Annotated in this window: 52 protein-coding genes, 1 tRNA gene and 1 pseudogene (1 of these 54 cut by a window edge); 28 read left to right on the top strand and 26 right to left on the bottom strand. The window is 66.1% G+C overall.

Annotation, left to right across the window (positions count from 1 at the left end; translation table 11 throughout):
* Positions 1 to 140: 140 nt before the first annotated feature.
* Complete coding sequence (locus FBY30_RS03250) at positions 141 to 350, bottom strand: hypothetical protein (protein ID WP_142134864.1); 210 nt, start codon at positions 348 to 350, stop codon at positions 141 to 143.
* A 213-nt stretch (positions 351 to 563) separates the two neighbouring features.
* On the opposite strand from FBY30_RS03250, the gene FBY30_RS03245 reads away from it, so the two are divergent.
* On the top strand, positions 564 to 911 hold the full coding sequence (locus FBY30_RS03245) for a hypothetical protein (protein ID WP_142131215.1): 348 nt from the start codon (positions 564 to 566) through the stop codon (positions 909 to 911).
* Positions 912 to 1,007: 96 nt separating this feature from the next.
* Positions 1,008 to 1,787 carry an SDR family NAD(P)-dependent oxidoreductase gene (locus FBY30_RS03240; protein ID WP_142131214.1) on the top strand — a complete coding sequence of 260 codons (780 nt, stop codon included), beginning with the start codon at positions 1,008 to 1,010 and terminating at the stop codon, positions 1,785 to 1,787.
* Between the two features lie 103 nt (positions 1,788 to 1,890).
* Here the strand turns inward: FBY30_RS03240 and FBY30_RS03235 are convergent, their stop codons facing one another.
* The 7 genes from FBY30_RS03235 to FBY30_RS03205 form a co-directional block, all read right to left on the bottom strand.
* On the bottom strand, positions 1,891 to 3,687 hold the full coding sequence (locus tag FBY30_RS03235; protein ID WP_235009321.1) for a thiamine pyrophosphate-dependent enzyme: 1,797 nt from the start codon (positions 3,685 to 3,687) through the stop codon (positions 1,891 to 1,893).
* Between the two features lie 46 nt (positions 3,688 to 3,733).
* Positions 3,734 to 4,672 carry a glutaminase gene (locus tag FBY30_RS03230; protein ID WP_142131213.1) on the bottom strand — a complete coding sequence of 313 codons (939 nt, stop codon included), beginning with the start codon at positions 4,670 to 4,672 and terminating at the stop codon, positions 3,734 to 3,736.
* Entirely contained in the window at positions 4,669 to 6,264 is a 1,596-nt protein-coding gene (locus FBY30_RS03225) for a PucR family transcriptional regulator (protein ID WP_142131212.1), read from the bottom strand. The genes FBY30_RS03230 and FBY30_RS03225 overlap by 4 nt, the downstream gene beginning before the upstream one ends.
* Before the next feature lie 229 nt (positions 6,265 to 6,493).
* Positions 6,494 to 7,252: a maleylpyruvate isomerase family mycothiol-dependent enzyme gene (locus FBY30_RS03220; protein WP_142131211.1), complete on the bottom strand. Its 759-nt coding sequence runs from the start codon at positions 7,250 to 7,252 to the stop codon at positions 6,494 to 6,496.
* Positions 7,252 to 8,082, bottom strand: a complete 831-nt coding sequence (locus FBY30_RS03215) for a fumarylacetoacetate hydrolase family protein (protein ID WP_142131210.1) — start codon at positions 8,080 to 8,082, stop codon at positions 7,252 to 7,254. The genes FBY30_RS03220 and FBY30_RS03215 overlap by 1 nt, the downstream gene beginning before the upstream one ends.
* A complete protein-coding gene (locus tag FBY30_RS03210; protein WP_142131209.1) occupies positions 8,082 to 9,224 on the bottom strand; it encodes a cupin domain-containing protein in 1,143 nt (380 codons plus the stop codon). The genes FBY30_RS03215 and FBY30_RS03210 overlap by 1 nt, the downstream gene beginning before the upstream one ends.
* 117 nt (positions 9,225 to 9,341) lie before the next feature.
* On the bottom strand, positions 9,342 to 10,148 hold the full coding sequence (locus FBY30_RS03205) for an IclR family transcriptional regulator (protein WP_142131208.1): 807 nt from the start codon (positions 10,146 to 10,148) through the stop codon (positions 9,342 to 9,344).
* Positions 10,149 to 10,196: 48 nt separating this feature from the next.
* On the opposite strand from FBY30_RS03205, the gene FBY30_RS03200 reads away from it, so the two are divergent.
* A complete protein-coding gene (locus FBY30_RS03200) occupies positions 10,197 to 11,492 on the top strand; it encodes an MFS transporter (protein WP_200830626.1) in 1,296 nt (431 codons plus the stop codon).
* Positions 11,485 to 12,732, top strand: coding sequence for an FAD-dependent oxidoreductase (locus tag FBY30_RS03195; RefSeq protein ID WP_142131207.1), 1,248 nt, complete (start codon positions 11,485 to 11,487; stop codon positions 12,730 to 12,732). Before FBY30_RS03200 ends, FBY30_RS03195 begins: the two co-directional genes overlap by 8 nt.
* Before the next feature lie 91 nt (positions 12,733 to 12,823).
* Here FBY30_RS03195 and FBY30_RS20925 read toward each other — a convergent pair whose 3' ends face one another.
* The 7 genes from FBY30_RS20925 to FBY30_RS03165 all read right to left on the bottom strand — a co-directional run bounded on the left by FBY30_RS20925 (position 12,824) and on the right by FBY30_RS03165 (position 18,374).
* Entirely contained in the window at positions 12,824 to 13,096 is a 273-nt protein-coding gene (locus tag FBY30_RS20925; RefSeq protein ID WP_235009320.1) for a hypothetical protein, read from the bottom strand.
* A gap of 301 nt (positions 13,097 to 13,397) precedes the next feature.
* Entirely contained in the window at positions 13,398 to 14,012 is a 615-nt protein-coding gene (locus tag FBY30_RS03185) for a TetR/AcrR family transcriptional regulator (protein ID WP_142131206.1), read from the bottom strand.
* A gap of 51 nt (positions 14,013 to 14,063) precedes the next feature.
* Entirely contained in the window at positions 14,064 to 15,245 is a 1,182-nt protein-coding gene (locus FBY30_RS03180; RefSeq protein ID WP_142131205.1) for an NAD(P)/FAD-dependent oxidoreductase, read from the bottom strand.
* Positions 15,242 to 15,439, bottom strand: coding sequence for a ferredoxin (locus tag FBY30_RS03175; RefSeq protein ID WP_142131204.1), 198 nt, complete (start codon positions 15,437 to 15,439; stop codon positions 15,242 to 15,244). Before FBY30_RS03175 ends, FBY30_RS03180 begins: the two co-directional genes overlap by 4 nt.
* Positions 15,436 to 15,783, bottom strand: coding sequence for a cytochrome P450 (locus FBY30_RS20920; RefSeq protein ID WP_268815711.1), 348 nt, complete (start codon positions 15,781 to 15,783; stop codon positions 15,436 to 15,438). The genes FBY30_RS03175 and FBY30_RS20920 overlap by 4 nt, the downstream gene beginning before the upstream one ends.
* 9 nt (positions 15,784 to 15,792) lie before the next feature.
* Positions 15,793 to 16,605 (bottom strand): hypothetical protein, encoded by an 813-nt coding sequence (locus FBY30_RS03170; RefSeq protein WP_235009318.1) that lies wholly within the window; start codon positions 16,603 to 16,605, stop codon positions 15,793 to 15,795.
* Between the two features lie 44 nt (positions 16,606 to 16,649).
* The gene (locus tag FBY30_RS03165) at positions 16,650 to 18,374 is read right to left on the bottom strand and encodes an MFS transporter (RefSeq protein ID WP_142131203.1); all 1,725 of its coding nucleotides are present in this window, start codon (positions 18,372 to 18,374) and stop codon (positions 16,650 to 16,652) included.
* A gap of 201 nt (positions 18,375 to 18,575) precedes the next feature.
* Between FBY30_RS03165 and FBY30_RS03160 the strand changes: the two genes are divergently transcribed.
* The 6 genes from FBY30_RS03160 (at position 18,576) to FBY30_RS03135 (ending at position 25,410) form a co-directional block, all read left to right on the top strand.
* On the top strand, positions 18,576 to 19,604 hold the full coding sequence (locus FBY30_RS03160) for a phosphotriesterase (RefSeq protein ID WP_235009317.1): 1,029 nt from the start codon (positions 18,576 to 18,578) through the stop codon (positions 19,602 to 19,604).
* 38 nt (positions 19,605 to 19,642) lie between these two features.
* Positions 19,643 to 20,596 (top strand): phosphotriesterase, encoded by a 954-nt coding sequence (locus tag FBY30_RS03155; RefSeq protein ID WP_142131201.1) that lies wholly within the window; start codon positions 19,643 to 19,645, stop codon positions 20,594 to 20,596.
* Positions 20,597 to 20,658: 62 nt separating this feature from the next.
* Entirely contained in the window at positions 20,659 to 21,801 is a 1,143-nt protein-coding gene (locus tag FBY30_RS03150) for an FAD-dependent oxidoreductase (protein ID WP_142131200.1), read from the top strand.
* Positions 21,802 to 21,804: 3 nt separating this feature from the next.
* On the top strand, positions 21,805 to 22,740 hold the full coding sequence (locus FBY30_RS03145; RefSeq protein ID WP_142131199.1) for an alpha/beta hydrolase: 936 nt from the start codon (positions 21,805 to 21,807) through the stop codon (positions 22,738 to 22,740).
* The gene (locus tag FBY30_RS03140; protein ID WP_142131198.1) at positions 22,737 to 23,699 is read left to right on the top strand and encodes an MBL fold metallo-hydrolase; all 963 of its coding nucleotides are present in this window, start codon (positions 22,737 to 22,739) and stop codon (positions 23,697 to 23,699) included. Before FBY30_RS03145 ends, FBY30_RS03140 begins: the two co-directional genes overlap by 4 nt.
* Positions 23,692 to 25,410, top strand: a complete 1,719-nt coding sequence (locus FBY30_RS03135) for a CocE/NonD family hydrolase (RefSeq protein WP_142131197.1) — start codon at positions 23,692 to 23,694, stop codon at positions 25,408 to 25,410. The genes FBY30_RS03140 and FBY30_RS03135 overlap by 8 nt, the downstream gene beginning before the upstream one ends.
* On the opposite strand, the gene FBY30_RS03130 is transcribed toward FBY30_RS03135, so the two are convergent.
* Positions 25,411 to 26,463: a LacI family DNA-binding transcriptional regulator gene (locus tag FBY30_RS03130; RefSeq protein WP_142131196.1), complete on the bottom strand. Its 1,053-nt coding sequence runs from the start codon at positions 26,461 to 26,463 to the stop codon at positions 25,411 to 25,413. It abuts the gene before it with no gap.
* Positions 26,464 to 26,683: 220 nt separating this feature from the next.
* Between FBY30_RS03130 and FBY30_RS03125 the strand changes: the two genes are divergently transcribed.
* The 10 genes from FBY30_RS03125 to FBY30_RS03080 all read left to right on the top strand — a co-directional run bounded on the left by FBY30_RS03125 (position 26,684) and on the right by FBY30_RS03080 (position 39,350).
* A complete protein-coding gene (locus FBY30_RS03125; protein WP_200830625.1) occupies positions 26,684 to 28,042 on the top strand; it encodes an ABC transporter substrate-binding protein in 1,359 nt (452 codons plus the stop codon).
* A gap of 6 nt (positions 28,043 to 28,048) precedes the next feature.
* Positions 28,049 to 29,059, top strand: a complete 1,011-nt coding sequence (locus tag FBY30_RS03120; protein ID WP_142131195.1) for a carbohydrate ABC transporter permease — start codon at positions 28,049 to 28,051, stop codon at positions 29,057 to 29,059.
* A complete protein-coding gene (locus tag FBY30_RS03115) occupies positions 29,056 to 29,979 on the top strand; it encodes a carbohydrate ABC transporter permease (RefSeq protein WP_142131194.1) in 924 nt (307 codons plus the stop codon). Before FBY30_RS03120 ends, FBY30_RS03115 begins: the two co-directional genes overlap by 4 nt.
* Positions 29,980 to 29,981: 2 nt before the next feature.
* Positions 29,982 to 30,830, top strand: coding sequence for a sugar phosphate isomerase/epimerase family protein (locus FBY30_RS03110; protein ID WP_142131193.1), 849 nt, complete (start codon positions 29,982 to 29,984; stop codon positions 30,828 to 30,830).
* Entirely contained in the window at positions 30,827 to 31,990 is a 1,164-nt protein-coding gene (locus FBY30_RS03105) for a Gfo/Idh/MocA family protein (protein ID WP_142131192.1), read from the top strand. Before FBY30_RS03110 ends, FBY30_RS03105 begins: the two co-directional genes overlap by 4 nt.
* A 4-nt stretch (positions 31,991 to 31,994) precedes the next feature.
* The gene (locus tag FBY30_RS03100) at positions 31,995 to 32,900 is read left to right on the top strand and encodes a sugar phosphate isomerase/epimerase family protein (RefSeq protein WP_142131191.1); all 906 of its coding nucleotides are present in this window, start codon (positions 31,995 to 31,997) and stop codon (positions 32,898 to 32,900) included.
* A gap of 3 nt (positions 32,901 to 32,903) precedes the next feature.
* Entirely contained in the window at positions 32,904 to 34,307 is a 1,404-nt protein-coding gene (gene uxaC, locus FBY30_RS03095) for a glucuronate isomerase (RefSeq protein ID WP_142131190.1), read from the top strand.
* Positions 34,304 to 35,731: a mannitol dehydrogenase family protein gene (locus tag FBY30_RS03090; protein WP_235009316.1), complete on the top strand. Its 1,428-nt coding sequence runs from the start codon at positions 34,304 to 34,306 to the stop codon at positions 35,729 to 35,731. The genes uxaC and FBY30_RS03090 overlap by 4 nt, the downstream gene beginning before the upstream one ends.
* A 36-nt stretch (positions 35,732 to 35,767) precedes the next feature.
* On the top strand, positions 35,768 to 36,997 hold the full coding sequence (manD, locus tag FBY30_RS03085) for a D-mannonate dehydratase ManD (protein WP_142131189.1): 1,230 nt from the start codon (positions 35,768 to 35,770) through the stop codon (positions 36,995 to 36,997).
* A 97-nt stretch (positions 36,998 to 37,094) separates the two neighbouring features.
* Positions 37,095 to 39,350, top strand: a complete 2,256-nt coding sequence (locus tag FBY30_RS03080) for a gluconokinase, GntK/IdnK-type (RefSeq protein WP_142134854.1) — start codon at positions 37,095 to 37,097, stop codon at positions 39,348 to 39,350.
* Positions 39,351 to 39,422: 72 nt separating this feature from the next.
* Here the strand turns inward: FBY30_RS03080 and FBY30_RS03075 are convergent, their stop codons facing one another.
* On the bottom strand, positions 39,423 to 40,292 hold the full coding sequence (locus tag FBY30_RS03075) for a Rho termination factor N-terminal domain-containing protein (protein ID WP_235009315.1): 870 nt from the start codon (positions 40,290 to 40,292) through the stop codon (positions 39,423 to 39,425).
* Positions 40,293 to 40,686: 394 nt separating this feature from the next.
* On the opposite strand from FBY30_RS03075, the gene FBY30_RS03070 reads away from it, so the two are divergent.
* On the top strand, positions 40,687 to 41,250 hold the full coding sequence (locus tag FBY30_RS03070; RefSeq protein ID WP_142131188.1) for a hypothetical protein: 564 nt from the start codon (positions 40,687 to 40,689) through the stop codon (positions 41,248 to 41,250).
* Between the two features lie 12 nt (positions 41,251 to 41,262).
* Here FBY30_RS03070 and FBY30_RS03065 read toward each other — a convergent pair whose 3' ends face one another.
* The 7 genes from FBY30_RS03065 to FBY30_RS03035 form a co-directional block, all read right to left on the bottom strand.
* Positions 41,263 to 41,649: a DUF7793 family protein gene (locus tag FBY30_RS03065; RefSeq protein WP_142131187.1), complete on the bottom strand. Its 387-nt coding sequence runs from the start codon at positions 41,647 to 41,649 to the stop codon at positions 41,263 to 41,265.
* A gap of 395 nt (positions 41,650 to 42,044) precedes the next feature.
* Complete coding sequence (locus FBY30_RS03060; RefSeq protein ID WP_142131186.1) at positions 42,045 to 42,902, bottom strand: alpha/beta hydrolase; 858 nt, start codon at positions 42,900 to 42,902, stop codon at positions 42,045 to 42,047.
* Positions 42,899 to 43,777 (bottom strand): CPBP family intramembrane glutamic endopeptidase, encoded by an 879-nt coding sequence (locus FBY30_RS03055; RefSeq protein ID WP_142131185.1) that lies wholly within the window; start codon positions 43,775 to 43,777, stop codon positions 42,899 to 42,901. Before FBY30_RS03055 ends, FBY30_RS03060 begins: the two co-directional genes overlap by 4 nt.
* An 80-nt stretch (positions 43,778 to 43,857) precedes the next feature.
* Positions 43,858 to 44,268 carry a hypothetical protein gene (locus FBY30_RS03050; protein ID WP_235009314.1) on the bottom strand — a complete coding sequence of 137 codons (411 nt, stop codon included), beginning with the start codon at positions 44,266 to 44,268 and terminating at the stop codon, positions 43,858 to 43,860.
* Between the two features lie 206 nt (positions 44,269 to 44,474).
* The gene (locus FBY30_RS03045; protein WP_327436998.1) at positions 44,475 to 46,424 is read right to left on the bottom strand and encodes a glycoside hydrolase family 32 protein; all 1,950 of its coding nucleotides are present in this window, start codon (positions 46,422 to 46,424) and stop codon (positions 44,475 to 44,477) included.
* A gap of 140 nt (positions 46,425 to 46,564) precedes the next feature.
* Positions 46,565 to 48,160, bottom strand: a complete 1,596-nt coding sequence (locus FBY30_RS03040) for a glycoside hydrolase family 68 protein (RefSeq protein WP_142131183.1) — start codon at positions 48,158 to 48,160, stop codon at positions 46,565 to 46,567.
* A gap of 504 nt (positions 48,161 to 48,664) precedes the next feature.
* Positions 48,665 to 48,754: transfer RNA gene (locus tag FBY30_RS03035), tRNA-Ser, on the bottom strand.
* 183 nt (positions 48,755 to 48,937) lie between these two features.
* Here FBY30_RS03035 and FBY30_RS03030 point away from each other — a divergent pair.
* The 4 genes and pseudogenes from FBY30_RS03030 (at position 48,938) to FBY30_RS03015 (ending at position 53,244) form a co-directional block, all read left to right on the top strand.
* Positions 48,938 to 50,559 (top strand): annotated as a pseudogene (locus tag FBY30_RS03030) (DUF222 domain-containing protein).
* Positions 50,560 to 50,719: 160 nt separating this feature from the next.
* Positions 50,720 to 51,760, top strand: coding sequence for a zinc-dependent alcohol dehydrogenase (locus FBY30_RS03025; RefSeq protein WP_142131182.1), 1,041 nt, complete (start codon positions 50,720 to 50,722; stop codon positions 51,758 to 51,760).
* 3 nt (positions 51,761 to 51,763) lie between these two features.
* Entirely contained in the window at positions 51,764 to 52,159 is a 396-nt protein-coding gene (locus FBY30_RS03020; RefSeq protein WP_142131181.1) for a 6-pyruvoyl trahydropterin synthase family protein, read from the top strand.
* Between the two features lie 2 nt (positions 52,160 to 52,161).
* A complete protein-coding gene (locus tag FBY30_RS03015; RefSeq protein ID WP_142131180.1) occupies positions 52,162 to 53,244 on the top strand; it encodes a glycosyltransferase family 4 protein in 1,083 nt (360 codons plus the stop codon).
* 26 nt (positions 53,245 to 53,270) lie between these two features.
* Here FBY30_RS03015 and FBY30_RS03010 read toward each other — a convergent pair whose 3' ends face one another.
* On the bottom strand, positions 53,271 to 53,777 hold the full coding sequence (locus tag FBY30_RS03010) for a nucleoside deaminase (protein WP_142131179.1): 507 nt from the start codon (positions 53,775 to 53,777) through the stop codon (positions 53,271 to 53,273).
* 55 nt (positions 53,778 to 53,832) lie between these two features.
* Here FBY30_RS03010 and FBY30_RS03005 point away from each other — a divergent pair, with 55 nt between their 5' ends.
* The 3 genes from FBY30_RS03005 to FBY30_RS02995 are packed head-to-tail and all read left to right on the top strand — an operon-like array spanning position 53,833 to position 55,767.
* Positions 53,833 to 54,657, top strand: a complete 825-nt coding sequence (locus tag FBY30_RS03005; RefSeq protein ID WP_235009312.1) for a phosphatase PAP2 family protein — start codon at positions 53,833 to 53,835, stop codon at positions 54,655 to 54,657.
* Between the two features lie 12 nt (positions 54,658 to 54,669).
* Positions 54,670 to 55,305, top strand: a complete 636-nt coding sequence (upp, locus tag FBY30_RS03000; protein ID WP_142131178.1) for a uracil phosphoribosyltransferase — start codon at positions 54,670 to 54,672, stop codon at positions 55,303 to 55,305.
* A 45-nt stretch (positions 55,306 to 55,350) separates the two neighbouring features.
* On the top strand, positions 55,351 to 55,767 hold the full coding sequence (locus FBY30_RS02995) for a glyoxalase superfamily protein (RefSeq protein WP_142131177.1): 417 nt from the start codon (positions 55,351 to 55,353) through the stop codon (positions 55,765 to 55,767).
* 180 nt (positions 55,768 to 55,947) lie between these two features.
* Here FBY30_RS02995 and FBY30_RS20615 read toward each other — a convergent pair whose 3' ends face one another.
* Positions 55,948 to 56,511, bottom strand: the 3' portion of a protein-coding gene (locus FBY30_RS20615; RefSeq protein WP_160141445.1) for a hypothetical protein. The gene runs 183 nt beyond the window's last position; only the last 564 of its 747 coding nucleotides appear in the window; the start codon falls outside the window, past its right edge — the gene reads right to left on this strand; its stop codon occupies positions 55,948 to 55,950.

Genomic DNA, 56,511 nt, shown 5'->3' with positions numbered 1-56,511 from the left:
GCACCACCTTCGCTGTAGCTGTTGCCCGCGTCAACGATGCCACATGCGGTAGCGGCAATTTGATGCCCGGATCGTGATGATCCGGGCCCTTCAATCGGTCTCGGGCCCCGTGCAGTAGTGGCAGTCCTCGGGGCAGTCCGTCATGCCGGCACCCCTGCCAGGTCGAAGCCGTCTGCGATGTGGAACAGGCGCCGGCCGCCCACGGGAGCAGTCACCCAGACCACGTCGCCGTCGTCGGTCCTGGCATCCACCAGACCGCTGAAAACGATGCGTCCATTACTCCTCAGTTCCACTGCATCACCGGTCTCGACGGTGTCCCAACGGACAGGGCTCTTTACGCGGCTCGTCATTGAAGTCACGGTTTTTCCTTTGAACGGGTATGGCCGGGGCAGCCGTTGCCGCCCGGTGATGCCATCACACAGGTGCGCCCCTGCCCTGCTCAATGGAGGAATGGCCACGGCGGTGTGCCAGCCTTTGTGCACGGCTCCAGCAGTGCCTGTGACGGCGCGAAGGGGCCAGGGTTAGACTGCCTCCGTACGTGTTGGCGATCGAAGGAGAAGTTCATGGACTACACCGGAAGCCAGTCGGAGAAGGCCGTTCCCGCGGGTGAACTGGGCCGCAGCCACATCGGGCAGACCATCAGTTTCCGGCCGAATGAGTTCACCGTCGTGTTCGGCAAGCTCGCCGGCATTGCCCGGACAGAGGCGATGGTCTACCTGTCCCTGACGGGGGTTGGAAACGGCACGCACTTGAAAGATGAATACGACCTGCCGGTGACCCATGAGGTCTTCGTTCCCGTGGACGTCATTTCCAATGCGGAGTCCACCATCAAGGACCTGTTCGGCAAGGTCCAGGAAAACCTGCGTGGGGCGGGCCACAAGGGTGGCGAGGACCGCACGGACCGGCTCTAGCGCTTCAAACGCAAAAAGGAAGGGCGGCATCCCCGGGATGCCGCCCTTCACCGCCCCCAGGCGTGGGCATTCCGCTTGTACTTTGAAAGGAAAATCATGGGCAATGAGGCCTCATGGCAGGAAGCGGTCACGCAGGGCCGTTTCGCAGGAAAGACCGTCATCGTCACCGGCGCAGGCTCCGGCATCGGGAAGGCAACGGCGCTGCGGGTGGCCAAGGAAGGCGGGCGGGTAATTGCCTCCGACGTCAGCAAGGAGCGGCTGGACGAGCTCGTGGAGCAGAATGCCGGACTTGACCTGGTCCCGGTGGCGGGGGACATCTCCACGGAGGAAACGGTGGCAGCGGTGGTTGGCGCCGCGGGGGGTCGGGTTGATGCGCTGGCGAACGTTGCCGGCATCATGGACAACTTCGCCCCGATCCACGAGGTGGATGACGAGATCTGGGAGCGCGTCTTCCGCATCAACGTCACCGCCCTGATGCGGCTGACCCGCGCAGTGCTGCCGCTGATGCTCGAGGCCGGGGCTGGCTCTGTCGTCAACGTCTCCTCCGAAGCCGGCCTGCGGGGCTCAGCAGCCGGGGCGGCCTACACCGCCTCCAAGCACGCAGTGAATGGGCTGACCAGGAATTCGGCGGTGATGTACGGACCCAAGGGGCTGCGCTTCAACGCCGTGGCACCCGGCGCCACCATCACCAACATCGTGGCCACCTGGGGGTCGCAGCTGGCCGCCGAACGGCTGGGCCCGCTGATGCAGGCCAACATCCCCGCACCCGCCACGGCTGCCCAGCTCGCGGCGTCGATCACGTTCCTGCTCAGCGACGACGGCACCAACGTCAACGGCGCCATCCTTGCTTCCGACGGCGGGTGGTCGGCGCTGTAGCCCGTGCCGGCGCTGGTGACGGGCAGTTAAGGCAGGCGGACGACGGCGGGAGGACCCGCCGTCGTCCTGTCACCCATGGCTTGTTCCCGGCGCAGTGGGCGCCCTAATATGCCTTGACCCGCTGCTCCACCAGAAGGTGGATCAGCGCGAACACGCCGTCCCTGTCGATTGCCTCCATGGCGGCGTTCAGGGCAGCGGGGACCTCCCAGTCCGCCGTGACGGTGATGCCGAAACCACCGAAAGCCTTGGCCATCAGCGCGAAATTCGGGTTTTTCAGCTGCGTGCCGGAAATCCGTTGCGGGTAGTGGCGCTCCTGGTGCGTCCGGATGGTGCCGTATTCCCGGTTGTCCATCACTACCACCAGCGGGGTGGCGCCGTACTGGGCGGCAGTTGCCAGTTCCTGCCCGTTCATGAGGAACTCGCCATCCCCCGCGATGGTGACCACGCGGCGGGCCGGATCGGCCAGCGATGCGGCGATGGCGGACGGGACGGAGTACCCCATGGAGCCGTTGCGGGCGCTGAGCATGGAGGCGTAGCGGCGGGTGGGGAAATACCGGTGGGCCCAGTTGGTGTGTTCACCGGCCCCGAAAGTCACCACAGAGTCCTCCGAAAGGCGGGGTACGAGGTTGGCCATCAGGGTGTCCATCCGCGCCCTGCCGGGAGCCGGCGCGGCCGGGGGGAGGGCTGCAAACTTCTCCTGCTCGGCGCGCATCCTTGTGGTCCAGGCCTTCCACTCATCCTTGACCGGCAGGCGGATCTCCTCAAGGTCCCGGACAAAGGCTTCCGGTTTGGCCAGGATTTGGCGGGAAACGGGGCCGGACCGGCCCCGCAGGGAGGGGTCCACCGTCACCAGGAAGTTCTTCTTGTCCCAGTCCTGCCGGCACACAAACCCGTCAGTGATCACGTCTCCGGGCACCGTGCCCACAAACACCAGGAGGTCGGTTTCCTCCAGCAGGTCGTAGGTGGGGCGGGGACGTCCGTAGCCGATGGGCCCCACATAGGACGGTGAATCAAAGGAGACCGTCCCCTGCGTACGCCATTCGGCCGCGGCGGGGATGTTGTGCCGCTCCAGCCAGGCGGTGAGCTGATCTGCCGCTTCCTGCGTCCAGTCATTGCCGCCCGTGACGAAGAGCGGCTTGCTGGACCCGGCCAGGGCAGCCTTCAGCGCCGCAGAATCGCTGCCGCCCATGCCGCCGGCCGCCACAGGAATTACGGGGTGCAGCGTGGGGTTGATGTGCTGCCGAAGGACGTCCTCAGGCAGGCCGACCACCACAGGCCCGGGCCGGCCGCTCATGGCCGCGAACATGGCTTCGGCCACGATTTCCGAGGCCCGCTCCGCATGGTCCAGGACCATGACGCGCTTCGCACCGGTATCGAACCACGACTTGATGTCGAATTCCTGGAATGCTTCCCGGTCCCGGTGGGCAAACGGGATCAGGCCCACGAAGAGCAGCAGGGGCGTGGAATCCTGCCATGCGGTGTGCAGGCCGACGTGGGCGTTCGCTGCTCCCGGTCCCCGGGTGACCATCGCCACGCCCGGACGTTGCTGCATCTTGCCGTCTGCCTCGGCCATGTAGGCCGCCCCGCCCTCGTGCCGGCAGACGATGGTCTCGATGTCCGAATTGTGCAGTCCGTCCAGCACGTCAAGGAAGCTCTCGCCGGGAACCACGTAGGTGCGTTCAATGCCGTGGGCCGCCAGTGAATCGACAATCACATGCCCGGCGGACTTGGGCTGGGGCTGCACATGGTCCGTTGGATGCGGGCGGAGCCGGGGAGTGTGGTTCCCCTGGTTGCCCTTGTCCCCGGTGGGCAGTGCGGTCTTGGGCGCGTGTGCGCGGCCGCCGTCAAGAACGTCAACCGTGCGGCGGAAATCAACCTCGTCATTGGGGTTGCTGGGCATGGGAATTCCTTTCAAATCAGGGAAAGATCCAGGCGGATGGGGAAACTTAGAAGACCGACCAGCCGGTGCGGTCCGAGAGATCAGCCAGGGCGGCGGTGCCGGCAAGGGAGTTGCCCTTTGCGTCCAGGCGGGGGCTCCAAACACAGATGGCGCACTGGCCCGGAACGATGACCAGAATGCCGCCGCCCACCCCGCTCTTGCCGGGCAGGCCCACCCGGTAGGCGAATTCGCCGGCGGCGTCATACATGCCGCAGGTCAGCATGATGGAACCGATCCGCTTGGCCTCGCTGGGGGACAGTACGGCCCCGTTTATTCCCTGGCCGTTGTTGGCGAGGAACAGGCCGGCCTTGGCCAACTGGACGCAGGTCATCATGATGGAGCACTGGCGGACGTAGTTTTCCAGCACGACGGCGGCCGGCCGGGTGAGATTGCCAAAATCCTTCAGGAAGTGCGCCAGGGCCAGGTTGCGGCTGCTGCTGCCCAGCTCACCGGCAGCGGCCGCTTCATCGACTGCCGGCGCGGGGCCCGCGTCACCCGCTTGTTCCGTGAGGAACCGCAGGAGCTGCGTGGCCGCGTCGGGTGTCTCTTCCAGCAGGTGGTCGGTGACCACCAGGGCGCCGGCGTTGATGAAGGGATTCCGGGGGATACCCTTTTCGGCTTCCAACTGGACCAGGGAGTTGAAGGCAGTTCCGGAAGGCTCACGCAGCACCCTGGACCAAAGGGCGTCCGATCGGCCGCCCTGCAGGGCCATGGCCAGGGTGAACACCTTGGAAATGCTTTGAATGGAAAAGGGCACGCCGGCGTCCCCGGAGCTGATCACCTCCCCGGAGGTGCTGGCAACAGCGATTCCAAAACGGTTGAACGGAACCGTGGCCAGGAAGGGAATGTTCGTGGGGACGCTGCCGGCTTTCTGCCGTGGCCGGTGGCGGCGGACGATGTCCCCGAGGAGGAGACCCAGGGGCGGTGCGCTGAGGGTGGTGCTCATTTCCTGCCTGAATTGTCGTTGGAGGAGGCCCACTCCTGGAGATGGAGCAGGGCCACCAGTGAATCGCGGGGGTTGCCGAAGTCCAGGCCAGTGACCCTGGTCGCTTTGGCCACCCGGTAGTAGACGGTGTTCTTGTGGAGGTTCATGTTTTTGGCGCATTCGGCAACGTCGAAGCACGCGTCGAAGTAGGCCCGCAGGGTTGCTGCGAGTTCGGCGTCCGCCTGGAGCAGCGTTGCCAGCGCCCGGTGGCGGAAGGCGGAGGTGTGGAAGTTGCGCACGGCTTCGCGGTAAAGGATCTCCGCCTCGAAATCGTCCAGGACAGCCACCGTGCCCGGTGCGGCGTTCCGCACACACGCCAGCAGGGCCTCGGTGATGCCGGTGACCCTGTGGAGGGACAACAGATCGGGGGCCAGGGGTCCGACGGCGGCGTATGGAGTGATGCCCAGGTGTTTTCGGGCGTCCTTGGCCACCGCTTCCGCGAGGGACCTCAGCCCCGCCTCCGCCGTTCCGGATTGCAGGTCCGGCATGATGATGGCGGTGTCACCATTGAACTGGCCAACCACGGCCGAAGCTTTGTACGCGGCGGCGTGAATGGAAGCCAGGTTGGCCAGTTCGCCGTGCTTGAGCGCGGCGTCGTCGGCCCGGGAGTCGGCGTCGGACATGCCGATCAGGAGCAGTGCGGCGGGACGCTCCGAGGGGATCTTTCCGCTGTGGGCGCTGGCGGCTGCCTCGGCGGGACCCGACAGGATCCGTGCAACCCGGTCCTCCCGCATGTGGACGGACTGCTGGTTGCGGTAGCGGATGAGCTCGCCGGAAACCCTGGCCGCGGATCCGGTGAGGACGTACTCCACGTCCGGTCCGAAGCCCTCCCCGGTTTCCTGCAACCAGATGTAGCCCATGATCCGCTCCCCGGCGAAGAGTGCGATGGCCACCCGTTCGCGGAGCCCGTCCTGTGGCCGGGCAGGCACGCGGACCGGCTGCCGGGTGCGGTGGAGTTCGCGGTAGGCACCCAGGTCCTTGAGCAGCAGCTCGTACTTCCGCGGTCCGCGGCGGGACAGGATGGACGCTTTCCGGAGCTCGTCAATATCGTTGGTCACCGTTGAATATGCCAACACCTTGTTGGCCGCATCCTCGATCAGCACGTGGCTGGACGTGAGCCGCGCGGTGGTCTGGGCGATCGCGAACAGGTCCTCCTCGAGCAACGTCAGCACTTCGCTCTGGTAGCTGCGTGGCTGGATGCGGTCCTTGGCGATAGAGAGCAGGCGGTCCCAGTCAGCGGCCGGGTCCACCAGGAGGAGCCCGGAACCGGCGGCGCTGAGGAGTTCCTCGGCCTCGGCGGCATCTTCCCGGTTGCCCTTCACCGCCACCACGGGCGGCGGATTGTCCAGGAGGCGCCGGATGGCAGGCAGCGCAGAGCGGCCCCGGACGCCGATGAGCAGCACAAATGCCCCGGCGGCCTGGACGCCCTCATCGTCGGCGTCGAGGATCAGGAACCGCTCGATGGCTGGCGCCGACGGGGCTGGCCGGAGGATAAGGCTGGCGAAACCAAGGGGGAGATCCGAGAGGATGTCATCCACAGTAACCGCGGCCATGGGCTGTCCTTTTGCATCGATGCCACCGGACGGCTCTGTCCGGTTCACTCATGCTACCGAGCGCCGGGCACGCGAAATATGGCCCCTCTTCCAAACGGGGGCTGTGATTTTTGGTCCGCAGTCTGAGATACGGCGGCAGGCAGGGACAGGGCAAGTAGATGGCGGCACAGGAAAGGCGGGCCAGCGGATGCTGACCCGCCTTTGGCGGCTAGTGGAAGTGTCCCGGGCGTTAGATCCAGGCAGGAGCCGGTAGCGCCGGGGTGACCGAACCGCCGTCGCGGGTTGCCATGGTGCCGTCCGTGCCGCGGCCGGTGGCCCACTGGGTGATGGCCGGCAGGGCACCGGTGACCACGGTGGGGGAGGCGGCGGTGGTGTCACCGAAGACCAGCGCAGAGGGCTGACCGGTGACTTCGACCACCAGGTCCTTGTCCGTGCCGCGGGCGTGCCAGGCGCCGGTGATGTCCGTGAGCAGCCGGGCCAGGACGGGTTCCGGGATGTCCTTGAACGTGGCGCCGTTGTCCAGGTCCACGGCGTGTACCCAGACCTCCCGGGTGCGCATCCAGACGGTCTCCTCGGCCGGGACCACGCGGCCTTGGACGGTTTTGACCTTGTGGTGCCAATTGTCGGCGGGCAGGTCGCGCCATTCGACGTTCAGGTGCACGGCGGAGTGGTCGAACAGGTTCCGCAGCGCGATGGGGGACAGGGTGGCGCCGAAGTCGATCTCGTGGTTGCGGACCTCGACGGACGGATACATCGGCGTCTCCACACCGGTGGCGGCCCATTCGACCAGCCGCGCGACGGCCCGCGCGTTGTAGCCCACGTGGGCTACAAGGTGGCGGCGGGTCCAGCCGGGCAGCAGCGAGTTCCCGTCCAGGTCCGCGTCGGTGAGCTCGTTGAGCTTGCGGGCGAAGAACGCGGTGCCGCGCCGGGCCTGCAGGAGTCCGTCGAGCAGGACGGGATCGCTGGTCTGGTCGTGCCGGGCGACCATCAGGCTTCCTTGACCACGCGGTTGGTCAGCTGGCCCAGGCCCTCGATGGTGGTGACCAGGACTTGGCCCTCCTGCAGGTAGCGCTTGGGGTCCTGGGCATGGCCCACGCCGCCGGGCGTGCCGGTGGCGATCACGTCGCCCGGGTTGAGGGTGATGATGGTGGAGATGTAGGACACCAGGTATTCCGGGGTGAATACCAGGTCCGAGGTGGGGGTGGACTGCTGGACCTCGCCGTCCACGGCCGAGGTCATCAGCGGGCCGGGGGTGAACTCGTCCTTGGTGACCAGGGCCGGGCCGAACGGGGTGGATTTCTCCCAGGTCTTGCCCTGCAGCCACTGGATAGTGCGGAACTGGTAGTCGCGCATGGAGATGTCGTTCAGCACCGAGTACCCCGCGATGTGGTCCGCGGCCTCGGACTCAGGAATGCGGCGGCCGGTCTTGCCGATGACGACGGCGAGTTCGGCTTCCCAGTCCACGGTGTCCGATTCCTGCGGCAGGGCCAGGTCGTCGTTGGGACCGATCAGGGACTCTGCGTACTTGGCGAACAGGGTGGGGTGCTCGGGAACCTCGCGGCCCATTTCCTTGATGTGGTTGCGGTAGTTGTGGCCAACGCAGATGATCTTGCCGGGGGAGGGCACGACGGCGGCGAGGTCGGCGCCGTCGAGCGCGTGCGTCGCGCCGTTGGCCGCCGCAGCGGTGGCTTCCCAGTTGCGGTCCTTCAGGAGGGCCCCGACGTCGGAGAAGCCCGGAACCTCGGTGAGGGTGCCGCCGTCCTGGCGGACCGCCGTCGTGCTCTTGCCGTTGTCGAGGCGGAGGGTGAGGAGTTTCATTACTTGGTGCGTCCTTCGATGTAGGTGCGGTTGAAGTTCAGGCGCTCGAAGATGGGTGCGTCGCTGAACCGGAAGAGGTCGAACTCCGTTCGTGAGCCAGCGTCGGCCTGCAGGGACCAGGCGGCCCAGGACGGGACCACGAAGAGGTCGCCCTTGGACAGGACCTTGGTTTCGCCGTTCAGGGTCACGGTGCCCGTGCCTTCGAAGACCTGCCAGACGCTGGAGCCCACCTCGCGGACAGTCTCGGTCCAGGCGCCGGCGCGGAGCCGGTGGAACTCGGCGCGGATGGTGGGCATGACGTCCCCGCCGGTGGTGGGGTTGGTGTACCGAATGGCGGCGTGGCCCTGGGACACCGTGGCCGGGTGGCCCTCGTCCTCCAGCAGCAGCTGTTCGCGCAGCGCGGCGTCGGTGTACTTCCACCGGTACGCGGCGATGGGGGAGTTGGTGGTGTTCTCCAGGCCGGAGAGGGGGCGCAGGCCGGGATGGGCCCACAGCCGCTCGGAACGGGAGATGTCCGGGGTGGCTTCATCAGTGACGCGCTCCGTGCCGAACTCGAAGAACCCCGCGTCGGCGTAGTGCACGAAAGGGATGTCCAGGCCATCGATCCAGGCCATCGGCTCATCGGTGTCGTTGTGGTGGCCGTGGAAGTTCCAGCCCGGGGTGAGCAGGAAATCGCCGCGGGACATCCGGACGGGGTCACCGTTCACCACGGTCCACACGCCCTCGCCTTCGACGACGAAGCGGAAAGCGTTTTGCGAGTGCCGGTGCTCCGGGGCAGTTTCGCGGCCGCCCAGGTACTGGATGGCAGCCCACAGGGTGGGGGTGGCATACGGCGTGCCGCCCAGGCCCGGGTTGGCCAGCGCAATCGCGCGGCGTTCCCCGCCGCGGCCCACTGGAACCAGGTCGCCGGCGCGGGCGGCCAGCGGGTACAGGTCATTCCATCGCCACACGTGCGGCACGGCCTTGGGCGACGGGACCATCGGCATCAGGTCCGCGATCTCGGTCCACAGGGGGATGAGGTTCTCTTTATCGAAATCCCGGTACAGCTGTTCGAGCTGAACAGCTTCCTCGGGGGTGGGCTCGGGAACGTGCTGTTCCTGCGCGACGGACTCGTGCGTTTGGTTTTCAGCGCTGATCGACACTGGCCTTCTCCTTGCGTGCGGACTGACTGCGACGTGGATTCGACCTTAAGGAGTGCAATGCTGTGATCTCCAACATATTCTGTCTTGCAGAATTTTCCGCTCGTATCCCGGGCCCCGTCAGGTGCCCGCTGCACCGTCCACCGGATGCGCCGCGATGTCCAGCTCCAGCTGCCGCCGGGTTTCCATCATCACGCCCACCAGGCCCGCGTCGAACAGGGGCCGGAACCTGGCCACCGGCGTTGCCACGCTCAAGGCGCCCACCACCATGCCCCTGCCGTTGTGCAGGGCCATCCCAAAGGCGCTGATGCCCTCCTCGGTGCCCTCGAAGTTTGCGGCGAATCCGTTGGCCCGCACCGACTCAAGCTCGCGCAGGAATGCCGGGTATTCGGCGTCGGGAATGTAGTCGCCGGCCAGCTCCGCGTTGGGGCTTCGGAACAACTGTTCCAGCGCAGCCGGTTCGAGCTCGGCCAGGATGGCCTTCCCGCCCGACGCCTTGTGCGCCGGAAGCAAAGTCCCTTGGCGGTCGCCCACGCGCAGGATGTTCGAGCTTTCCACCGTGTCCAGGAAGCGGACCTTGGTGCCCACCCGGATCATCAGGTTGACGGTCTCGTTGGTGCGCGCGCAAAGCACTTCCATGTGGGGCCGGGAAATGTCCCGCAGCTGCCGGGTCCAGCTGAACCCGGCAGGTCCGGCGCCCATCGCCGGGCCAGGCACGTAACGGCGGGTTTCGTCCTGGACAGCAAACCCGCGGTACACCAGCATGGCCAGCAGGCGGTGCGCCGTGGACGGGGCCACGCCGAGTTCCGCCGCGGCATCCTTGAGCCGCAGGCTGCCCACGTCCCGCAGGAGCTGCAGGAGCTGCAGGGCGTTGTCCACCGCCTCGATGGAGTAGGTGGGCTTCCGTCGGGCAGGAAGATTCTGCATAACAGAATCTTATGGGCCACCCGTTATGACTGCCAGCACAGTGGTGGGATGAATCACACAACTTCCGCTGCAGCGCCGCAGCGCATGGCCGCCCCCGCCCCGGGCGCAGGCCTTTCCGGGTTTCCCCGGCGTTCCGTGCTCGCCGTCCTGGTGTGCTGGCTGCTGGTCGTTTTCGACGGCTATGACCTGATCGTTTATGGCACCGTCCAGGGCTCGCTTATCAGCGACACCGGCTGGGGCCTCACCAAGGCCACCGCCGGCACCATCGGCTCGATGGCCTTCGTCGGCATGATGATCGGAGCGGTCTTCGCCGGCCGCATGTCCGATACCTGGGGCCGGCGGCGCACCATCATCGGCTGCGCCGTCTTGTTCTCCCTCTTCACCATCCTCTGTGCGTTTGCACCCAACGCCCCCATCTTCGGCGGCCTGCGGCTGCTCGCCGGCATCGGTCTGGGCGGCCTGGTCCCGTCCGCCAATGCCCTGGTGGCCGAGCTGGTACCCGAAAAGTGGCGCTCCACCATCGCCACCCTGATGATGTCCGGCGTCCCCATCGGCGGCTCCATCGCCGCCCTCGTGGGCATCCCGCTCATCCCGGCCTTCGGCTGGCCGGTGATGTTCCTGGTGGCCGTCGTCGCCCTGTTGGTGGTGATCCCGCTGGGCATCCGCTACCTGCCGGAGACGCTGGCCCCCGCCAAAACGGACGCCGCCGTGGGCAGCACCGCCAAGGAAGCCGTCGGCTTCGGCTCCCTGCTCCGGGCACCCTACCTCAGTACCAGCCTGCTGTTCGCCATCGGCACCCTGGTGACCCTCTTCGCCTGGTACGGGCTGGGCACCTGGCTGCCCAACCTCATGCAGCTGGCCGGCTACAACCTCGGCTCCGCCCTGACGTTCGCGCTGGCACTCAACCTCGGTGCCGTGGCGGGCTCGGTGCTGACGGCCTGGGCCGGAACCCGCTTCGGTCCCATCCCCACGGCCATTGCGGCAGCGGCGGTGGCCGCCGTCGCCCTGGTGGTCCTGGTGACCGGGCCGCCTGTCGCGGTCGTCTATTTCATGCTGGTGCTTGCCGGCGTGGGGACTCACGGCACCCAATGCCTCATCATCGCCGCCGTGGCCAGCCACTACCCGGCGCACCTTCGCGGTACCGCCCTGGGCTGGGCCCTGGGCGTGGGCCGGATCGGGGCTGTGGCCGCACCGCAGGCCGGCGGGCTCCTGCTCGCAGCGGGCCTGGGTGTGAATTCAAACTTCCTGGCGTTCGCCGGAGCAGCAGCCGCAGCGGCAGTCCTGATCGCTGCAGTCGGCATCAAAATCAAGAAATCAACAGCAGTAGGAGTTTCCAATGTCTAACGTCAAAGATTCCACCGATGTCCTGGTGGTGGGTGGCGGTATGGCCGGACTGGCCGGCGCGCTGGCACTGCGCGAAAACGGTGCTGACGTCACGCTCGTTGAGGTGGCACCGGCCTTCGGCGAAGTTGGTGCCGGACTGCAAATGGCCCCCAACGCCTCCCGCGTCCTCAAGCGCTGGGGCCTGCTGGAAAAAGCCCTGAAAATCGGTGTCCAGCCCAAGCACCTGGTGTTCCGCGACGCGGTCACGGGGGAGGAACTGACCCGCCAGACCCTGGGCGGCGAGTTCGAGGAACGCTACGGCGCCCCCTATGTGGTGATCCACCGCAGCGACCTGCACCGGATCCTGCTCGAAGCATGCCAGGAAGCCGGCGTCACCCTGGTGAACGACGTCCTGGTGCAGAAGGTGGAAACCGACGGCGACCGGGCACGGGCCTACAGCGCCAAGGGCGAGGTTTTCGAGGCAGACGCCATCCTGGCTGCGGACGGGCTGAAGTCCACCCTCCGCGCCACCGTTGCCAATGACGGCCCGGTGAACTCGGCTTACGTGGCGTACCGCGGCACGGTGCCCATCACCGAGGAAACCCCTGCAGCGGACCTGGAGGACGTCATCGTCTACCTGGGCCCCAACTGCCACCTGGTCCAGTACCCACTGCGGAAGGGCCAGCTGCTCAACACCGTGGCAGTATTCAAGTCTCCTTCCTTTGAACGCGGCGAGGAGCAGTATGGCGGGGTGGACGAACTGGAAGCGGCCTACAAGGACTGCGTCCCGGCCCTGCAGGAAGCCCTGAAGAACCTGGCCACGGGCATCCGCTGGCCCATGTACGACCGCAACCCGATTGAAAACTGGGTGTCCGGCCGCATGGCGCTGATCGGCGACGCAGCCCACCCTATGCTGCAGTACCTGGCCCAGGGCGCCTGCCAGGCGCTCGAGGACGCGGCCGTGCTGCAGGACGCCGCCAGTAACTGCGTCTTCACGCCCGAAGGCATCGACGCCGGTGCGTGGGAGGATGCCTTCCGCGAGTTCAACGAAACCCGCGCAGCCCGCACCGCCCGCGTCCAGCGAACCGCCCGCATCTGGGGCGAGTCCTGGCACGTTGACGGCGTAGCCCGCGTCCTGCGGAACATGCTGTTCAAGAGCCGCGGCGACAACAACTTCCAGTACAACGACTGGCTCTACGGGCGCAACGAGCCCGGCGCCCCGGCCGAGGTTCCGGCCGGAGCCAAACTCGTGAAAGCCTAAGCACTGCGAGCTAAGGCGGGCGTACGACGGCGGGTGGCTCCCGGCGTCGTACGCCCGCCTTTTGCTTGTGCTGGGAACGGCGCTCGAGGGTCTACTGAGGGCAGCTCAGGTCCGGGTTATAGGAAGCGAACATGCCGTCCGGGTTGTCCCGCCAGATCCATGCGTGAAGCGCGTAGGAACCGGGGAACGGTCCGTCCTCGAAGTCGAGGCCGGCGAGCTCAGGACGGTCGGCCGCTGTCGAGATGAATTCGGCCGCTACCAGTTCGTACTGGCCGTCCTCGTCGGGCATGTACACCAGGACCTCGGGCTTGCGGGCCTGGGTCTTGTCATCAACCAGGTCCTGCCTGGCGTAGTGGAAGCCCATGGCTCCGACGCCGGGTTTGTCGATGCATTCAGTGATTTTTCGGTAGCCGTCCGCTTCCGCGTTTTCCAGCCACCGGTAGTCGTCGGTAACGATGCGCAGGCTCTTGACCAGCCGGCGCTGATCATCATTGCTCCGCCAGTCATCGCTGTTGTCGGAGTCACCGTGCCATGGGCCACGGCAGTTCCGAGAGCAACTCCCAGGGCAAGTACGGCAGCGGAGGCTGCGGACAGCAACCCCGTCTTGGTGCGGTTCATCGTTGATCTTTACCCCCGGGCCCCCGAACCGGACGCGGGAGCGGAGACTAGCCTTCGTCGCAGAGCAGGTGGTACCAGCTGTCCGCCAGCACCTCCAGGGCGTGCTCGCGGTTTGGCTCCATCTTGCGGCGGGTCCACAGCGTGGCCACGTAGTCGAGCTGCGTGAAGGCCAGGGTGCCGCGGATGTGGCGGGTTTCCCCGGCGAAGCGCCCTGCCAGCTGCATGCCGCGGACCATGTCCGTGATGACTTCCTCATGCCAGCGCTCCACCATGGTGCGCACCTCGGGGTCCACGGCCGCCGCCTCGTCCAGCACATCCAGGTAGGGGCGGAAGACCGGCCACAGGGCTGCCCGGGATTCGAGCCAGGACAGGATGCCGGCCAGCTTGCCGTCCCGCACCACCTGCACCAGGTCCGGGGCGGTAGATCCGCTGTCGGGGCCGTCGGCGCGCTCCAGGACGGCGTTCACCCTGGCCATGAAGTCCCGCATCAGGTCCGCGCGCGTGGGGTAATACGCGTAAAAGGTCACACGGGTGGTACCGGCTGACGCGGCGATTTCATCAATGGTGGTGGCGGCGTAGCCCTTTTGGGTGAAAAGCTCCAGCGCCCGTTCCACGATGGTGTCGCGCGTGAGCTGCTTCTGGGCTTCGCGCAGCGATGGCATAGCGTCAATCCTAACGTGGAGTCCGGGCGCCGGAACCGGGGGGCGGCGGCCTCAGGCCTTCACGGGTTCGGCGGCCCGGACCACCTGCTGCCCCGTGGTGGCCAGCCGCCGCAGCTTGGGGATGGGGATGCGGTAGTTGATGGCCGCGGCGGTACCGGAACCATCCGCGTGCTCCCACCGCAGCAGCGACGAATCGGCCCCGGTGCCCTGTTCCCGGAGGTGGGGCGCCCCCTCCACAGGCGTGAAACCCACCGCTTTGAGTGACAATCCAAAGGCTTCCGTCCAAAAATAGGGCTGGAATTCCAGCGGCGGAGCCTCGTCTCCCAGGAGGAGGCCGACGGCGGCGGCCTTGGCCTGGTCGATCGCGCTGGTCCACAGCGGTACCCGGCCAAGTCCCCGCTGGGTGGGGAAGAAGGCGACGTCGCCGGCTGCGACGACATCGGAGCGAACCCGGCCCCGGGAATCGACCCGGAGGGCGCCATTGGTGAGCAGGCCGGAGCCTGCCAGCCATTCGATGTTCGGTTCGTCGCCGACCGCGCTGACCAGCAGGTCCGCTTCCAGGACCGTTCCGTCGGCTAACGCCACCTGCGGGGTGGTGCCTGACCGGACGAGCCGGGCCTTGGAGCCGTTGACGATCCGCAGCCCGTTCTCGCGGGCCGCAGCGGTGAAGATGCCGGAGAGGTAGCTGCCCAACTGGCGGACCAGCGGCTCGCCGTCAGTGACCAGGGTGACGTCGCAGCCGCCGTGCAGGCAGCCCCACGCCACTTCCATGCCGAGCGGGCCGCCGCCCACCACGATCACCGACGGGCGGCCGGCCACCAGTTCCTTCAACCGGACGGCGTCCTCAAGGGTGCGCAGGGTCAGCTCACCGTCGAAGCCTGCTTCTGCGCTCCCTGCCAGCCGCCTGGCCCGGGAACCCGAAGCGATCACCAACCCGTCGTACGGCAGGCTCCCGCCGCCGTCGAGCGTCACCCGGCGCGCCCCGGCGTCGAGCCCTGTGGCGCTGACCCCCAGCAACTCGTTCGCGCCGTGCGTCGGTGCGGGGAGCTCGTGCGCCGCCAGCCCGTCACCGCCATGGAGCAGCGCCTTGGACAGGGCCGGGCGGCTGTAGGGGGAGTGGCGCTCGGCGCCCACCACGGTCAGCTGGCCGTCGAAACCGGCCGCCCGCAGCGAGTCGCAGGCAGTGAGGCCCGCGATGCCGTTGCCGACGACGACGATCTGGCGAGCCGTCACGCTGCCACCAGTTTCAGGGCTGCCACGGGGCAAACCCGGACCGCGGCTTTCGCTGCCGCCTCGGCCTGGTCCCCCTCCACGTCAGGGACGTCGATGACCAGTTCGCCGGCGTCGTCCAGGTGCATCAGTGCCGGCGCTGCTTCCTCGCAGAGGCCGTGGCCCTCACAGCGCGGCCGGTCCAGTTCGATCCTCATGCTGCTTCCACCTCCAGTACCTGGAGCTGCTCGAAGCTCCTGGTCATATTGCTCGGAACCCGGTACCCCTCGCCCAGGGACAGTGACTTCACCCGCCGGGCCAGGGCTTCAACGATGGCGTGCCCTTCCAGGCGTGCCAGTCCCTGGCCGGCGCAGCCGTGCGGACCGTAGCCGAAGGACAGGTGGTCAACCGGGTTCCGCGTGACGTCGAAGGTGTCCGGGTTGTCATAGTGCCGTGGATCCCGGTTGCCGGCACCCAGGAGGATACCGAGCTGGGCGCCCGCCGGAACGGTCGCACCGTCGAGCTCCACCTCGCGGGTGGTGGTGCGGCCCCAGACGTGCAGCGGTGTCCACTAACGGAGCACCTCAGCGAAGGCCGCGGGAACCAGTTCGGGGTTGTTGCGGACCAGCTCGAGCTGCTCCGGGTGGCGGCCAAACAGCGCCACGATGTTGCCGATGGAGGCAATGGTGGTGTCGACGCCGGCACCCAGGTACTGGTGGATGATGTGGCCTGCGGAGCCCTCGGGGATGTCCCCGCGGGCCTCGGCGTCGAAGATGCCGCGACCGATGGAGCCGGGCGCCAGGTCCTCCGCGGTGACCGACGAACACCAGCCATAGAGTTCGCCGGCAATCGGGAAGCTCTCCTGGGTGCGGTGGTTCAGCGGCCCGAGCACCTGCATTGCCGCCTGGCCCCAGCGCAGCATGTTCTCCTTGACGTGGCCGCCGAACCCGATCAGGTCCGCCACGATGTCCAGGGGGAACGCGCGGGCCAGGGAATCGATGGCCTCGAAGGAACCGGTGGCCACCAGTTCGGCAACGAGCTTGTCCGCCTTCCCGTCGATGGTGACCTTGAGGCCGCGCAGGGCCCGCGGGGTGAGGTTCGCCGAGAGGGTGGCCCGCAGTTGGGTGTGCATGGGCGGATCCGAGGCCAGCGACGTGCCCTGCAGTGCCTCGTTCACCATCGGGTTGAAGCCCAGCGTGGTGGAGGAGAAGGACTCCGGATCTGCCAGGACGTCCCGGATGAGGTCGTAGCGGGTGACGGCGTAGAGGTTGTTCTTCGGGAGGTGGACCAGGCCGCCCAGTTCACGCAGCGCGGCGTAGGTGGGGTAGGGGTCCACCGTGACGTCGTCATCCCAGATGTCGATATCGGATTCGATGGGGTTCACAGTTGTCTCCTTGCGGATAGTCGGGGTTTCTGGGCCTGGACCGGTCATGCCTGGACGGCCTCGGCGTTGGCTTCTGTGGTTTCGGCGATGGCACCGGCCGTGGGAGCCGGGGAGCGGGAGCTTATGAAAAGGGTGAGGGTGGCCGACAGGACGGCGGCGATGCCCGCCGCGACGTAGACCGCCTGGAAACCCTGGCCCAGGGACGTTCCGGCCACCCCCTGGATCTGGGGCTGCACGGAGGCCAGGGCCTTGGCCATGCCATCCACTGCCTGGGCGGGGGCACCGCCGGCGGCGGCCTGGCCGGAGAACTGGGCAACGACGCCGTCCCAGCCGGAAAGGTATCCCAGCGGCGGTACGTGCGAGAGTCCGGCCACGGCGTCGGCGGGAAGGCCCGCTCCACCCAGGATTCCTGCCAGGGGGCCGGCGAAGGCGGTTGCCCCGACGCCGAACGCGATGGCCGATCCGATCACCGGGCCCAGGGCGAAGCCAAGGTCGCGCAGCAGATTGGTGGTAGCCGACGCCATGCCGATGTGCTGAGGCGGCACCGTGTTGATGGCCACGGCGGTGATGGAGCCCACCGTAAGGGCGAAAGCGATGCCCAGCAGGAACAGGGGAGGGATGAAGGCAGTCCACGGCGTCCCGCCGAACGCTTCGGGCGTACCCAGCGGGATGGTGGACAGCCAGAACGCGGAAGCTGCCATGAAGGCGAAGCCGGCCGTCAGCACCCACCGGGGTGCCACGTGGTGGATCAGCCAGCTCACCACCGGGATGAAGGCAAACGCCGGGCCCTGGATGAAGACGAACAGCACGGCCACCTTCCAGGCCTCAGCCAGGGCCAGGCCGCCCACGGCGACGCTGGTGCTGTAGCAGACGGCCAGGAAGGCGAACATGCCGGTCACGGCCACGATTCCGGTGATGGAGTAGGCGCTGTTCCGGAACAGGGAAAGGTGGACCAGGGGCTGGCGCGTCCGTGCCTCGATCACCACAAAGGCAACCAGGAGGGCAGCACCCACAACATAGCTGGCGATGACCTCGGCGCTGCCGAATCCGGCGTCGACCGCCTGCACGGTGGCAAAGAGCACCGCAATCAGGCCCAGCGCCAGGGTGGCCTGCCCGGGCACATCGAGCTTCCGCCCTCCGCCGGCAGCGGAGTCCTTCGCCCGGGTGGCCATGACCAGCACGGCGACGGCGATCGCGGCGGCGATGTAGTAGGCCACCCGCCAGCCGCTGAAGGCGTTGGGTGCGCCGGCGGCAGGTCCCGGCACGGTGAATGCCTGCGACGTGAGACCCGCCAGCATGGGCGAGATGACCGCGCCGAGGGAGAGGAAGCCGGCCCAGGTGGCGATGACCTTGGCCCGGGCTCGGTGGTCCGGGGTGATGGCCGCGATCATGGAGAGCGAGATGGGAAAGAGGATGCCGGCGCCGATGCCGCCCACGGCCTGGGCCGCGATCATCATTTCCGTGTTGACTGCCAGTGCCGCCAGGACGGAACCGGCAATGCTCACGGCCGCGCCGGCGTAAAGCAGCTTCTTGCGGCCGAACAGGTCGCCCAGCAGGCCCCAGCTGAGCTCGAAGACCACGATGCCCATCATGAACATCCCTGCGATCCAGGTCAGCCCGGCGCCGGAGGTCCGGAATTCGACGGCGAAGGTTCCGTTGAGTGCGCCGGGCAGTGCGTTGGTGATTTGCGCCAGGGTCACGGCGCTGTAGGCCGCAACAAACGTGGCGCGCACCGAGCCGCGGCTCGAGACGGTGGGGGTCAGGCTCATCGATGAAACTCCCTTGTTCCAGTGAGAAGTTGAGTGGTGTTCCCAACAGTCTGTAGTGATCTATTACACAGTGTCAAGGAAAATGCTCAATGAAAGTTTTCTTGACACTATGTAAAGAATTGTGTGATGCTGACCCCACCGCAACGGAGCGAGGGCTCGGCGGGACCCCTACCCAAGCACCCGGATCCAAGGGAGAACTTTGTGAAAAACCATCCGGCCGCCGATTCCCACGGCGCCCCCGTCCACACCGCGGAAAAGGGCACCGTAAAACCCGGCACCGTCAACACCGTCCTGGGCCCGGTTCCCGCATCTGAGCTGGGCGTCACCGCCGTCCATGAAGCGCTGCTGTCCGTCCTGCCGGGAGCCCAGTACGCCCCCGATATTTCAATGGACCGGGCGGAAATCTTCGCGGCGCTCGCCGGGAAGCTCGCCGATTTCCGGCGGCACGGCGGCCAGACGATCGTCGACAGCACCGGCATGTTCCACGGCAGGGACCTCAAGCTGTACGAGGCACTGTCCCGCTCCACCGGGGTCCATATCGTCGCCTCCACCGGCCTTGGGCCCGAGGAGGAGCTCGGCGGCTACTTCCTGACGCCGCAGACCAACCCACCCACCCCGTGGCCCGCCGAAAAGTTCAGCGACCTCTTCGCCAGGGAAGTCACCGACGGGATGGTGGTCCCCCGGGTTGAACGCCGCGCCGCCGCAGGGATCATCACTACGGCCGCCGACCGGGCCGGGATGACCCCCACGGAGGAGAGCCTGTTCCGCGGATCCGCGCGGGCGGCCCGGGAAACCGGAGTGCCCGTCTCCATCCGCTTCGGCGCCGATGCCCTCCATGATCTGGACATCGTCCTGGATGAGCAGCTTCCCGCGGACCGCGTGCTGGTAGGCGGGCTGGACCGCCTCGACGCCGCAGGAGCCGCCGGCAAGGTGGCCGAGCGAGGCGCCTTCGTGGGCATCGACCACGTAGGCCTGAACGACCACCCGGACTACCTGACTGACCACGGCCGGGCTGAGCTGGTTTTGGAACTCGCCAGGGCAGGGCACACGGACAAGATCATCCTCTCCGGGAACTCGATCGGTGTCGCGAAGGGACTTCCGGCGTACGACCTACCCTTCAGCCACGTCCTGGCCACGTTCGTTCCGTTCCTCAAAGCCCGCGGCCTGGCCGACGACGACGCCCGGCGCATTCTCGTGGACAACCCCCGCACCCTCCTGGCCGTCCGCTGACCACGCTTCCATCAGCCCTCCAAACCCGAGGTAGAACAATGACTAAAGTCAACACAGTGCTGGGAACCATCCCGGCCGAAGAACTTGAAATCGTGGCCGTCCACGAGCACATCGGCTACGGCATGCCCGGCTCCGAACTGGACACCAAGTGGTGGAAGACGCCCGAACAGGCGTACGAGGAGACGGTGCCGAAGCTCCGCAAGTTTCGCGAGTACGGCGGCGGCACCATGGTGGACGCCACCGGTATCTGCAACGGCCGCGACATCGACTACTACAAGTCCCTCTCGCGGAAGACCGGCGTCAACATCGTGGCCTGCACCGGTTTCGTGGGAGGCGACACTGCGCTGCCTCATTTTTCCCGCGCCACCGTGGACTACCTGGCCAAGGTTTTCATCCACGAGATCGCCGTCGGCATCGGCGATACCGGTGCCAAGGCCGGCGTCATCAAGGTGGGCGTCAGCCGCGGCGGCCGGATGACGGACTTGGACAAGCGGATTTACCGGGCCGCGGCCCGCGCCGCCGTCGCCACCGGAGCCCCGGTCCTCACCCACCTGGCCATCGACCCGGAACCGGCCGTGGCCATCTTCAAGGAAGAAGGCCTGCCGTTGGACCGGGTGCTCTTCGGCCACGCCGACGACGGCCTGAACGCCCCCATCACCCCGCACGACTGGATCTACGAACAGGGCGGCCGGATCGGCTTCGACACGTTTGGCTACGACCTCGAACTGCCGGACCCGCCCTTCTGGGGCCGCAAGCGTGCCGAGCGCATGGAGCACTTCGTCAAGCTCGTGAACAAGGGCTACGCGGACAAGCTCCTGGTCTCCGCCGACGCCAACTGCAGCCCCCTGGGCTGGCCGGGAGTCAAGGGCCACACCATCAACTACATCTTCGAGGACATGATTCCGGACATGCGCGCCGCCGGCATCGACGACGCCACCCTCAAACTCCTGCTCCAGGACAACCCGGCGGACTTCCTGTCCCTCCAGGCCTGACCGGTCGCCCAAAACAACCCTTCCACCGGGCACCGCCCGGGCTGCAGAAAGAGACCCACCCCATGAAGGCTGAAGACCTCAAGAACCTCCGCATCGCCATCGTCGGCGCAGGGTACGGCGGCGCGGCCGCCGCCAAAGCCCTGAGCCTGCTGGGCGCCACCGTCAACGTGTACGAACAAGCCTCCAGGATGCGGGAGGTGGGCGCCGGCATCGGGCTGCGTCCGGCCACCATGTCCCGCTTCCGCCAGTGGGGAATCTTCGACGCCATCGCCGAAGTGAGCTCACCCAGCGATTACTTCGAAATCCTCAGCGCCACCGGCCACCCCATCATGAAGGACACCTGGCCCGAGGACGGTGACCAGAAGCAGACCCACCTGATCCACCGCGGCGACTTCATCGAAGCCCTGCTCGGCGTCCTCCCTGAAGGCATGGTGCACCTGGGCCACAAGCTTGAGTCCATCACCGACAACGGGGAATCCTCCGTCCTGGCCTTCGCCGATGGCACCACCGTGGAAGCCGACCTGGTGGTGGGGGCGGACGGCATCAAGTCCGTGGTCCGCGAGCAGCTGTTCAGTGGCAAACCGCCGGTCTTCTCCGGAGAGCATGCCTACCGGGCCGTGATCTCCGCCGACGACTCCCACGGCATGGTGGTGGACGACAACCTGCGGATGTACATCGGCAAGGGCACCAAGGTCTACCTGCTGCCGCTGCGCCACCGCAACCAGATGTCCTTCGACATCACGGCACTGAACCCCGACGGGACCTGGGCGCCGGCCATCAGCAAGGACGACCTGCTGGCAACGGTGGAAGGCTTCGATGACCGCATCGTCAGCATTGCCCGCGGCCTGGACATGGACACCGTCAACGTCCGCGCCGTGTACGACATCGATCCCGTGGACACCTGGCACACCGACTCGGTGGTGCTGATGGGAGACGCCGCCCACTCGATGCTCCACCACCAGGGCCAGGGCGCCAACTCCGCCATCGAGGACGCGGGAGCGCTCGCCGACGCCCTCGCAGCGGCCGGCTCAGTCAAGGAAGCGCTGGCCCTGTTCCAGGCCACCCGCAAGCCGGTCACGGACGAGCTGCAGCGCATCTCCCGGCAGGGCTGGAGCGAGGAAGAAGTCAACGACGTCTTCCCGGGTCAAAAGCCTGCCTCCCAGAAGCCTGCTCCGCACGAGCCCGCCGAAACCGTGAAGGCTTGACCCATGACCATCCACCCCGAAATCGCCAAGGTCCTCGGCACCCTGCCCACCCCGGACGGTTCGCCGCTGGATCCGCAGGCCCTGCGTGCGGGCGAAGCAGCCCAGGTCCAGCCCGCGGAAAAGCGCCTGCCGCCGCACGCCGTCGTCGACGCCACGGCACGGACCCCGGCAGGTGACGTGCCCGTCCGCATCTACACCCCCACGGACGCGGACACTTTTGGACTGCTGGTGTACTTCCACGGCGGCGCCTTCTTCCTGGGAAGCCTGGACACCCACGATCATGTGGCCCGCTCGCTCGCCAAGGAGACCGGCCGCAAGGTCATCTCGGTGGGCTACCGGCTGGCCCCGGAAGCGGCGTTCCCGGCAGGGCTGGAGGACTGCTATGGCGTGGTTCGCTGGGCGGCTACCGAAGGCGAAGCCCTGGGCTGGAACGGGGACCTTGCCGTCGCCGGCGACAGCTCGGGCGCCAACTTCGCCGCCGTCGTCACTGCCATGGCCCATGACGACGGCTTCCCCGGCATCACCCACCAAATCCTGTTCTACCCCTCCCTGGACCTGGACTTCGATGCGGACCGCTACCCTTCGATGCGCGAAAACGCGGAAGGGTACGGGCTGGAGACGGCAGGCCTCAAGCCGTTCAACGCGTTCTACCTCGACAGCGGGGCGGACCCGGCAGATCCCCTCGTCTCACCGATCAAGCGGCAGGACCTCACCGGCCTGCCCGCTGCGCTCATCATCACCGCCGAGCACGACCCCCTGCGGGACGAGGGTGAACAGTATGGCCGGCGGCTGGAGGAGGCCGGTGTTCCCGCCACCGTCAGCCGGTACGCCGGGGCAAACCACGGCTTCGTCCAGAACTTCTCCTGGATCCCCGAGTATTACCGGGCATTCGAGGAGGCCGCCGAGTTCCTGGCCCCCGCCCCAAAGGCAGCGGAATGACGGCGGCGGTCCACCCCCTGGTGTCTCCCTGGGGCAGGTTTGGGCTGTACAGCTTCTTCATCGACGCTCCGGAGCCGGCCATCGTGGACACCGGAATCGCGTCGTCCCCCGCGGAGGGAATGGCGCCGGCACTGGAGGCCATCGGCCGCCGCATCGAGGACGTCCGCTGGATCCTGCTTACCCACGGACACATCGACCACATCGGCGGCGCGCACGCGCTGTGGGAGCTCACCGGCCGGCGCGCCAAGGTAGTCATCCACGAGGCCGACGCCCCTATGCTCCGCTCACGCCGGTCACACGTTGAGGAGTACCTTTCCGGGCGGGGCCGGTACCTGCAGGATCCGGAGGGCGAGGCCAAGCAGGTTGCTGCGACAAACGCCGTCATCTCGGGGGAGATGGAGCCGTCCATGCTGGTCCGCGGCGGGGAAACCATTTCCCTTGGCGGCCGCGTCACCGTGTCCGTCCACCCGGTTCCGGGCCACACACCGGGGTCGGTGGCCTACGTCATTGACGGCCAGAATGACGTCTTCGTTGGCGACGCCGTGCAGGTCCACGGTGCGGCCAATGGGTTCCCCGGCTACGTGGACCCGGCCGGCTACCGGTCCAGCCTGGAGTACCTTCGCGACGAGGTCCGCCCGCGGCACCTGTACCTGGGGCACCCATACCGCCGTTCGGACGGGGCGCCCTACGGTGTGGAGCTGGACGAAGACCAGGCGCACGAGGCCCTCACGGAGAGCCTGGCCATCGAGGCCCGGGTGGGCGGGGCCGCCTGCGGCTGCCTGGCCGCCGGCCTCCACCAGACCCAGTCCCCATACTCGCCGTTCGAGCCTGTTGCCCGGGAGCTTGAATACGACGGCGACCCCACCCTTGAGCCCTCGCCGTTCTTCACCACGATGAACGGCTACCGCACCCAGTCCACCACCACGTCTTTCCAGAGGAGCGTTCGCAACCATGGCTGAGTACCAGACGATCGACGCCGGCGGGCAGAAAATTGCCGTCCGCAAGGACCTGCGCGTCCCCATGCGGGACGGGGTTGAGCTTGCCGCCGACGCCTATCAAGGCACCGATGACAAGCCGCGGCCTGCGCTGGTGGCATTGAGCCCGTACGGGAAGGAGTTGCAGGCACTGGCCCTGACCACCCCGCCGCAGCGCCGGCCCAGCCCCATGTGGGACGGCTGCATCGAGGCCGGCGACATCGCCCGGATCGTCAAGGAAGACTACGTCCACGTCATCGGCGACCTGCGCGGTTCCGGGCACTCCGGCGGCGAGCACATCGGCAACTACAACGCCGGGGGAGTGTCCCTGGGCCAGGACGCCTACGACTTCATCGAGTGGGTGGCGCAGCAGCCCTGGTGCGACGGCAACGTGGGCATGGTGGGCATCTCCTACTTCGGCTCCATGCAGGTCCTCGCCGCCGCCGAACGGCCGCCGCACCTGAAGGCCATCTTCGTCTCCGGCGGCCACTACGACTTCTACGAAACCACCTACCACGGCGGCGTCATGTGGTTCATGCCCCGCGCCGCGCGTGAGGGCAGGGGAGGGGACTCCGGCTGGGCCTTCACGGACCGGGTCAAGTCCCGGATGGTGGAGAAGTACTCCCCGGAAGAACTCAAAGAGCTCGTAGCAAAGCGGCTGCAGGACCCGGACGTAGCCGCCTGGCCCAACCTGGTCCACCTCCTGAACTACCCCACGAACCATGAGGCGTGGTTCGACATCGTCATGAACGAGCTCGACGGCGACTGGTACGAAGAGCGCAATCCCATCACCCTGGCCCCGAACATCGACATTCCGGTGTGGCTGCAGCTGGACCAGGGCCGCGGCTGGACGCTGGACGGCACCATTGAGCTGTTCAACGCGCTCCAGGGGCCGAAAAAGCTGGACATCGGCCCGTACCCGCCCATGCAGTCCCGGCCCTTCATCGAAGAGCACGACAAGATGTTCCGGTGGTACGACTACTGGATCAAGGGCATCGACAACGGGGTGATGGACGAACCCGCGGTGTCCGTCTTCGTGGAAGGTTCCCGGGACGTGGTGACCGCCGAAGCATGGCCGCCCAAGGACATTGACTACCGGGCCCTCTACCTGCGCCCCCGGCACAAGCTCTCCACCGAACCCGAGCTGATGGGTACCGAACATGCCGCGCCCGACGGTTTCTACCAGGCGCCGCTGACGGTCACCGACAAAGTGCAGATCATCAGCTGGAGCACCGAAACCTTTGAAGAACCCACTGAGATGATCGGGGCCGGCGCTGCCCACATTTTCGCCGAGATCGACCAGCCGGACACCAACTTCATCCTCCGTCTCTGGGACACGGCCCCAAACGGGAAGCGGCAGCTCATCACCACGGGTTATCTGAAGGCTTCGCACCGCGAGCTCGATTCGGAGCGGACCAGCGATGGCAACCCCTACCACCCGCACACCCGCGCGGTGCCGGTGGAGCCGGGGAGGATCGAGGAATACGTGGTCCGCCTCTACCCGTTCGCGAACACCTTCAACCCCGGGCACCGGTTGGTCGTGGAGCTCTCCAACGGCGAGCCGCTCGCGGATGAGCACAATTCACTGCTGCCGCCGGACGCATTCCACCTCCCGGTGGGTAGGCCGGTCACGCACAAGATCTACCGTGACGCCCACCACCGGTCCCGCCTGGTCCTGCCCTTCACCGTGGACTGATCAGGCCGGCGCGGGTCCCGTCGATTCCCGGATGGTGAGGTGCGTGGGCATGACGGCCAGTTGACGGGCGGCGCTTCCCGGCAGCGGGTTGAGCTGGGCCAACAGCATGGAAACGGCCACCCTGCCCGCCTGTTCGATGGGGCTGGAGATGGTGGTCAGTGGCGGGTTGCAGAAGTCTGCGCCGAAGATGTCGTCCGATCCGATGATGCTCATGTCCTGGGGGACCCGGATGCCGCGGGCCTGCAGGCGCTGCAGCATACCGATGGCCAGCAGGTCATTGAAAACGATGCAGGCCGTTGCCCCGGTCCTGACCGCTGCGTCGGCTGCCGCAGCCCCTGATGTGGTCTTGGGGGTGTACGGGCCAATGCGGTGCACCTCCATTCCGCGCTTGGTGGCGTCCTCTTCGAAGACCTTCCACCGCATTTGGTTGGACCACGAGGTTGGCGGTCCGGCGACGTAGCAAACTTTGTGATGTCCCAGCGAGGCCAGGTGTTCCAGCGCCTGGATGATGGCCGACGGCGTATCGATCATCACTGTCGGGGCGCTGGTGGAAGCCCGGTTGAACGTCACCAGGGGCTGTGATTGCGAGACCTCCGCAAGCTGGGCATCCGACAGGCGCGAGGCAGCAAGGATGAACCCGTCCGCGGATTTCCGCATCTTGTGGAGCGCGTCCAGTTCCATCTCGCTGGACTCCTCTGTGTCCACCAGGAGCTGGGTGACACCGGCGGCCTTGAGCTGGTGCTGCGTGCCGCGGATGATGTCGAAGTAGAACGGGTTGGTGATGTCGGGCACCAGGACGGCCACGGCGTTGGTCCGCCCCGAACTGAGCCCGCGTGCCTGGGAGCTGGGCACGTAGTTGAGCTGGGCGGCAGCCTCTTCGATCCGCAGGCGGGTGCGGGGATTCACCCGGTCCGGCCGGGCCAGGGCACGTGAGACGGTGGAGGTGGCAACGCCTGCGAGCTCGGCAACGTCGCGGATGGTGGGCGGCCGGTCCCGCTGGGCGCCGGCGCCAAAGCCCGGCGGGCGTGACGCCTTTATTGTCGGGTCTGCCATCGCTGCGGCCTTTCCTCGCGGACCGGCAAAGCCAGCCAAATGGGGCTCCCAAGGCTACTCGCCGCTGGATTCCTGATGCACCTATATGAGCATTTTTGGCAACTTTTGGCAACCGCTTGCCACCAACTTGCCATCTTCCTAGACTGAATCTCGAGTCGCCTGCAGTGATCTCCGCCACAGGACGGATGTGGCCATGCGGGTGTCCAAGAGGAGAAAAACAATGAGGTTTAAATCGACTACTGGGCTCGCGGCAATTGTCACGGCTGCAGCACTCGCCCTGACCGGTTGTGGGTCCGGAGGCTCCGGAAGCGGCGGAGGTTCCAACGCCGGCGGGAAGGTGGACGGAACGGGCAAGACCCTCAGTGTCCTGACAGGCGTCCTGGCCCAGTACCCCGAACAGCAGAAGCAGTGGCAAAGCGACATCGCCGCCAAGTTCAAGGCTGAGACCGGCGCCGACGTGAAATTTGAGACCTTCGCCTCCGCCAATGACGAGCTCACCCGGATCCAGACCTCGGTGGTATCAGGCCAGGGACCTGACATTTATGGACTCGGCACAACGTTCACGCCTACGGCCTACGCCACCAAGGCATTCGTCACCCTCTCGGATGATGACTGGAAGGCAGTAGGCGGCAAGGACCGCTTCAACCCCGCCGCCCTCGGTATTTCCGGTCCGGACAAGGACCACCAGGCAGGCATCCCCTTCGTGAGCCGTCCGTTCGTGATGGCTTACAACAAGGACCTGCTGGCAGCGGCCGGCATCGACAAGCCCGCCACCACCTGGGACGAACTGGCAGCCCAGGCAAAGAAGATGACCAAGGGTGATACCTACGGCATCGCCACCGGCTACAAGGACAACTACGATCCCTGGAAGTTCATCTGGGCCATGTCCGTGCAGGCCGGCAACCCCCTGGTTGACGGAAACAAACTGAAGTTGGACGATCCCGCAGTCAAGAAGGCGTACCAGACTTACTTCGGCTGGCTCACCGACGACAAGGTTGTTGACCCTGCTTCCGTCGGCTGGAGCAACAGCAATGCCGTGGCAGCCTTTGCCAGCGGCAAGGCCGGCTACCTGATGATGACCACCGGCACCTCTATTCCGACGCTCGATAAGTCGGCCATAGCCGGCAAGTACGAGTACACGCTGATGCCCACCGTCCCCCCGGGTGAGACCCAGTCCAAGTCCGATGGCGACGCCGCGAGCATCCTCTCCGGTGACAACCTCGTGGTGGCCGACTACTCCAAGCAGAAGGACCTCGCGTTCGCCTACATCAAGCTGATCACGTCCAAGGATGAGCAGTTGAACTACCAGAAGATCTTCGGCGACTTGCCGGCCAACGCCGAGGCCCTCGCCAGCCTGACCGATCCGAAGCTCAAGCCGATGGCTGACGCCGCTGCCAAGTCCAAGGCGACACCCTTTACCGGTGCCTGGGGCGATATCCAGCTCGCACTCCTGAATGTCACCGTCCAGTCCATTCCGGACCTGGCCGCGGGCAAGGTGGACGACTCTGCCCTGGACCAAAGGATCAAGGACGCCCAGAACAAGGGCCAGGCATCCCTGGACCGCGCCTCCAAAGGATAAGTCCTGATGTCAACTGACGCCTCTCATGAAGTCCGGCTTGCGGCGGAGACCGCCGCAAGCCGGGCGCCCCGGAACACAGACGTGGCCGGGCAGCAGCCCGGCCACAAGGGCGGCAAGCGCCGCAAGGGACTGAGCGAACGCAACCGGCCGCTCTGGATGCTGATCCCCGGCGGGGCCCTGATGATCATTATCATCGTGCTCCCGCTCCTGCTGGGCATCTACATGTCGGTCCTCAACCTGGACCAGTACACCCTGCGGAAGTGGATCAGTGCACCGGTCATCGGAGCTGAAAACTTCGTTGAAGCTGTCACTGCTTCGCCGCTGTTGCACGCCGTCTGGCTCAGCGTCAGCTACTCGTTCCTGGCCATGGTGGTGACGCTGCCGCTTGGCATCGCCGCCGCGGTGGCCACCCAGAACGCCTTCAAGGGGCGGGCAGTGATCCGCTCGATCTTCCTGATCCCGTACGTCCTCCCATCCTTCGTGGTGGCCACCGTCTGGCGGACCATGCTCCAGCCCGGCGGAATCGTGGACGAGGCGTTGGGGACCGTGGGCATCCACGTTGGGCTGTGGCTCAACGGTCCGCAGACCTTCTGGACGCTGGTCCTGGTGCAGATCTGGGCCTCCTGGCCGTTCATCTACCTGCTGGCGCTGTCCGGCCTGCAGTCCGTGGACCACGAAGTGCACGAAGCTTCGGCCCTGGACGGTGCGCTGTGGTGGAACAAGTTGCGGTACGTGGTCTTCCCCTACCTGAAGGGCCCGCTGGCGCTGGCCTTCCTGATCGGGATGCTGCACCACATCAACAACTTCACCCTCCCATTCGTGCTGTTCGGCGTCCCGGCCCCGGCTGACGTCGAAGTCCTGCCCATCCTGACGTACGTCACCAGCTTCCAGAGCTTCCGCTTTGGCCTGAGCGCCGCGATGGCCTTCATCTCCCTGGTGCTCATCGCCATCCCGCTGTTCGTCTACCTCCGCGCCGTCAAACTTGACGACGCCGAAACACCAGGAGGCAGGAAATGAGCGCCACGACAGCCACCCGGCAGAGCGCGCCAACGTTTGAAGTCGACCGTCCGGGCTCGCACCGGCAGCACGAGGTGCTGCGGCTGCTCCCGACCCCGCTGCTGATTTTCGTCCTGGTGTTCCTGGGCGCCCTGGTCCTGGTCCCTGTGCTGTACATCTTCCTGGCCTCGGTGAACTCGGACATCGGGGTGGCCAACGGTGAGTTCTGGCCCTCGACAGTTACGTTCGAGAACTACTCGAAGATCTGGACCAGCGTGGGCCTTGCCACCGGTCTGGCCAACAGCGTCCTGGTGGCCGGCGCCACCGCAGTGGTTTCGGCCGCGCTGTCCGTATCCACCGCCTTCGTGCTGGTGCGCTACACCTTCCGCGGGCGGCTCACCATCCTCCGCGGCCTGTTGGCCCTGCAGTCCGTGCCCGGAACCCTGATGGTGCTGCCGGTCTTCGTCCTGTTTTCCTCGGCCGCGACCTACCTGGGAATCCAGGTCATCGGAACGCAGTGGGGCCTGTTCGTCACCTACCTGACGTTCGCCATGCCGTTCTCCACCTGGGTGATGGTCACCTACCTCCGAGGGCTTCCCAAGGAGCTGGAAGAGGCGGCAAGGATCGACGGCGCCTCCAACCTTGGAGTGCTTTTCCGCATCATCCTGCCGCTCAGCTGGCCCGGCATCGTTGTCTCCGGCATCTTCGCGTTCCTGCTCGGCTGGAATGACGTGCTGTTCGCCTCGGTGATGACGCGCCCCGAAAGCCAGACCGCCGCCGTCGCACTTCAGATCTTTGGTGCCTCCCAGGAAGGCGGCGCCATTCCCTACTACGGCCAGATGATGGCGGCGGCGCTGGTGTGTGCCGCTCCCGTGGTCATTCTTTACCTGATTTTCCAGCGTTACCTAGTAGGCGGGCTGACCGCCGGAGGAGTTAAATAACCATGGTTTCGACCACCCAGGTCACGTGGCAGCTGTCAGGCTTCGGCGATGAGATCGACGACGACCCCGCAGTCCAGATCGCAGTGCTGCAGGCCCTCGGCGCCAACCACATCGAGGTCCGCAGCGCATGGGGCACCAACATCGTGGACCTCAGCGACGAACAGCTCCAGGCCCTCGCGTCCCTGCTGTCGGAGAAAGGCATGAAGGTCTCCGCCATCGCTTCCCCCATCGGGAAGGTGGACGTCAGCCTGCCCGTGGAGCACGAGGTGGAGCGCGTGCGCCGGGCGGTCAACGCCGCCAAGGTCCTGGACGCCAAGTACATCCGGATCTTCTCCTTCTACTACGGCGAGTCCGTGCAGGTGGAAAGCATCCGCGACGCCGTCATCGAACGCATGCGCGCCCTCGCCGATGTGGCGGAGGAAGCCGGCGTGGTCCTCCTCCACGAAAACGAAAAGGACATTTTCGGAGACGTTCCGGACCGGGTCCTGGACATCATCGAGACCGTCAACTCGCCCGCCCTCAAGGTTGCCTGGGATGCGGCAAACTTCGTCCAGGTGGGGGTCAAGCCCTTCGACGAAGGGTACGCCAAGCTGCGCCCGCACCTGGAGTACCTGCAGGTCAAGGACGCCCTGTTCTCCAACGGCCACGTCACGCCGGCCGGTGAAGGGGACGGGGACCTGCTGAAGACCGTGGAGGCCCTCAAGGCCGACGGCTACCAGGGCTTCGCTTCCCTGGAGCCGCACCTGGCCGGGGCCCACGGACTGGGCGGGTTCTCCGGCCCCACCGCCTTCGGCATTGCAGCACGCGCCTTCGCAAAAGTCACCGCAGAAGCAGGAGTCCAGACCGCATGAGCACCTTGAACGTAGCCATCACCGGATGCGGCGTCATTGGCCGCACCCACGCCGTAGCCCTGCAGCAGTTCCCGGAGGTACGGATCGTCGCCCTCGTCGACGCCATCCCTGCCGCCGCCGAGGCCCTGGCCGATTTCATCGAGAAGCAGGGCGGCCCGCGGCCGCCGCAGTTCAGCACCCTGGCGGAGGCCTTCGCGGCGGAAGACATCGACCTCGTGGCACTGGCAACGCCCAGTGGCCTGCACATCCAGCAGGGCCTGGAGGTCCTGGCCGCCGGCAAGCACGTCGTGATCGAAAAGCCACTCGACGTGGACCTCACCCGGGCCCAGGAGATCGAAGCCGCAGCAAAGGAGGCCGCGGAAAAGGGGATCATCGCCTCGGTGATCAGCCAGCACCGGTTCGACCAGTCCAGCGTGGCTGTGGCCGACGCCATCGCCAAGGGCCGGTTCGGCCGGCTCACCTCGGCTATCGCTTCGGTTGCCTGGTGGCGCAGCCAGGGCTACTACGACTCCGGCGACTGGCGCGGCACGTGGGCCATGGACGGCGGCGGTGCCCTGATGAACCAGGGGGTCCACACCGTGGACCTGCTCCTGTGGTTCATGGGACGCCCCGTGGAAATCCACGCGCACACCGCCCTGCTGGCGCACGAGCGCATCGAAGTGGAGGACACCGCCGTAGCCACGGTCACCTTTGAAAACGGCGGACTGGCAGTCCTGCACGCCACCACCTCCGCCTATCCCGGGCTGACCGTCCGCGTCCAGCTCATGGGATCCGAAGGATCGGCCGTGGTGGACAACGACCGGCTGCAGTACTTCCACAGCAAGGACGCCGGCGGCGAGTCGGCGGACATGGGCCTCCAGGGCGGCGGCAACCAGGCCGACCAGGAACTGGCCAAGTACCCGGTGGAGGACTACAAGGCCGCGGACCCCACCACCTACCCCGCCGGCCACGTGCGGCAATACCGGGACATCCTGGCCGCCATCGCCGGCGGACGGCAGCCCGGGGTCACCGTCAGCGACGCCGTCAACGCGCTCGCGGCCGTGCGCTCCGTCTACGTCTCGGCCACCCTGGGCCAGCCCGTCCTCTTCGACGACGTCCTTGCAGGGAAGTACAACGACCTTGAAGTCCGCACCGGCAGCTCCGCGGCAGAAAGCGCCTGACATCATGAAGTTTTCAGTATTCACGGCATCAACCCCCGACTGGACTCCGGAAGAGGCAGTGAAGCACCTCGCCGACCAGGGCTGGGACGGCGTCGAATGGCGCATCACGGACCAGGCTGACGCCGCAGCACCTGGCTTCTGGGCCGGCAACAGGGCCACCATCCCGCTCACGGGAATGGAGGACCACCTGGACCGCATCGCCTCCCTTACCAGCGGGGCGGGGCTGGAGTTTTCCGGAATCGGCGGCTACGCGCGGTGCGACAACCATGCGGACGTGGACCGGATGCTCGCCGCTACGGCCAGGCTGGGTGCGGAGAAGGTCAGGGTAACCACGCTTCCGCTGGGAACCGCGGCATGGGGGAACGAACCTGCCAGCGGTACGCCCTACCCGGAGCTCTTCACGGCAGCCCGGCGTGACTTCGAGTGGATCGCCGAGCGGGCAGCACACCACGGGGTGAAGGCGCTGGTGGAACTGCATCACCGGACCATCACCGCCTCCGCGTCCTCCGCCCTGCGGCTGCTGGACGGACTGGATCCGCGGCACGTAGGCGTCATCCATGACCTTGGCAACCTCCTCATTGAAGGGCAAGAGGATTACCTGCCCGCCTTCGAGCTCCTGGGCGACTACCTGGCCCATGTGCACGTCAAGAACGCGGTTTGGGTCAACAGCGGGGAAACCGATGAGTCCGGTGCCGCCGTCTACCGCAACGAATGGGCTCCGCTCCGTTCCGGCCAGGGCAGCGTGCTGCAGTACTTCAAGGCGCTCGCGGCCTTCGGCTATGACGGATGGGTGACCGTGGAGGACTTCTCCACCGAGCTCCCGTTGGCCGAACGGACCGCGGACAACCTTGACTACCTGCGCTCCACGGCCGCCCTGGCAGGGCTCTCCGTCGCGGCAGGGAGGCGGTGAGCCATGGGCCAGCCAATAGCGGACCACCCGGACCGGCTGCTGCCGGCTGATCCCGGCGTCCGGGAGATCGCGCGGTCGCTTTTCAAAAAGGTGGAGGGGCTGCCGATCATCTCTCCCCACGGGCACGTGGACGCGGCGGTCATCGAGCAGAACACCCCCTTCCCTGACCCCGCCGCGCTCCTGGTCACTCCGGACCACTACGTCACCCGGCTGATCCACGCCGGCGGGGTGCCCATGGACCAGCTGGGGCTCGGCAGCACGCCTGCCGATTCACGGCAGGTGTGGCGCCACTTTTGCGAGGCTTGGCCCAATTTCGAGGGAACGGCGTCCGGTTACTGGATCCGGCAGGAGTTCGCTCACGTTTTCGGCATCAGCGGGGAGCCATCCGCGGACAACGCGGACCGGCTCTACGATGCCCTGCAGGCCAAGCTTTCGGAGCCGGGCTTCCGGCCGCGCGAGCTGTTCAAGGAATTCAACATCGAGGTACTCGCCACCACCGATGATCCCCTGGACTCGCTGGACAGCCACGCTGCCCTGCACAATGACCCCTCGTTCGCCGCCCGGGTGCTGCCCACCTTCCGGCCGGACCAGTACCTGAACATGGCGCACCCGGCCTGGCAGGACAACGTGGAGCGCCTCATCGGAGCTGCCGGGGACGGCGCCTCCGGCTACGCGGGGTACATCAAAGCCCTCGAGGCACGCCGGCGCCACTTCGTGGAGCGCGGCGCGGTGTCCGCGGACCACGGCGTGTTCACGCCCACCACGCTGAAACTGGACGACGGCGAGGCGGAGCGGCTTTTCGAGCGCGGCCGGACGGGGCAGGAGACTGCTGCGGACAGGGACGCCTTCGAAGCGCACATGATCTACCAGATGGCGCGGATGTCGGTGGAGGACGGGTTGGTCATGACCATCCACCCGGGTTCGTTCCGCAACCACCACGCGCCCACGTTCGAGGCCTTCGGCGCGGACACCGGCCACGACATCCCCGTGGCCGTGAACTACACCGAGGCCGTGCGGCCGCTGCTGCAGGACTTCGGGACGGCCAAGGACTTCCACCTGGTCCTGTTCACCCTGGACGAGACAGTGTTCTCGCGGGAACTCGCTCCGCTTGCCGGGTTCTACCCCTCGGTCTACCTGGGCGCTCCGTGGTGGTTCCTGGATGCTCCGGACGCGATGCTGCGCTTCCGGTCGGCGGTGACGGAGACGGCGGGCTTCTCCCGGTCCTCGGGCTTTATCGACGACACCCGGGCGTTCTGCTCCATCCCTGCCCGGCATGACACCGCCCGCCGGATCGAGGCATCATTCCTGGCACGCCTGGTGGCTGAACACCGGATCACCGAGGAGCGGGCGCATGAATTGATCGTGGACGTCATCGACGCATCGCCACGGCGGGTGTTCAAGCTGTGAATGCCGCGCCGCCTGCACTGGGCTCACTTCCTGTCCTGGACCGCAGCCTGAAGCCGCTGCCTAAAGCTCCGGTGCGCATCGTGCACCTTGGCCTGGGGGCGTTCCACCGATCCCACCAGGCCTGGTACACCCAGCACGCCCCTGACGCGGCGGAGTGGGGGATCGCGGCGTTCACCGGCCGCCGTCCGGACGCTGCGGAGGCGCTTTCCGCCCAGGATTGCCTTTACACCCTGGTGGAACGCTCTGCAGGCGGCGACAGCTTCGAAGTGATCGGGAGCATCGTCGAGGCGGTGGACGGGGCGGACGTGGGCCGGCTTTGCGAGCTTGTCGCCGCAAAGGAGACCGCACTGGTCACGCTGACCATCACCGAGGCTGCGTACGGGCTTGCGGCAGATGGAACGTTCGACGCCGGCGCTCCCGGTGTGGCGGATGACCTCCGCGCGCTGTCGGCAGCGGCGTCCGGGGAGGCCGGAGTGCCCGGCACGCCGTTGGGCCGCCTGGTGCTGGCCCTCGCCAGGCGCCGCGACAGCGGCGCGGGACCGATCGCCGTCGTCAGCTGTGACAACCTGTCCGCCAACGGTGAGGTGGCCCGCCGCGCCGTCCTGGGTCTGGCATCGGGATGGGGCTCCGGCCTGGCGGAGTGGATCGAAGCGAACGTCAGCTTCGTGAGTACTTCCGTGGACCGGATCACCCCCCGGACCACCGAGGAAGACGTGGCGGAAGTGGCGGAGCAGTGCGGTTACACCGACAGCTCGCCTGTGGTGGCCGAACCTTTCCGCAACTGGGTGCTCAGCGGGGATTTCCCGGCCGGGCGTCCACGCTGGGAGGACGCGGGCGCCGTCGTGGTTGACGACATTGAACCGTACGAGAACCGCAAGCTGTGGCTCCTCAACGGCTCGCATTCGATCCTGGCGTATGCCGGGCAGCTCCGTGGGCACGCCACCGTGGCCGATGCCCTGTCAGACCCGGCCTGCCGGAAGGCCGTGGAGGACTTCTGGGACGAGGCCGCACACCACCTGCAGGCTGCAGGACTGGACATCCCCGCCTACCGGCGGGCCCTGCTGGAGCGGTTCGGAAACGCCCGGATCGCCCACCGCCTTGCCCAGATCGCTGCCGATGCCACCACCAAGCTCCGCATGCGTGCCGTCCCCGTGATGACGGCGGAGCGGGCCAGCGGACGGACCGGCAGCGGGGCCGCCCTGATGCTTGCCGCCTGGATCGACTACGTAGCTGCCACCCAGGACTTCCAGGACCCGCTGGCCGCTGACGTCCACGCTGCCAACGCGCTTGAGGGCAGCGAAAGGGTCCAGGCCCTGCTCGGCCTGGTCAGCGCCGACATCGCCGACGACCCCGGCATTGTTTCCCTGGTCCACGGGCTGTGCGGATCCATCGCAACCCGGACCGCCGCTTCCACCCCTCTTTAAACCTGCTCGAACGCTTAGAAGGAACAGTTAAACCCCATGAAGATCATTGCCGCTGATGTGTTTGTGACCAGTCCGTCCCGGAATTTTGTGACGCTCCGGATTACGACGGAGGACGGGGTGACGGGTATTGGTGATGCCACGTTGAATGGGCGGGAGTTGGCTGTTGCTGCGTATTTGAAGGAGCATGTGGCGCAGTTGTTGATCGGGAAGGATGCTCACCGGATTGAGGATACGTGGCAGTTCCTGTACCGGTCTTCGTATTGGCGTCGGGGTCCGGTGACGATGGCGGCGATTGCTGCGGTGGATATGGCTCTTTGGGATATCAAGGGCAAGATCGCCGGGCTCCCGGTGTATCAGTTGCTGGGGGGTGCGTCGCGGAACGGGTTGCGGGCGTACGGGCATGCGTCGGGTGCGGATATTGAGTCGTTGTTCGATTCCGTGCGCGAACACCTTGAGTTGGGGTACAAGTCGATCCGGATCCAGACCGCGGTGCCGGGGATCAAGGCACTCTATGGGGTGGCGGCGCAGGCTCAGGCGTCGGGGGAGCGGTATGACTATGAGCCGGCCGGGCGGGGTGCTTTCCCGGTGGAGGAGGACTGGGACACCCGCGCGTATTTGCGGCATTTGCCGTCGGTGTTTGAGGCGGTGCGGAATGAGTTTGGTCCGGAGCTGCCGTTGTTGCATGACGGGCATCACCGGATGACGCCGATCCAGGCGGCGAAGCTGGGCAAGGCGTTGGAGCCGTATGACTTGTTTTGGTTGGAGGACTGCACGCCGGCGGAGAACCAGGAGGGGTTGCGCCTGGTGCGGCAGCACACCACGACGCCGTTGGCGATCGGGGAGGTCTTTAATACGGTGTGGGATTACCAGACGTTGATCAAGGAACAGCTGATTGATTATGTTCGTGCCGCGTCGACGCATTTTGGTGGGATTTCGCCGTTGAAGAAGGTGATGGATTTCGCGGCGCAGTACCAGATCAAGTCCGGGTTCCATGGGCCGACGGATATTTCGCCGGTGGGGTTCGCGGCGCAGTTGCATGTGGGGTTGGCGATCCATAACTACGGGATTCAGGAGTACATGCAGCACTCGGTGAAGACCAATGAGGTCTTTGAGCAGTCCATGACGTTCGTGGACGGGTACCTGCACCCGGGCGACAAGCCCGGCATCGGGGTCGAGTTCAACGAAGAAGCCGCCGCAGCCTACCCGTACCAGCAGGCCTACCTGCCCTACAACCGCCTCGTCGACGGCACCGTCCACGACTGGTAACAGAAACCACGACTGGTAAAACCCGCCACGACCCGCAAGAAGGACAACTTTGGTGAGCAACAACAATCCCGCCCCCACTAAACCCCGCGTGGTGGTCATGGGGGTCTCGGGGTGCGGCAAGACCACGGTGGGCGGCCTCGTGGCCCGCGAACTCGGGGTGCCGTTCCTCGACGGAGACTCGCTGCACCCTGTGGAGAACGTGGCCAAGATGGCAGCCGGCCACCCGTTGACCGATGAGGACCGCTGGCCCTGGTTGGCAATCGTGGGACGGGAGCTGGCTGCCGCCGGGGACGGCGGGCTGGTCCTGGCCTGTTCGGCGCTGCGGCGAACCTACCGCGACGCCATCCGGGAACAGGCTCCGGACACCATCTTCCTGCACCTGAACGGCAGCAAGGAGGTCCTCGCCCAGCGTGTGGGAGGCAGGGCCGGGCACTTCATGCCGCCCGCGCTGCTGGACTCCCAGCTCGCCACACTCGAACCACTGCAGGACGACGAACGTGGGGTGGTGGTGGACATCGCCGCGCCCGTGCCGGAAGTGGTGGCCGGGGCACTCAAGGGGATTGCCGCCGTCGTACCTTCCCCTCAAGGGCCGCCCACCGCCCGTCCGCGGCAGTTCGACGTCGACCTTGCCGCAGCCCCGTTCAACCTCGACGACGATGCCATCGCCTGGGTGGAGGGCACCATTGGTGCCATGACGCTCGAGGAGAAGATCGGGCAGCTGTTCATCAACCACAACAACGACTACTCGCCCGAGTACCTCGATGGCGTGCTGGAGAACTTCCACGTGGGCGGCATGCGCTACCGGCCGGGCCCGTCCGCGGCCGTCCAGGAACACATCCGGTATGCGCAGTCCAAGTCCCGGATCCCGTTGCTGGTTGCGTCGAATCCGGAGATGGGCGGGGCCGGCAGCTGCGACGACGGCACGTTCGTCTGCACGCACCTGCAGGCCGGCTCACACCCGGACAAGAACATCGCCCGGCAAATGGGGCAGGTGGCCGGGGTGGAGACGGCGGCGCTGGGCTGCAACTGGGCCTTCGCGCCGATAGTGGACATCCACTACAACTGGCGGAACACGGTCATTTCCACGCGCTCCTTTGGCAACACGCCTGAAATCGTGGTGGAACGGGCCAAGGAATACTTTGACGGGATCAGCGAATCGCCCACCGCCTGCGCGATGAAGCATTTCCCCGGCGACGGCGTGGATGAGCGGGACCAACACGTGGTCACGTCCTACAACACTTTCACTTATGACGAGTGGGACCGGACGTACGGGCACGTGTACCGGGAGATGATCGCGCACGGCGTGCAGTCCATCATGGTTGGCCACATCGGGGCCCCGGGGGTTTCCCGGCACTTCCGGCCCGGCCTGTCCGACGCCGAGATCCTGCCTGCCACGCTGTCCCCGGAACTGCTGCAGGACCTGCTGCGCGGGGAACTGGGGTTCAACGGCCTGGTGCTCACCGATGCGTCGCAAATGGTGGGCCTGACACAGGCGATGAAGCGCAAGGACCTGGTTCCTGCCACTATCGCTGCCGGATGCGACATGTTCCTGTTCTTCCGCAACCCCGCCGAGGACTTCCAGTACATGATGGACGGCTACAAATCCGGGGTCATCACCGAGCAGCGGTTGCATGATGCTCTGCGGAGGATCCTGGGGCTGAAGGCGTCGCTGGGGCTGCACCGGAAATCTGCTGACCAACTGGTCCCGCCTGCCGGGGCGCTTGCCGTGATCGGCTCCGAGGCGCACCGCGCCGTTGCGGCTGACATCGCCGACAAGACCGTGACGCTGGTCAAGGACACGGCCGGGAACCTGCCGATTACCCCGGCTACGTATCCCCGGATCCGGCTGTACGGCATCTCCGGCGGGGCCGACTTCACCCGTGCCGATCCGCTGGCCTACCTGGAAGTGGTGAAGGAGGAACTCGAGGCCGCCGGCTTCGAGGTACACCTCTTCCGGACGGCGGAGCAGCGCGAAGCGGCGGGCGAGGCCGGGATGAACTTCATGCGGGTCCTGTCCGAGGAAGCCACAGGGGACTACGCGGAGAAGTACGACGCGGCGTTAGTCTTCGCCAGCGTGAAGGGCTTTGCCCAGGAAGCAGCCATCCGGATCAAGTGGTCCGCACCGATGGCCGCCGAGATTCCCTGGTACGCCACCGAGGTGCCCACCGTGTTTGTGTCCCTGAACCAGCCGAACCACCTGATTGATGTGCCGATGGTCAGGACCGCCATCCACGCCCATGCGGGAACGCGGGAGGCCATCCGGGCGGCGGTGGAGAAGATCCAGGGCAAATCGGAGTTCCAAGGCACGTTCAACGAGAACGTGTTCTGCGGGTCGTTTGATACTCGGCTTTAGGACTACTGGGCAGGCAGGAGGCGCCACCGCAACAGCGATGGCGCCTCCTGTACGTGTCAGGCCAGGGTGACCCTACGCGTCTTCACGGTTCGGGTTCTCCAGCCGGAAGAAGGTCGACTGGTTTCCGTCCGTCCGCTCTTCCTGGTAAATGAAGTTCAGCCGCCGGTCGTCGAATGTCTTGAACCATTCCTCCCAGCTGACCTCGCGAAGGTTGGCGTCCCTGTCCCGGAAATCGATGCGCAGGACACCAAGGTGATCGCCGTGTTCGGTGCCCTCCACCGTGGCCGGGACACCGCCGCGTTCTTCGGCCCACTGCCTAATGACTTCATGGTGCGTGGTGGCCAGGCTGCGGCCTTCGCGCTCAGGCTCCTCCTCCGTGGAGGTGATCTCCTGCGAATACTTCAACGACTTGGAGGAGTCATCGCCGTAGCGGACCTTGCCGCCGTCGGGGCCGGCGCCCAGGTCTTCTGGGTCTTCTTTCCGGTCGCCTCCGCCGCCTGCGCCTTCCTGACGGGCCTTGGCAACCTCTTTGACCAGCTCTTCCTTGCGCATGTTCGAGGCGCCGGAGATGTGGTCTTCCCTGGCCTCCTTGCGGAGCTCATCCACCTTCATGCCGCGCAGCTCGGTTTCGCTCACGTCCGGGGTGTTGGGGGTTTGGTTGCCGGGCTCGTCACGGCCTTCCTTGCCGCTGCCTGACTTGCCGCTGGTGGCCCGGCCGGAGTTGCCTGAGCCGGACCGGGAACCTTCCTTCCGGCCGCCGTCGTGGTCCTCCTGACGGGCCTTCGCCACAGCCTTTACCAGCTCTTCCTTGTGCATATCCGAGGCGCCGGCAATATGTTCTTCCCTGGCCTCCTTGCGGAGCTCATCCACCTTCATGCCGCGCAGTTTCGTCTCACTCACATCAGGCGTGTTCGGTGTCTGGTTACCGGGCTTGTCACTCATGTCAGGTCCTCCCTTTGCAGAACTCTTTTGCAGAATCGACAAATAATAAGGCTGCTTACTTTCTAGCGTGTGCCGAAGGGCGGCGTCAAGCATCGGCACCCGACGTGTCACGCAGGCGCCGGTACGTACCGGCGGGGCCTTTGGACTCTGGGGCTGGCCCAATCCCTGTTTGTAGGCTCCATGCATTCCGGTAGCCAAGGAGGTTCGCGTGGGCAATGTGTTATCGGGTTTCCTGGCACTCATGGGGCCGTCGTCCGTCCGCGGGCACCGCCCTCCAAATGGGTTCCGGGGGCTGCCGGGCATTCTCGGCATAACGGCTGCGGCCGGGATTTTCACGCACGCGGTCTTGCCGCGTGTGTTGGGGACCTGGGGTGCCACCGGGTCGGAAAGCACCATGTCACTCCCGGGCGACGGCCTGATTCCCGAGCCCGACGAAGTACAGACCATGGCAGTTACGATCTCCGCACCGCCGGACGAGGTCTGGCCATGGTTGGTGCAAATGGGTGTGGATCGCGCCGGGTTGTATTCCTATACCTGGGTGGAGAACGGGCTGCTCCATCTGGGCGTCACGAATGCTGACCGCATCAACCCTGGGTGGCAGGACCTGAAGGTGGGCGACGTCATCGCCTTCACTCCGGAAGGATATCCGGGAGGAAGGGCAGGGCCGCGCGTGGTGGAGTTGGAGAGCGGCCGCCACCTGGTGCTCGATTCAAGCCCTGGCGCTCCTCCCGGAACAGTCACCGGCACGTGGCAGCTCGTCCTCCACAGTTCCGGTGCCAGGGGAACCAGATTGCTGCTGCGGACGCGATCGGGCCCTGGCCGGCCCCCAGCGCTCCGGGTCATGGATTTCCTCCTCCGCCCCGGTTACCTCGTCATGGATCGTGCCATGCTCCTGGGCATTAAGAAGCGCGCCGAGGGCAACGCCCACATCCGGGGCCGTCCTGGGGTGTCGTCGTGATCCCGGTGAAGACTACCGTTCCGTTTGCCGCGCTTCGCGGGGGATACTGGCCCTGCCGCCCTGTTCGCACAACCACGTCAGGGCCTCGGATTCATCAGTGAAATATGCCGTGGGGGTCAGGGCCCGCTGGGAGAACGCGGCCACGACTTTACCCATCGCCCCGTCCCCGATGAGGGCCACTGCCGAAAATCCGCGGTACGCATTCATGCCGGCCCGGGCCTCCGGCGTCAGTCCGGCGACACCGGCGAGATTAACCAGGAGAGGTAAAGTGCGCCCACCGCTCAAACCTTCCAGAACCCGGGCTGCACGCACCGCCGTCTGGTAGGTTATATGGGCTTCCGGGACCCACTGCAACCGCAGCAGGTCCCCATCGCAAGACGCGGTAAAGAATTCACTCATTCCTGTCCTGGTTCTCGTAGGCGGGCTTGTATTCCAGGCATTTGACTAATTGAAACCCCATTTTGCCGGACAGATAGGACAAAAAGTCCAGGGGTAGTGGTCCCTACCGGTGGGGCTGTGTCCGTGGATGCTGGAAAAGTGATCAGAAGGGCCACTACGTTCAACCTGTCCGTCGAGGTCCGTCGGCCACAATCCGCGGTTTTCGCACTGCTCTCCGATATCCAGGACTTCGAACCGATACCTCGCGACGCAGCCTTCCGGATGGTCAAGGAACCGGCTGGCCCAACCGCGGTGGGCACACGCTGGCACGAATGGGTACGCCTGGCGCCGGGGGCGGCTCAACGGCGCACACCTCATAATTCGGGACGGTCGATGTGGCGGTGATCCGCAGGAAATCAGCCCAGCGCCTTTTCCAACCACTGCACGTAGCGCTCCGGTTCCAACAGCGCCGCGGTGTGACCGGCGCGGCCCATGGAAATCGTCTGCACCGGCCTGCCCAGCAGCCTCTGGAGCCTGGGGATGTCGCGGGCGTCCTGGGTGCGGTCGTTCTCCGCCCGCAGCACCGCTGCGTCACCCTGCCACTGGTGAAACCGTTCCGGACGTACCAACTGTTTCCTGGCCAGGTCAGCGGCCACCGCGAAATGCGACACCATGTCTGCCCTGGTCAGGTCGTGCCGGACGATGTAGCGAAGGACCGCAGCCCAGTTGCCATCGGGATCCGCCCCAGCTGGGAGCAATCCGGTTAAGCCGGCGAGCAGCAGGGAAGCCGACCAACGCTTCGGCAGCACCCGCGCTGCCAGAGTTGCCACTGAGAGGGCCGGCACCCAGGGCCGGCCGTAGTCGGCCGGGCCGCTGCTGGAGAGCACCAGCCGGTTGATCCACCCGGGATGGGCAGCAAGGAACGCCTGGGCGAGCAAACCGCCGTAGGACTGGCCCACCACGTCGCAGCGCACAATCCCTTCTGCGCGCAGGATGGCGGTGACGCCGTCGTCGAAATCGGTAAATCGCTTCACGGGCGGGTAATCCGGCGCCACCACCGTGTGGCGGCGCGCAAGCCGCCCAAGGAAGTCGTACCCCAGCCCAGCCCGGCGCAGGCCGCCGGTTAGCCAGAGCACTGGAGGTCCCTCGCCCAGCCTTACATAGCGCCATTCCACCTCACCGACCCTGAGTTTCCGGCCGTGGGCAGCGGTGAAACGCCGCGCTGCCGACAGGATTGCTTCCCCCGCCGGCACGCCCGGGAGTTGCGCGGTCACGTCGGCTCCCGTCGGTGGCGGCGTTCGGTGAGAAGGACGACGGCGGCAATCACCCAGAATGCCGCACCCCAGCTGAGAGGCGGGACCAGGATGGCGATTCCGGATGAGTTGCCGGAGGACGCGATGAAGGAGTTGATGAAGGCGCCCGCGGCGAGCGGTGCGTGCATCAGCACCGCCAGGAGGAGGCTCTCGGTCCGGTCGTAGAGCCAAACCATCAGCACCCGGTAAGCGGGCAGCCAGGCAAACAGGAACACGGCAACGATAAGGGCGGCCGGTATGGCTCCTGAAGGATCGGTACTGTTGGCGAACATGGGGTAGTGCCAGGCACCCCACAACACGGCCATGATCAAGGCAGTGGACACCACCCCGTGCCTCCGGCGCAGGCGGGGCAGCGCGAAGCCGGTCCAGCCCAGCTCCTCCAGCATGCCGACTATCAAGCCCACCGCGATCCCGGCCAAAACGACGATCACCAGCTCGCCCGCCGTCGAAACGCCGCCGTAGAAACCGGGGAAGACGACGGCGACTGCCGCGGCCGTCGAAACCATGACGAGTGGAGCAGTGAGGAGTGCCAGCGCGTACCAGCGCGCGCCCACCCGCCACCGGCGAAGACGGGCTCCCAACTCCCGAAGTCCCGCCTTTCCATCAAGGAAGCTGGTGAGGACGATGGATGCGGCGGTGGGTCCCAGGGGGCCAAGCGATAGTGCAACGGCCATCGGGACTGGCGCCACGCCAACGACCGCTCCCATCAAGCCCCACGAAATGACAAAGGTCAGGGCATAGTAGGCAGGTACAGGGTGCCGGCGGATAAAGTAGGTGAACCCTCTCCCCTCAGCGCCTGGGACCAGCGGCACTTCATGCTGTGGCTGCGCGGTCATCCCAGACCTCCTGCCTGGCCCGCTAATGATCCTCAAACCCCAGCCTTGTCGCGCGGAGCCAGCGATAACAGGGCCTTTGGTCAGGGGGACGCCCCGGTGCTTGGCGCAGGTGCCCCACCTGTCACCCGTATCCCGCCCACGGCTCCTGTCCAGGGGGTATCGCCGGGGGACGGCAGCACCAGGTGGGCGAAAACGTACCCTTGCTGCAACTCCATGACGTGTGTGGTGGCTCGGGGGCAATCCAGCGTCAGTTCGACGGGCTGGAAGGGAGCGCCGGGGTGCTCCTGCCCGATGGCGACCCTGGCACCGGAAGCGCCAACACAGGCGGCTGTAAAGGTGTACTGCCCTGGCACGGGGACTTCCGCCGTCGTGCCAAACCCCCTGACCGGGCCATCAAGCGGCCCCTCCTCAAAAAGGAGGACCGGGCCCGGCACTGCCTTGAGGAGCCGGTCCAGCTCACGGTAGTTGTGGACCTCGCGCTCCAGGACCATGAGATCAATGGAGGGCGCGGGGGAACGTGTATCAAGTGCTGGCCCGGGTGTTGGAGTCCGTGCAGGCTCGTCGTATTGGTAGGAACATCCCGCTGCTGTCCCTGCTGCAATCAACAGGGACAGGGCCAGTGCAAGCCCCCGACGCCTGCCCTTGGTTCGCACACTTTCAATGGTGTGCAGGTCCGCGGTGCAAAGTAAACACTGAATCAGCGGGTCGACAGCAGCGGTGTGTACTTAGCGTTTTTCACGGACAGGCCCGGTGCTTCGGAAACAAGGTTCAGGGAACTCTCTCCGAGCCCGGGGAACACCAACGACGTAAGTGTCTGCTCCCCGCCGTTGACGAATACTTCTACGGAAGAGTGGTCCACGAAGACCGTCAGGTCCACGGAACCGTCCCGGGCTGGTGCAGTCACGCTCCGTGCCCCGGTGAACACCTGGCCCATGTCCGCGCCGGTGCCTGGCGGCTGCTCGCGTGAGACGGATGCGGTTTCTTTCCCGAAGTCGTAGGCCACGGTGGCGAAGACGGAGCCCCCTTGTGCCAGTTGCAGGAGAGCCTCGGGGTGGTTGTCGCCTGCTGCACCATCAATCATGGAGCGCTCAAGGGTCAGATCCAGCCGGTAAGCGCCCCCCGTGGGCACGGGAAGGCCTGGCGTCCCATCCGGACCAATGGGCGCCGGTCCAGCAGTTTCGGGTGCACCTTCAAGCCTGGCCAGCGATTCCGAAGGTGCCGAGACCAGCGTGGCTTTGCCCTGCACCGTCTTCAGCCGGATGTCCCGCACGATCGAGTCCATGCCGCCCTGCCAGTCCACCGTGGGCAGTTTGCGGGCGTAATCCCAGTTGTTGACCCACCCTATGGCCCGCCGCGACTGCATCCGCTGGGAGTCGGTGAGCCGTGGATCGTCCCATGTCACCGCCGCATAGAAATCAGGGCCTCCGTCCAGCCACTGATGCCGGTCGCTGCTAGGCGTGAAGGTGTGGCCGTCCCACGCTCCCGTCCAGTAGGCAACACCGGTGGTACGGCCTTCCGCGGCGCCGTTGGCGCTGGCCGCCAGGACCCAGGTCCGCCTGGAGGGGTCCCCGTCGAGGTCCAACTGGAAAAGGTCCGGACATTCGAGGACGCCCAGTCCGGGCAACTCAACGCTGGAGACGTATCGCCACGCCTTCAGATCCTGGGATGTGTACATGCCCAGCTTGCTGCCTTCCGCCAGGACCATCAGCCACTGGTTGTTTGCCTCATCACGGAGGATCTTGGGATCGCGCCAGTGCTCTTGCCCAGGGTTCTCCATCACCGGGTTTCCTTGGTAAGCGGTGAAGCTGTAGCCCCCGTTGGTTGAATAGAACAGGGACTGCCGCTGGACGCCCGCGTCCTGCTGCGTCACCACGGCGATGACCGCGTCCTTTCCAAAACCGGCTGTGTTTTGGTGGTCCACAACGGCGCTTCCGGTCTCGATATCACCCAGTCCGTTCGTGTATTTGGGAATGGCCACGCCTTCGTCCTTCCACGTCACCAGGTCCGGACTGGTGAGATGGAACCACTCGGTACCGTTGCCGTTGGGGTAATCGGCGTTGTAGAGGTAGTAGTAATGCCAGAGGCCGTCGAGGAAGAACGGGCGTTGTGGATCATTCATCCAGTGCTGGTCCGGCGTGATGTGATAGGCAGGCCGGAACGGCGACGATCCGTTACGGTCTTCGGCCGGGGTGCCTGCCACCGGAGTCCGGTCTACCCAGCCGAGATCCTCGAGCATGGCTTCAACAGCTTCAGCTGTGATGCAGCCCGGCCGGGCCGCGTCCCCTGCTCCAAGCCTGTGGATGTCATTTTGCTGGCTTGACCGCATAAAGATACTGCTGCCCGCCCTGACGGCGGCTACCCAACCGTCCGGGCATGCGATGCTCCTCAGGTCCTCCACCCCTGCGGTGTCCAGGGCCCGGCCGTTCCCGAGCGTTCGGTCCCCTCCTGAGAGCCAGTAGGAACCGTAGCCGGCCCGCTCAGAGTGGAAGGCGGCCTGCGCGGTGGCTACGTTTTCCAACGCAGCCTCGGCCCGTTCTTCATCGGTGTCCTGTGTGCCCGGCTTGGAGAGGAACACCGTGAAGCTCACGAGTATGATGCCGGCGATGAGCGTTGCTGAAAGCCACAGTTTGTTGTTCCTGGGAACCAAGGACAGATTCCATTTCGGGGACATAGCTGCCGTTCAGGTCGTGCCGGTATCGGCAAAGTGAGCAGGGGTGCCGGAAGGCACCCCTGCTCCTGATCCTTTGCCGGCCGCTGCTCGGGGCAGCGTTATCCGGTCAAGGCTGGTTACTTGTAGAGACCCTTGCCGCCAACGTTGACGTTGGTGGGAAGGTAACCAAACGGGCCCAGGCCGTTCTGGCCGAAGCTGCGGTCAACCTGGGTCACGCCGTTGCGGAAGTTGATCTTCACGGTCGGGGACAGCGATCCACCGCGCACGCCGTTGACGTTGTCGATAAACGACTGCACCAGCCCACCCGGCTGCACGTAGTGCGAGTACGCCTGGAACTGGCGGCCGTTCTGCTGGCCGGAGATGGTGCCGCTCGGGTTGTTGGCCGGCAGGTTGAGGTCGGTCGGTGAGCCGAGCGCCAGGCCGCTGTTGTTGACCGGCTGGAAATCGGAGCGGACCCCGTCGCCAACGAAGCCGTAGACGCCGTCGGGACCGCGCATGCCGTCCGCGTAGGTGAACTGGTGGCTGATCGTGTACAGGTAGTACTTGTTCTTGCCGTTTTCGTTCTGGATGAAGATTTGCGGACGCTCAGTCTGGTCGTTGACGCAGTTTGCAGACAGGATCGGCGGCAGGAAGGACCACTTGGTGAGGTCCTTGTTGTCCGCCACGGCAAGGCCGACGTTGGCGGTCTGGTACTTGGCGCCGCTGTTCTGGACGTCAGTCAGGCTCTCGGCGTGCGGGTCGCCTGGCTGGTAGCCAAGGTCCTCGCCCTTGCACTCGTAGTCGCCACGGGTGCCGGCAGTGTTGCCTTCAAAGACCATGAACGTCTTGCCGGGATGTGCCGGGTCGGCGAACGTGTAGGGGTCGCGGAATGCGAATCCGGGGTTCTGTGCCTTGGTCTGGTACATCTTTCCGTCCGGTTCCAGCAACTTGGTGTGCTCGAAGCCGTCGAAGGTCACACCGTTCTTGTCGGCGTGGATGTTGCCCAGTGCCTTGGCGATGACGGCGTCCGGGGCGATCCCGCCGCCGCCGGCGTTGCGCTCGGCCACGTCATAGAACGTGGTGGCTGTGTAGAAGACGTTGACGTGGTCACCCTGCATCAGGCGGGTGGAGCCAGACCACTCGGTGTTGCCCACGGAGGTGTTGTCCAGGAACAGATGTCCGCCGTAGTTCCACTTGTCCTTGGCCGGATCGGCGTTGGTCTTGCGGAAGAAGTAGCCAATGCGGGCATTCCAGTGGCGCTGATCGAAGCCATAGCCGGCGTGTCGGTCCGCGACGAGGGAGAAGATGACATCCCAGCCCTTGTAGCTGACCTGGTTGGCGTTCTCATCCGTCAAGGACCAGGTGTCCCAGACCCACACGTCATCGTTCATGGCGGGGAAATCCTCAGGGATCTCCGGCATGGTGACGTCGGGGCTCATCGAATTCTGTCCGGGAGCAACGTTGGGGTTGCTCTGCGCCATGATCTGCTTGGCATCCGCCCGCGTCCACTTCGAGGTGAAGTTCGACGCCGGATCGAAGGCCTGCTGCGTGTGCTTGCTGGGGAGGGGGAAACCAGGCGTGGGAGCTGGCAGCTGTTCGATTGACGGGGGATCGGAGGGCTCGTTGGCCAGTGCGGCTGGGGTTGCAAGGAAGGTTGCAGCCAGGGCAGCTACTAAGGCGGCGGCAGCGGATCGCCTTCGCCACATACTGGATTCATTGGGATGCTTCGGCATAGTGCTCTTCTCAGGGGAGTGACCGTGTGTGCAAGTGGGCCTTGTGCCCGATTCCAGTACTTGGGCTCCCCAGAACCAGAGCTGTCACCGGGGACGCCTTCGTACTGGGTGAAAAGGGCTGCTGGGTCCCTTTTCATAAGTGGCTGGACGATTCCTGTGCGCAGCCGATGAATACCGTAGGGGGCCGGCGGAGCGACCTCAAAACGCGTTACATAGCCCAAATCGACGATGCAGCATGAAGTGTGTAAGCGCTTGCACTTTGCCTTCTCCGCGCGCGTGCCACGTGGCGAAGGGAGCGTCAAATGTGACAAAACCAGTTGCTGGGCCCTGCTTCAGCGAGGTCGTCGACAAGTCAAGGGAGGGCTGCGCAGCAGTGTCGGCAAGGTGGGTGGAGGAGGCGAAGTTCGCTCGTGAGTGCAGTCCCCGCCGGACCGCAATTACAAGTTTGGGACAAAACAAAAGGCCCTGCTCCCTCTTATGCGAGGGGCGCAGGGCCTTTCTACTTGGCGGTGACGGTGGGATTTGAACCCACGTTGGCTTTTACACCAAACAACATTTCGAGTGTTGCACCTTCGGCCGCTCGGACACGTCACCAACCTCAATAGGGTACCGGAGCAAGGCCTGCATCCCCAAAACGTGTGCCTGGCGGGCGCCCGAAGCAGCAACTCGATTCAGGTGTTGACCCTGCGAGTTAGCAGATGAGGCAATGCAGTCGCGGAACATTGCCGTCATGTGGCATCACGCGTGATTGTCGTACCCTCGCGCGATGATTGGTTTATGGGGAAAGCAGCGGTGGAGAAGGCCTTCGAGGAGGTCAGGTCTGCCCTTGCTGTGCTCAATGCTGAGGTTGACGGGCAGGGTTCTGAGGCGTTTTCGGTGGCTGATCCGTTGGCGGGTTCGGCGGATGGGTGCCTGGACGTTCTGGCTGGTGCCCGGGAGGTTGAGGCCGGGTTCGCTGGTTTGAAGGCGAAGGCTGCGGTGAAGTACGCGGAGAGCGCCTCTGTTGTTGCCGGGCCGAATGTGCCGGTGCAGGCGCAGGAGATGGCGGTCGCGGCGGAGATTGGGTGTGTGTTGGCGTTGGGGCCGCGGGCTGCGTCATCGTTCCTGGCTACTTCGCACGCGGTCGTTTCGTCGTTGCCGCGGACCCTTGCGGGGTTGGAGGCCGGGTCCCTGTCGTGGCAGCATGCGGTGGTGATGGCGGATGAGGCGGCGTGTCTGGATGCTGCGGGGGCGGCTGCGTTGGAGGCGCATTTCCTGGACCCTGAGGCCCCGGATGCGGCGCGGGGGTGCCCTGCCGGTGAGATGCCGGCGCACCGGTTTCGGGCCAAGGCCAGGACGTGGCGGGAACGCCACCATGCGGAGAGCATTGAGAAGCGCCATGTCAAGGGGGTGGCGGATCGGCGGGTGGAGTTCCGGCCGGACCAGGACGGGATGGCGTGGCTGTCCGCGTGTCTGCCGGCGGCTCAGGCGTTGGCCGGGTGGAACCGGCTCACCGCTATGTCCCGGTCACTCCAAGGCCCCCGGAGTCCCGCACTATGTCCCAGTTGAGGGCCGACACGTTCGCCGAGGCGGTCCTCGACAGTGGCAGTGGCGGCACCGCCCTAGGGGGTGGCACCAGCGTTCGGCGTGGGTCTGATGCTGATGCTGATGGCGGTGACGGGCGGACTGTTAGCGGCAGCGACGGGGCCGGTGCACGTGTCGGTGCCAGCGATGGGGCCGGTGACGTCGTTGGTGTTGGCGGTGAAGGTGCCGCCGCCGGGGCAGAACAGTTGTCTTCGCCGATTCGGGCGCAGGTTCTGGTCACGGTTCCGGTGTTCTCCCTGATGGGGTTGACCGATGAGCCGGCGATGCTGGACGGGTACGGGCCGATCCCACCATCGATGGCCCGGGACCTGGTCGCGAACGGGGCAACGTCGTTTTACCGGGTATTTGTGGATCCGCGGGACGGTGCACCCCTGGAGATCGGCCGTACGAGCTACCGGGTGACCGGGGCGATGCGGGCCTGGTTGCGGATGCGGGACGGCAAGTGCCCGTTCCCGGGGTGCAGCAACACCTCCCTGGACAACGACGCCGACCACATCCTGGCCTGGGCCAACGGCGGCACCACCGGGATCAGCAACCTGGGACAGCCCTGCCCCAAACACCACAAACTCCGACACGCCACCGGGTGGAAACCCACCCCTGCCACCAAAAACGAGCCACCCGGCTGGACGTCACCCACCGGCCGGCACTACACAAGCGAACACCAGGACTGGGAACCACCGAAGTGGCCCACGCAGCTGGTGCCGCAACTGAAGCAGTTGAAAAGGGCAATTCCAGGTTGCGTGGACTTGGTGGATGTGGGCTTCTCCTTGGGGGAGGCATGCCTTAACGCCATCCTCCACCCGCCCTCTGCCTAGGAGCTTGCATCCGCCCTCTGCCTAGGAGCTTGCCTGGTACAGGGGGAGCCTTGCCTTCGAACTGCATGCCGAAGGTAGCCGTGCGAGGTCGCCACGAAACCCCGACACCCGCCGTCGGACTTTCCCCCTCGCCGCGCGTCCGGATAGATTCGTCAGCAAGATGACGAATTCAGAGACCCCCATTCACGCAACCGCATACTGGACCACTGCCAAGGAGCGCGGCGAGCTCAGGTCGGAAGAAGTTGCCGCCCCCGGACCGGGTGAAGCGCTTGTCCGTGCCCTGTACTCGGGCATCAGCAAGGGCACGGAAATGGTAGTCCACGCAGGGGCCGTTCCGCCGCGGGTCGCCGAGGAAATGCGCGCCCCGCACCAGGAGGGCGAGTTCCCCGGCCCCGTGAAGTTCGGCTACCTCTCCGTCGGAGTCGTGGAGGAGGGGCCCGAGGGGTGGAAGGGCCAGCGCGTCTTCTGCCTGAACCCGCACCAGGACCGCTACGTGGTTCCCGTGGAATCCCTGACCAGGATCCCCGACGATGTCCCGTCCCGTAGGGCCGTCCTTACCGGCACAGTCGAAACTGCGGTTAATGCCCTATGGGAAGCCGGGCCGCGCCTGGGGGACCGCGTCGCGGTGGTCGGCGCCGGCCTGGTGGGCGGCATGGTGGCAACGCTGCTGCGCACCTTCCCGTTGCAGCGCCTGCAGCTGGTGGACCTTGATCCAGGCAGGAAGCAGCTCGCGGACACGCTGGGCGTCGAGTTCGCGCAGCCGGATGACGCCCTGGCCGACTGCGACATCGTGTTCCACTGCTCGGCCTCCCAGGAGGGCCTGGAACGCAGCCTGCAGCTCGTCGGCGACGAGGGTGATGTCATCGAGATGTCCTGGTACGCCAACCGGGAGGTCACCGTACCGTTGGGTGAGGACTTCCATGCGAGGCGCCTGTCCATCCGGGCCAGCCAGGTGGGCATGGTGGCGCGCGCCCGCCGCCACCGTCGCACCAACGCGGACCGCCTGGACCTTGCCGTATCACTGCTCAAGGATCCCGTTTTCGACGCGTTCCTCACCGGATCATCCCGCTTCGAGGACCTGCCGGACGTGGTCCAGAACCTGGCCGACGGCAGCCTGCAAGCCCTGTGCCATGTGGTCGAATACCCCGGAAGCAGTCCGGCACCCAGTCCAGCCACAGACAACAACGACAACTTGAGGTAACCCATGTTCAGCCTGACCGTCCGCCGCCACTTCATGATCGCCCACAGCCTTCCCCGTGAAGCGTTTGGGCCTGCCCAGGGCCTGCACGGGGCAACCTTCGTCGCCGAGGTGACCTTCCGCCGTCGTGCGCTTAACTCCGACGCGATCGTCCTGGACATCGGTGCCGCCGGGACCATCATCGAGGACGTGCTGGCCGGGCTGAACTACCAAAACCTGGACGAACACCCCGACTTCGAAGGTAAGCTCACCACCACGGAAGCCCTCGCTGAATACATCACCCAGCAGGTCGCCGCCAAGATCAGGGACAGCGACGACGGCCGCGAGCTGGCGGGCATCGACGTTACCCTGCGCGAGAATCCGGACGCCTGGGCCACCTACTCCCTGGACCTCACCGCGTAACCGTGCGCCCCATCCGGCTGCTGGTCCCCGGCAACATCCGCCACAGCTCAGGCGGCAACGTCTACAACGCCCGCCTGGTGGCCGGCCTGCAAGCGCTCGGAGCCCAGGTGGACGTCGTCAGCGTCGATGGCGGCTGGCCGGACGCCACAGCGAAGGAACGGCGCCGGCTGGGCGCCCTGCTGGGGGCATGGGAACCGGGGACAGATTCCGGCAGTGCCGTGGCCCTCGTGGACGGGCTGGTTGCGGTAGGTGCGCCGGATGAACTGGAACTTGCGAGGACGGCCGGACGGAATACATGGGTCCTGGTGCATATGCCCGTGCCGGAAAGTTCCGGGCCGGCTGCCCTGAAAAAGGAGGCCAGGGCGCTCCGGGCAGCAACTGGGGTGGTCTGCACCAGCACCTCCGCGGCGTCAGTACTGACAAAGCGCGGACTTCCGAAGGCCCAAGTGGTCCTGCCCGGAGTCGATCCCGCACCCCGCGCCGTCGGTTCCACCCCTCCCCATCTGGCGGTCGTCGCCGCCCTGCTGCCCAACAAGGATCAGGTGCTGACCGTGGAGGCGTTGGCCCGGATCCAGGACCTTGAGTGGACTGCATCTTTCGTGGGGTCGGACCAGGCGGACCCGGACTACGCGCGAGAGGTCCGGGCTGCCATCGCTGCCAACGGGTTGCAGGAGCGGGTTCGGCTCGCGGGCGAACTGACGGGGGACGGGCTCGAAGCCGAATGGGCCCGCACTGACCTGACCTTGCTGGTATCCCGAATCGAAGCGTTCGGCATGGCCGTCACAGAGTCCCTGGCCCACGGAATCCCGGTACTTGTCCGCGAGGGGACGGGGGCAGTGGAAGCGCTTGGCACGGCCGGGCTGGCAGCGGACGACGGCGGGTCACGCCTTCCCGGGGCAGCGCTGCCACTTCCCGCAGGGGGAAGTGAGAGTCCGGGTCGCCTGGCCGGTGTCCTGCGCCAATGGCTGACGGACCAGCAAACCCGGGAAAGCTGGCGGGCAGCAGCCCTTGAAGCGCGGACCAGGCTGCCGGGCTGGAGCAGCACCGCCGGAAAGATGTTGGGCCTCCTGGCGGTGCATCCCTGAAAAACGGGCCGGGACTAAAGAACGGTCTAGAGGGTGCTCCGGTGCCCTGCGAAAAACTCCCGCAGCAGCTGTGCGCACTCTTCCTCGCGGACCCCGGGGTACACCTCAACCCAGTGGTTGAGCCGGCGTTCGCGGAGGATGTCGAACACTGATCCCGCGGCCCCGGCCTTCTCGTCCCACGCCCCAAACACCACCCTGGGAATCCGGGCCAGCACGATGGCACCGGCACACATGGCACAGGGCTCCAGGGTGACCACCAGCGTGCAGTCGGACAACCGCCAGCCGCCATCGCTGCGGCCGTGGAGCCGGGCCCGTTCCTGCAACCGTCCGGCTGCCTCCCTGATCGCCACCACCTCGGCGTGGGCCGTGGGGTCTCCCAATGCCTCCCGTTGGTTCCGGCCGGACCCCAGCACGTCGCCGTCGGGCCCTATCACCACGGCCCCGATCGGCACGTCCTCCGTGGCGAGGGCGCGATGGGCCTCAGCCAGGGCAAGGCCCATCCAGGCGTTGTGTTTCTTTTCGGGCAACAGCATGGCTCAATGATAGTTTCGAGGGATACTAAGCTTGCGTACTTTTCCGGGAGGCATGATGAGCAGAGTCCAAGCGCGGATGGACCGATGGTTCAAGCCCTATGCCGCCCTCTGGCTGACCCTGATCATCGGCGGAACGATAGTTGTCATCATGGCGCTCGCCGGCGCCGAGGTCTATGACGACGTAGTGGGCAAGGACGGGCTCGCGAACCTTGACGTCCCGGCCCTCCACTACGCGGAGTCGCTGCGAAACCCGGGTCTTGATGCCTTTGTCACCGGGTTCACCAACATCGGCGGTGGCGTGGGCATGCCGATCCTTGCCAGCATCCTTACCGCGTGGCTGACGTTCGTGACCCGGACCTGGCGGCCACTCCTCCTGGTGGGCGGCGCGGCAACCGTCTCCATCCTGGCCACCACTTTCGGCAAGAAGCTCGTGGGCAGGACCCGCCCCGACCACGCTGATGCGGTGCCGCCTTACGAGGATTCGCCGTCGTTCCCCAGCGGCCACACCCTCAACACCACGGTGGTCATCAGCGTCCTCCTGTATGTCCTTTGCCTGCAGTTCCACCAGCTTTGGGTGAGGGTCACGGCAATAACGGCCGGCGTGATCTTCATCATCGCCATGGGGCTGAGCCGGGTTTTCCTCGGCCACCACTGGCTGACGGACGTCATGGCCGGCTGGACGCTGGGGCTGGCCTGGGTGGCCATCGTGATCCTGGCGCATCGGTTGTTCCACCTGTTGAGGCGCAAGCAGCATGCGGGCCCGGCGCCCACGTTCGACCGTCCCGTGGTGCGTGACGTCGTCCTGGAATCCGTGCACGACGGCGGCGACGCCGGCAAGGAGGGCGCGTCCGGCAGCCGGGGCAAGGACACTGCTGGATGATAGTTTTGGGGGATGCGCACTCTCGTTGTTGACCACCCCCTGGTCGCCCACAAGCTCACCGTCCTGCGGGACAAGAACACGCCGTCGCCGGTTTTCCGCCAGCTGACGGAGGAGCTGGTGACTCTGCTGGCCTACGAGGCCACGCGGGAGGTCCGCACCGAACCCGTCACCATCCAGACGCCCGTCAGCACCACGATCGGCACCGCGTTCACCAAGCCCACGCCGCTGGTGGTTCCCATCCTGCGCGCCGGCTTGGGAATGCTGGAGGGCATGACCAAGCTGGTCCCCACCGCCGAGGTGGGCTTCCTGGGCATGGCCCGGGACGAGGAAACGCTGGACATCATCACCTACGCCGAGCGCCTTCCGGAGGACCTGACGGGCCGCCAGGTCTTCGTGCTGGATCCCATGCTCGCCACCGGCGGCACCCTGCGGGAGGCCATCAAGTTCCTCTTCAAACGGGGCGCGTCCGACGTCACCTGCATCTGCCTGCTGGCGGCCCCGGAGGGCCTGGCCAAGCTGGAAGAGGAACTGGGCGACGCCAACGTGCACATCGTCCTGGCCTCCATCGACGAGAAGCTCAACGAGAAGTCTTACATCGTTCCCGGCCTGGGCGATGCCGGCGACCGGCTTTACGGCATCGCAGGGTAGTTTTCACCCTTTTTCGATCGGTGTCCCCCCCGCTAGCCTGTGCGGATGGACTGGAAACTCGAACTTGTCTTTGTCCCTGTATCCGACGTTGACCGCGCCAAGGATTTCTATGTCAACAAAGTGGGTTTCAATGCCGACTACGACGAGCGGCCTTCGGACGACGTCCGCTTTGTCCAGCTGACGCCGCCCGGTTCTGCCTGCTCCATCTGCATGGGCGAGGGGCTCTTGGACGCTCCTCCCGGCACGGGGACCACCCTTCAGATGGTGGTCGATGACATCCAAAAAGCGCACGACCACCTGAAGAACAATGGCGTGGACGTCAGTGATATCGAGGTGCTGCCTTGGGGCCACTTCGTCTACTTTGCCGACCCGGACGGCAACAAGTGGGCCGTCCAGTACATCCCGTGGCGGAATACGGGGCAGGACAACAGTGCGCAGGACGCCGGGCAAGGCAACAGTTGAAAGCAAACCGCGGGCCGCATCGTGATGATGCGGCCCGCGGTTTGCTGGAATCCCTCAACTTTGCCCCGTCAACAAGGAGTACGACGGCGGGTGCTGGGGACGCGCCGTCGTGCGCCCCCAAAGGTGGGGAGATTCAGTGGGTGGTTCCCACTTCAAGCGCTGGCGCCAGGGGAGGGGTGCCTAGTACCAGTTGTGTGCCAGGTGGAAGTTCAGTGCGCCGCAGGGGGACTGGTAGCTCTTCTTGATGTAATCCAGGCCCCAGTTGATCTGCGTGCGGTAGTTGGTCAGGTAGTCGGCTCCCGCGCTGGCCATCTTCTCGGCAGGCAGGGACTGGACGATGCCGTAGGCCCCGCTGCTGGGATTGGTGGCCGTAGTGGTCCAGTCCGACTCCTTGGTCCACAGCGTCTGCAGGCACTGCATCTGGTCAGGTCCCCAGCCAAAGGTGGCCAGCTGGCCAGCTGCATACGCCTGGGCGCCGGCCGGATCATTAACCGCGACGACGGGCGCAGGCTCAGGTGCGGGTGCCGGAGCGGGTGCGGGTGCCGGAGCAGGTGCGGGTGCCGGAGCCGGGGCTTCAGCTGCGGGGGCTGCCGGTGCAGGCGCGGGGGCTGGATCCGCTGCCTGGGGCGCCACGCTGATTGCAGCCGGAACCGAGGATGCCGGGTTGGAACGGATTTCGCTCTTCTCAATGCTCATTTGGGCGTCGGCCGCTGCCGTGGAAGAGTTTGAATCGGTGGATGACAC

This window comes from Arthrobacter sp. SLBN-83 (assembly GCF_006715285.1).
GTDB lineage: Bacteria > Actinomycetota > Actinomycetes > Actinomycetales > Micrococcaceae > Arthrobacter.
This window is presented reverse-complemented; position numbering and strand designations above follow the sequence as displayed.

Coding starts and splice junctions, on each gene's coding strand:
- FBY30_RS02995 (WP_142131177.1), top strand. CDS start 55,351: ATGGACTGGAAACTCGAACTTGTCTTTGTCCCTGTATCCGACGTTGAC.
- FBY30_RS03235 (WP_235009321.1), bottom strand. CDS start 3,687: ATGCCCAGCAACCCCAATGACGAGGTTGATTTCCGCCGCACGGTTGAC.
- FBY30_RS20925 (WP_235009320.1), bottom strand. CDS start 13,096: ATGGGCTTCCACTACGCCAGGCAGGACCTGGTTGATGACAAGACCCAG.
- FBY30_RS03100 (WP_142131191.1), top strand. CDS start 31,995: ATGAAGTTTTCAGTATTCACGGCATCAACCCCCGACTGGACTCCGGAA.
- FBY30_RS03070 (WP_142131188.1), top strand. CDS start 40,687: ATGTCACTCCCGGGCGACGGCCTGATTCCCGAGCCCGACGAAGTACAG.
- FBY30_RS03195 (WP_142131207.1), top strand. CDS start 11,485: ATGTCTAACGTCAAAGATTCCACCGATGTCCTGGTGGTGGGTGGCGGT.
- FBY30_RS03050 (WP_235009314.1), bottom strand. CDS start 44,268: ATGGTCCTGGAGCGCGAGGTCCACAACTACCGTGAGCTGGACCGGCTC.
- FBY30_RS03225 (WP_142131212.1), bottom strand. CDS start 6,264: ATGGCCGCGGTTACTGTGGATGACATCCTCTCGGATCTCCCCCTTGGT.
- FBY30_RS03140 (WP_142131198.1), top strand. CDS start 22,737: ATGACGGCGGCGGTCCACCCCCTGGTGTCTCCCTGGGGCAGGTTTGGG.
- FBY30_RS03185 (WP_142131206.1), bottom strand. CDS start 14,012: ATGCCATCGCTGCGCGAAGCCCAGAAGCAGCTCACGCGCGACACCATC.
- FBY30_RS03040 (WP_142131183.1), bottom strand. CDS start 48,160: ATGCCGAAGCATCCCAATGAATCCAGTATGTGGCGAAGGCGATCCGCT.
- FBY30_RS03125 (WP_200830625.1), top strand. CDS start 26,684: ATGAGGTTTAAATCGACTACTGGGCTCGCGGCAATTGTCACGGCTGCA.
- FBY30_RS03135 (WP_142131197.1), top strand. CDS start 23,692: ATGGCTGAGTACCAGACGATCGACGCCGGCGGGCAGAAAATTGCCGTC.
- FBY30_RS03120 (WP_142131195.1), top strand. CDS start 28,049: ATGTCAACTGACGCCTCTCATGAAGTCCGGCTTGCGGCGGAGACCGCC.
- FBY30_RS03105 (WP_142131192.1), top strand. CDS start 30,827: ATGAGCACCTTGAACGTAGCCATCACCGGATGCGGCGTCATTGGCCGC.
- FBY30_RS03065 (WP_142131187.1), bottom strand. CDS start 41,649: ATGAGTGAATTCTTTACCGCGTCTTGCGATGGGGACCTGCTGCGGTTG.
- FBY30_RS03145 (WP_142131199.1), top strand. CDS start 21,805: ATGACCATCCACCCCGAAATCGCCAAGGTCCTCGGCACCCTGCCCACC.
- FBY30_RS03230 (WP_142131213.1), bottom strand. CDS start 4,672: ATGAGCACCACCCTCAGCGCACCGCCCCTGGGTCTCCTCCTCGGGGAC.
- FBY30_RS03205 (WP_142131208.1), bottom strand. CDS start 10,148: ATGCAGAATCTTCCTGCCCGACGGAAGCCCACCTACTCCATCGAGGCG.
- FBY30_RS03240 (WP_142131214.1), top strand. CDS start 1,008: ATGGGCAATGAGGCCTCATGGCAGGAAGCGGTCACGCAGGGCCGTTTC.
- FBY30_RS03110 (WP_142131193.1), top strand. CDS start 29,982: ATGGTTTCGACCACCCAGGTCACGTGGCAGCTGTCAGGCTTCGGCGAT.
- FBY30_RS03025 (WP_142131182.1), top strand. CDS start 50,720: ATGACGAATTCAGAGACCCCCATTCACGCAACCGCATACTGGACCACT.
- FBY30_RS03005 (WP_235009312.1), top strand. CDS start 53,833: ATGAGCAGAGTCCAAGCGCGGATGGACCGATGGTTCAAGCCCTATGCC.
- FBY30_RS03200 (WP_200830626.1), top strand. CDS start 10,197: ATGAATCACACAACTTCCGCTGCAGCGCCGCAGCGCATGGCCGCCCCC.
- FBY30_RS03055 (WP_142131185.1), bottom strand. CDS start 43,777: ATGACCGCGCAGCCACAGCATGAAGTGCCGCTGGTCCCAGGCGCTGAG.
- FBY30_RS03115 (WP_142131194.1), top strand. CDS start 29,056: ATGAGCGCCACGACAGCCACCCGGCAGAGCGCGCCAACGTTTGAAGTC.
- FBY30_RS03130 (WP_142131196.1), bottom strand. CDS start 26,463: ATGGCAGACCCGACAATAAAGGCGTCACGCCCGCCGGGCTTTGGCGCC.
- FBY30_RS03245 (WP_142131215.1), top strand. CDS start 564: ATGGACTACACCGGAAGCCAGTCGGAGAAGGCCGTTCCCGCGGGTGAA.
- FBY30_RS03010 (WP_142131179.1), bottom strand. CDS start 53,777: ATGCTGTTGCCCGAAAAGAAACACAACGCCTGGATGGGCCTTGCCCTG.
- FBY30_RS03165 (WP_142131203.1), bottom strand. CDS start 18,374: ATGAGCCTGACCCCCACCGTCTCGAGCCGCGGCTCGGTGCGCGCCACG.
- FBY30_RS03220 (WP_142131211.1), bottom strand. CDS start 7,252: ATGGTCGCCCGGCACGACCAGACCAGCGATCCCGTCCTGCTCGACGGA.
- FBY30_RS03215 (WP_142131210.1), bottom strand. CDS start 8,082: ATGAAACTCCTCACCCTCCGCCTCGACAACGGCAAGAGCACGACGGCG.
- FBY30_RS03250 (WP_142134864.1), bottom strand. CDS start 350: ATGACGAGCCGCGTAAAGAGCCCTGTCCGTTGGGACACCGTCGAGACC.
- FBY30_RS03175 (WP_142131204.1), bottom strand. CDS start 15,439: ATGAGGATCGAACTGGACCGGCCGCGCTGTGAGGGCCACGGCCTCTGC.
- FBY30_RS03155 (WP_142131201.1), top strand. CDS start 19,643: ATGACTAAAGTCAACACAGTGCTGGGAACCATCCCGGCCGAAGAACTT.
- upp (WP_142131178.1), top strand. CDS start 54,670: ATGCGCACTCTCGTTGTTGACCACCCCCTGGTCGCCCACAAGCTCACC.
- manD (WP_142131189.1), top strand. CDS start 35,768: ATGAAGATCATTGCCGCTGATGTGTTTGTGACCAGTCCGTCCCGGAAT.
- FBY30_RS03020 (WP_142131181.1), top strand. CDS start 51,764: ATGTTCAGCCTGACCGTCCGCCGCCACTTCATGATCGCCCACAGCCTT.
- uxaC (WP_142131190.1), top strand. CDS start 32,904: ATGGGCCAGCCAATAGCGGACCACCCGGACCGGCTGCTGCCGGCTGAT.
- FBY30_RS03080 (WP_142134854.1), top strand. CDS start 37,095: ATGGGGGTCTCGGGGTGCGGCAAGACCACGGTGGGCGGCCTCGTGGCC.
- FBY30_RS03150 (WP_142131200.1), top strand. CDS start 20,659: ATGAAGGCTGAAGACCTCAAGAACCTCCGCATCGCCATCGTCGGCGCA.
- FBY30_RS03075 (WP_235009315.1), bottom strand. CDS start 40,292: ATGAGTGACAAGCCCGGTAACCAGACACCGAACACGCCTGATGTGAGT.